Raw genomic sequence first — 44,502 nt, forward strand, 5'->3', positions numbered from 1 at the left:
TTCTATAAGCAGTATACTTTATTTTGAAGGTAAATATCAAATTTATTCAAGTATTTTATAAATTCTTGGTAATTTTAGTAAGAGATATTACAAGTGAGGAGCAAATTTCTGCATTTTTCACCATTTTTCACTATAATAGATGGAAAGAAACAGAATATAAGAAAAAAATAGTAGAAGAACATAGAGGGCAGTCGAATGAAAATAAAAACATTGTTATCACATAAAGAGCTTTTTCCCTATTTATTGAAAGGACGCTATGGGATTGAGCGTGAAGCGCAACGGGTGCGGCTCGATGGGACGTTCGCGGGAACCGATCATCCGAAAGCGCTAGGCAATCGGCGCTTCCATCCCTATATCCAAACGGATTTTGCGGAAAATCAACTGGAACTGATCACGCCGGTCGCGGATTCAGTGGATGAATTGTTCCGTTTCTTAGGGGCCATCCACGATGTGGCATATCGTTCAATGGCAGCAGAAGAAATGCTCTGGCCTTTGAGCATGCCACCGGCTTTACCAGAAAAAGAAGAAGACATCGTCATTGCTAAATTAGACCAATTTGAAGATGTGCTCTACCGCCGCTATTTGGCCAAAACTTATGGTCGCCGTAAGCAAATGGTCAGTGGGATACATTTCAATTTTGAATTTGCGGAAGACTTTTTGCAGCAACTGTATGCTTTATCTGAAACGAAGGAAAGCTATCAAGCCTTTAAAACGGCGCTTTATTTGAAAGTAACTCGCAATTATTTGCATTATCGCTGGCTTTTGACGTATTTCTTTGGGGCGACCCCTGCATCAGAAGCCAATTATTTTACGACAGAAAACGGACCGCAAGAACCAGTCCGCAGTATTCGCAATAGCCGTTATGGCTACACGAATCACGAAGACGTCAAGGTATCTTATGCTTCGTTAGAGACCTATCTTGCGGATATTGCCAAATTAGTGGAGACAGGAAAGCTTTCAGAAGAAAAAGAATTTTATGCGCCAGTGCGTTTACGTGGGGGAAAACGGGTCGCAGATCTAGCCTCAGCTGGTATCCGTTATATTGAGTTAAGAAATATCGATATCGATCCCTTTGCCCGCTATGGCATTTCCAAAGAGCAAGTCGCGTTCTTACATTTCTTCTTATTGTTTTTAAGTACAAAAGAAGAAGGCAGCGATGCCGATGCGTGGATCGAAGAGGGCAATCAGAAAAATGATCAGGTCGCATTAGAACACCCACTTGCACCATTGACTTATCAGCAAGAAGCGCAAGCACTGATTGCTGAAATGATGGACTTTGCCCAAGCCCTTGAGCTGCCGCATCCGCCATTTTTGGATCAGCTTTCTGTGATGCTGGCTGAACCAGAAAGAACCTTCGCCGGACGTCTTTTCTCAGCGAGTCAAGCAACTAGCCAAGCGCAGACAGCAACATTGCTGGGACAAAAGTATCATCAAGCTGCTTGGGAAAAACCGTATCAATTAGCTGGCTTTCGAGCAATGGAATTGTCGACCCAGATTCTCTTGTTCGATGCGATCCAAAAAGGAATCGAAGTGACGGTACTGGATGAAACGGATCAGTTCTTGAAATTAGCCGTGAAAGACCACATCGAATATGTTAAAAATGCCAATATGACTAGTAAGGATCAGTACATCGTCCCATTGATCATGGCGAATAAAACGGTCACCAAAAAAATCTTAGCCGAAAATGGCTTTCATGTACCAGGTGGTGCTGAATTCGCTTCGACAGAAGAAGCGATCGCGTTTTATCCGCAAATCGCCCACAGCGGGTTTGTGGTAAAACCGAAAACCACCAACTATGGGATCGGTATCTCGATTTTCAAAGAAGGCGCCTCTATAGCGGATTATCAAGCGGCGGTCGCCATTGCCTTTGCGGAAGATGATTCGATCCTCGTTGAGACCTTTTTATCAGGGACGGAATATCGGTTCTTCGTGATCGATGGGCGAGTCGATGCGATTTTATTACGTATCCCAGCCAATGTCGTGGGTGACGGCAAGCGTACGATCACGGAACTCGTCGCAGAGAAAAATCTCGATCCATTGCGCGGCACCCATCATCGGACTCCATTAGAGTTGATTCAATTAGGGGAACTGGAACAACTGATGTTAAAAGAGCAAGGGTATCAAGTTGATTCAGTGCCAGAAGAAGGGCAGATCGTTTATCTGCGAGAAAACTCGAATATCAGTACTGGCGGTGATTCTATCGATGTAACGGATGACTTCAACGATGACTACAAACAAGTAGCAGTCGATGCGGTCGCCGCATTACAAGCGTCTATCAGTGGAATCGATCTGATTATTCCAGATAAAACCAAGCCAGCCAATGAACCGGGGGCTTATGGAATCATTGAAGCCAATTTCAACCCAGCGATGCATATGCACGTTTATCCATACAGCGGGAAAGGCCGACGCTTAACTATGTCTGTTTTACGCCTGTTGTTCCCTGAAGTCTTCGAAAGCTGATGGAAGCTTAGAGAGCAAAGAACTGCACACTCTGGAAGGTGATTCCCTTCGAAAGTGTGCAGTCTTTTTTATTAGGCTTCAAAAGCAGCGATCTCAATCGTTTGTTTTGTTTCTTCCACCTTGAGACCCGTTCGGGCTTCCCACCATTGTTTCATTTCTTTTTCATACGTGGTAGGAAAACGTTGGATCAAGGTCAATAACGGTACGCCTTGAATCGAGGCATAGGGAAAGTTTAAAACGAGATTGTACTTCAGTTCCGACAGGAGGCTATAATATTGAAACATCATAAAGTTCATTTCATTCTGATCCTCCAGTAGGAGTACTTTCGGAGCGCGATCCAGCATAAAACCCAAGCTGCGCATCATGAACAATACGCCATCCAGATGGCTCGATTCGATCGTAGGGGCCGTTTTCAACAAATCGATATGCAAATCCAAAGCATCAAGCAGTTCTTTCTTTAATGAAAGGTAGGGCGGTGTTGATTGTTCCATGATAGTTCCTCCTTTTAATGGAAAAGACGTTTCCAAAATGACGTTTTCTCTGGTTGTTCCTGCTCTTTATCTGATGGAGCGGCAGCTGCAGGGTATTTTTTTTCGATATCGATGACGTCTTGATTGACGGCTTCTTTCCCGGCAATCAGCAAGCCGATACTGTCTGGACCGGCATCTTGGGCATCGGAGACGATCCGAAATTCCATCTGTTGTTTGGTCAGTAAAGTGATGTAATCGGTCTGGATCGATTCTGGCAATTTTCCGTTGAGCAGCACGAGCGCACCTTGATAATCTGGTAAGGCGTTCAAGAGCGTTTTCTGGTTGTCCTTCTTCTTCATTTCTGTTACTGTCATACTAAGATAACACCGTTCACGAAACGTGCCTAAATACTTGCGCTGTTCATCTGGGTTGACGCGAGGCGTCCCATACATTCCTGTATCAAGGCGTTTTTCTAATTCGTCTGACATTGAAGTATCCTCCTCAAAGCGTTTACTTATGCTTATTATAGCATATCCAACAAATAGCAAAAGAGGGGTGCGATCGTGAGAGAGTTCTGATAGAAAGTAGGGATCCTATGACAACAAAAGAACGACATTTGCTATTATTAGCAGAAAATCAGCGGTTGGAGACACCGAGGCTGCTCTTGCGCCCCGTTTCCTTGGCGGATGCAGCAGACATGTTTGCCTATGCAAATGATGAAGAAACGACGACCTTCGTCTTTGCTAGACATGGGTCGGTTGACGAAACAAAACTGCGCATTGCCGAGTATTTTGTTGCTGCACCCTTAGGGAAATATGCGATCGAAGAAAAAGACTCAGGCAAAATGATCGGGACCATCGATTTACGGGTGGAATCTGAAAAAGAGATCGCTGAGCTTGGTTATACATTAAGTCGCGATTACTGGGGGCAAGGGATCATGCCAGAAGCGGCAATGACACTGCTGCATTTTGGTTTTGAAACACTCGAATTGATTCGGATTTTTGCTCGACATGATGCTCGAAATCCCAAGTCTGGACGGGTCATGGAGAAAATTGGGATGAAATTGGAAGCAACGATCCCAGCTGCCCGCAAATCGGGTGAAGAAATCATCGATGAAGTCACGCGTGGCATCACGCTGGAGGAATGGAAAAAACGTATTATGTAAAGGAGGGCTCTCGTCATGGAACTGAACATTGAGCCAGCAGCAATTGAAAAAATAACCTCTTATGTACAGCCAGATGATCGTCTCTATTTGGATTTTGAAGACGGCGTCGGTCCGTTTCCTGCAACGGAGATCACCTGCCGTTTGGACATCCATTTTCGCCTGATCATCGTGCCACAGAGCTATCCAGAAGAAGGATTGGCGATCTACGACACCCCTTTAACGACACCTTTAGGCACGATTTGGTTGAAGCAAGGGGCTCAGGTGTATTTAGAAGAACAGACTCGGATGCAGGTGGAACCGACCTATCAACGGTTGCAATTGGTGGGAAATAGCGGGATCTTAGCTAATGATGTCCAATTGTTACGGATCGAACAGCAGACGGCAGGCCGCTGATATGGGCACGCTGGCGGTTATTAGCGACTTGCACGTCGATATCAACCAATTATTCGACCCCCATCTGCAGCTGATCGCTGATTATTTGCAGCAAAATCAGGTGACCCATCTGCATCTGGCAGGAGATGTGGCGAATAAAAAGCAAAGGCTATTAGACGTGGTTGCATTTTTTCAAAGTCGACAGGTGCCAACGACCTTTCACTGGGGCAATCATGAAATGGTGGACTTGACGGAACAAGAGATCGAGGCTTTCGATGATCCCGCCTTTCTTAATTTTCAGACGTATCGCTTATCAGAAAAAACACTGCTGTTGGGAATCAATGGCTGGTATGACTACCAATATTCTGATCTGACCAGTGAATCTGAGATCTTGCGGCTGAAAAATTTGTTTTGGTATGACCGCATGATTCAGCGAAAGGGATCGGATAAGGAAATCAGCCAAGCCATCAATGAGCGTTTAGCGGAAACATTGGCCCGTTTGCCGCAAGACCAAGAAATTCTTCTTTCTACCCATTTTGTGCCCCAAGAAGCGTTTATTGTTCGACAGACCGGCAAGTATGCCCGCTGGAACCACCTAAATGCGTTTTTAGGGTCGCCCGATTTTGGCGCAGTGATCGACCGCTACGCCAATGTTCGGGCAGTTGTCTTTGGGCATACCCATCGACGCTTTGAGAAAAAAGAACTTGCGGGAACCAGCTACTATTGCCGCCCCTTCGGCTACTATTATGAATGGCAGTTGACCCGCCGGTTCGTTATGGAAAATCACTTAGCAGAAGCATATTCGCCAACGAAAGTTCGGACGCTGCTGCGAAACCATCATGAGGCATTTGAGGACTATAAAACGACGCATCTTTTAGAAGAATTGGCGCAAGCGATCACACTACTGCCGTATTAGCGCAGCAACCGAGTCCTGCTTGTTTTCGTAATTGAATTTCCAAGCAATTTAAACCATTAGAAGAAAAACACAAAGGAGAAAAATTATGACATTTGAAGAAATCTTACCAGAATTAAAAGCCGGCAAAAAAATCATCCGTGAAGGTTGGGGCGGTTTTGAACTTTATGTGACATTCGTTGAAGGCGAAGTGTACGACAATGCCCCAGTCACCCCTTACTTTTTGATCAAAACAGCAGATGAGGGATTCTCGAGTTTCGCACCGACTGTTTGCGACATTCTTGCGGAAGATTGGAAAATCGTGGAATGACAGCATCGTGGATCGATGACAAAACGATTGTGTTTGTCACAGGAGCTGCTTCAGGCATCGGCAGAGCGCAAGCAGAGGCGTTTCTTGCAGAAGGCGCTCAAGTATTTGGGGTTGACTGCCAATCGTTTCCTGATACGCTTTTAGCCCAGCCCCGCTTTTTCGGCACGTGTTGCGATTTAGCGGTGGAAGAAAATTGTCTTGCAGCGGTCCAAGCTTGTGTTACACACTTTGGTGGCATGACGATCTTGTTGAATACAGCCGGGAAACTAGATGGCTATCATACGATCGCTGAGACGACATCAATGGAGTGGGAGGAGATATTTCAAACCAATGTCTCCAGCATGTTTTATTTAACGAAAGAAATTTTGCCGCTGATGCAAGCCAATGGTGGCGGAACGATCATTAATATGGCGTCGATCGCTGGAATGGTCGCTGGTGGAGGTGGGATCGCTTATACAACCGCAAAACACGCGATCGTCGGGTTTACCAAACAGTTGGCATTGGATGTTGCAGATCAAGGGATCTCGGTGAAGGGCATCGCGCCAGGTGCGATTCAAACGCCGATGAATGCGGCTGATTTTGCTGGTGACGGAAAAATGGCGCAATGGGTGGCAGAGGAGACGCCGGTCAAGCGTTGGGCGCAACCAGAAGAAGTTGCAGCGCTGACCCTTTTTCTTGCCAGCCCGCAAGCTAGTTACTTGCAGGGGGCGATCGTGCCCATCGACGGTGGTTGGACCTTGAAATAACTAGCCTGAGCCCATTAGAGGAGGACGCCAATGAAGGAACAAGCGATCCAGAACTTGTTTGCAAAAAATCGTGAATGTCGACAACTGCTTACGATCATTGAAGCGTTACAGCTGCCGGATTGCTGGCTGTGTGCCGGGTACCTGCGGAATTATTTATGGGGTTTTCTTAGCGGAAAAATAGCGGAGGTGCCGATAACCGATATTGATGTCGTGTTTTATGATCCGACTGTAAGCGTAGAAGAAACAGCAGCGATCGAAGCGCAACTGCGCCGTTCGTTTCCCGAATTTCCTTGGGAGGTTCGAAATCAAGCATTGATGCACCAGCACAACTTTGCCGAGGAACCCACTTATACAAGTACCTTCGATGCTTTAACGAAGTTTCCAGAGCGTTGTACAGCGGTGGCGGCACGAATGAAACAAGGCGAGATTGAATTGATGGCGCCTTTCGGTTGGCAGGATGTTTGCAGTTTTCGGGTGCGTCCAACACCGCATTTCGCCCAAAATGACCAGTACCTTGCGGTTTACCGACAACGCCAAGCGATGAAGCAGTGGCAGAAAGTTTGGCCGCAGTTGTTGATTGAAGAGATCGACAACTAAAAAAGAACACTCGCGTGATGTGGCGATTTCCAAAAGTTAGACGAAAAAGCTAACTGATGGGAATCGCTGCATATGACGCGAGTGTTTTTTATTAACGCAAAGCCAGTCGTTGCGCCAAGCGGTTTCTTAAAAAGATACCTAGATAAGCTGCGGCAACGGCTTTGATGATCCCGGGGATAATAAACAAAACAAAACCACCGTTAAAAGCAGCCGGCCATGCCATGCCAGTGCTCCATTTCAGCCATAATGTACCAAACAACAAAGTTGCCAGCGCACCGACAATATTGCCAATCACTGCTCCTGTGTAGCGAAACGCCGTTTTTTCTACGACCAATCCAGTAAGCAATCCGTTAAAGAGGAAGCCGACTAAATAGCCTCCGGTTGGTCCTAACAAAACACCGATACCGCTGGAAAAACCAGCGAAAACGGGCAAACCGATCAATCCTAACAGCAAGTAGATGATGATCGCCATCGTTCCTATTCGCGTGCCGAGGAAAGTCACCGCCAGTCCAATCGCAAAGGTTTGTCCTGTCAATGGGATCAAACCTAACGGAATCGTCAATTGGGAAAGACCAGCAATAATGATCGCAAATAATGCGGCATGGATTTGTTCACGTAATGATAATTTCATCGAATCCTTCTCTCTAGTAATAATTTCGTTAACCTAAAAAAGATTTATTTGGTTAACGAAATTATAAACGGTGGTTTACCAAAAGTAAAGAAGAATCTTGTTTTTTTAGTGTCCTTTTTTTAATAGGACAAGTAAGTTCTTTGAGGAGAGGAAAGGGGCGATTTCTTCCAATTCATCTGTTGAGAAGGGCAGTGCTTGAACGAGACGGCAGATCGTTGCTTCTGTCAGAAACGGCAGCAGTTCTTCGATTTCATCATAAGACAAGCGTTCTGATGCGGTAACGTTTGGCTGTTCCAGGGCCGTCAGCAGGAGTTCATCCAGATACGGTGCAGGTAAAAAGGGAAGCAGTTCTTCAATCTCAGAAAAGCGAAAGTCAGGGGTTTCAAGCCAGCCTTTGATTTCTCCCGCCAAAAAGTTGGGGGTTAAAAAGGGCGCCGCCTCTTCCCAAAAAGCCATGGAATAGTGGTTGCCTTTAAGGAGCTCTTCTATTTGGGGCTTTTTCAAAAACGGCAAGAGTTCATCCATGACATCTTCTGGGATATTTTCGGTGCCATTAAGCAAGTGCTGCAAGTCAGCACTATTCAAATGAGGTGCTAGTCTAGGCAATAAGTCTAGGTCTAAAGAAGATTCTTGAAACAGTTCTTCTTGAATCAGTGCCGATAGTTCTTGCGGTTTGATCAGCGGAGCTAGTTCGGCGATTTCTTTTGGCTGCGCGGTTCCTGCTTGATAATGTTGAACCGCAGCTGCTGGCTTCCCTAACAGCTCATCGATCGATAGGCCTAAAATCGCCGCTAGCTGCGGCAATTTTTCAATGTCCGGGAGTGAGTTGCCCCGCTCCCAATTACTGACCGCTTGATAGCTGACAAGTAATTGGTCTGCCAAGTTGCTTTGGGTCAGATTTTTTTCTTTGCGTTTGGTAGCGATCTGCTGACCAATTTTTCTCATGTTGAATTCACTCATAAATGAATTCCCCCTTTCATGCTCTAAGTATAGTTTCTCAAAAGGTGAAAACGCAATCAAGCTGTGATTGAGCAGGCAAATGCCGACTCAATCACAGCTTGAGTTTACGAATGGATCAGCTGAAGGAGGTGTTCACCAAACGCTTGTGTCGTTAAACAGACGGCTTCGGGCATCAACTGTGCGAAGTCGGCAGTGACGTGCTGACTTTGCAAGGCTTGTTCAATGGCTTGCGTCAGTATTGCAGCAGCTTCCGGCCAGTTCAAATGTTCTAATAGCATGCACGCCGATAGCAGCAGTGAACAGGGATTGGCTTTGCCAAGTCCTGCGATATCCGGTGCCGTTCCGTGGGTAGCTTCAAAGATGGCTGCCCCAGTATCGTAATTGATATTGGCGCCGGGGGCGATCCCGATGCCGCCAACTTGTGCAGCGAGTGCATCAGAAATGTAGTCGCCGTTCAAATTACAAGTGGCAATGACATCGAATTTTTCTGGATACAAAAGGATCTGCTGTAAAAAGTTGTCGGCGATCACATCGTTAACAACGATCTTTCCAGCCGCTTTGGCCGAGGCAAGGGCGGCTTCGGCTGCCTTTGAACCATTTTCTGCTTTGATTTTGTTGTATTGATTCATTGTAAAACACTGGTCGGCGTACGTGGTTTCTGCAAGCTGATAGCCCCAGTTTTTAAATCCGCCTTCTGTAAATTTCATGATATTGCCTTTATGCACCAGTGTCACCGTGGGTCGCTTTTGAGTAATCGCATACTCAATGGCAGCAGCGATCAAGCGTTGACTGCCTTCTAAAGAGATCGGCTTGATGCCAATAGCGGAAGTTTTAGGAAAACGAATCGCCTTGACGGCAAAGTCTGCTTGCAGTGTCTGGATCAAACGCTGTGTTGCATCGTCGTCTTTGGCAAATTCGATGCCAGCATAAACATCTTCAGTATTTTCGCGAAAGATCACCATATCGGTTTTTTCTGGCTGTTTTAAAGGCGAAGGGACCCCTGTAAAATAGCGAACAGGTCTGACACAGGCATAAAGATCCAGGGTCTGCCGTAAGGTGACATTCAAGGAGCGAAAGCCCTCGCCAATCGGGGTAGTCAACGGTCCTTTCAAGGCGTATTGCTGGGCCTTGATCGTATCGATGGTTGCTTGCGGTAGCCATTCCCCTGTCTGTTCAAAGGCGGCTTCTCCAGCTAAAACTTCCAGCCACTCGATGTGGCGCTGATTGTCATAAGCTTTATTCACGGCTGCATCAATCACAGGTTGCGCAGCCTGCCAAATCTCGGCACCGATGCCGTCTCCTGCAATGTAAGGAATGGTGATCGTCGTTGCTTCATGGGTTGTTTGGTTAGACATGGGCAGCTCCTCCTAATTCCGCTTTTTTTCGAATGACCATTGGCAAAATTCCTTGATGCTTCCAATAGCGAATATCTGCCGGGGCATCAAAGCGTAGACGGGTCATAAAGGAGACAGTCCCTCCGTCGGTCCGTTGCGCAGTGACTTCGACCAGCTGCTTGACCGCTGGCTCTTCTGGCAAAGCGATCGAGAATGTTTCGCTGCCATCTAAAGCAAAAGAGGTGGCACTTTCACCAGCCAGATATTCAAGAGGAATGATCCCCATCATGACCAAGTTGCTGCGATGGATCCGTTCGAAGCTTTCTGCTAAGACGACTTTAACGCCTAACAATTGTGTCCCTTTGGCGGCCCAGTCGCGAGAAGAACCCATGCCATAATCTTTACCGGCTAAAATGATACAGCTTTGGCCGGCTTTTTGGTAATTCATAGCGGCGTCAAATATAGACAAGGTTTCCCCAGTTGGAAAATAATGCGTGACACTGCCAGTGCTACCAGGAACCAGCTGGTTTTGCAGACGGATGTTGCCGAAAGTCCCCCGCATCATAATCTGATGATTGCCGCGCCGCGAACCAAAGGAATTGAATTCACGATATGGAACTTCTTTTTCTTGTAAAAGCTTTCCAGCTGCTGAATCCATACTGATGCTGCCGGCAGGAGAAATATGGTCAGTGGTGACGGAATCACCCAATTTTGCCAAGACTTTCAGATCGGCTAAGACATCTGGTTTAGGCAATTCTTTGGTCAATGTTTCAAAGTAGGGTGGATGAGCAATGTAAGTAGATTGTTCCTCCCATTCATAACATGCGCTCGTGGTGGTTTCGATCGCATTCCAGCGTTCATTGGCATCAAAAAGATGCTCATAGGCAGCGCGAAATGCTTCTGGTCCGACGTATTCTTGAACGTAAGTATTGACTTCTTCATTGCTAGGCCAAATATCAGACAAATACACCGGCTCGTCATTGACGATAGCTAATGGTTCTTTTGTAAGATCTTTGCGAGTGCTGCCAGCGATCGCATAGGCAACAACTAACGGCGGCGAAGCCAAATAATTGGCTTTGATCTGTGGATGGATTCTTCCTTCAAAATTCCGATTGCCTGACAGAACCGACGCCACCAGTAGATTTTCCGCCTCAATTGCTTCAGCGACCGGCGCTTCTAAAGGACCGGAATTTCCGATACAGGTGGTACAACCGTAGCCCACTAAATAAAAGCCGAGTTGCTCTAAATACGGCAGCAAACCACTGTTTTGCAAATAGGTGGTCACGATCTGGGAGCCAGGTGCAAGGGAGGTTTTGACTGTACGAGGGACGGTCAAACCTTTTTCAATGGCTTTTTTGGCCAATAAGCCTGCAGAGAGCATGACGAAAGGATTGCTAGTATTCGTACAGCTAGTGATCGCCGCCAAAACGATATCGCCGGTCTCTAATTTGTCTGCTGCAGCATCTGGCCAAGTAACGCTGGCTTCTTTTTGCCATTCATCCTCCGAAAGTCCAAAGCCCTTGGGACCAACGGCTGCCGTGACTGATTGTTCGAAATCCTGACGGACTGCTGGAAGCAAAATCCGATCTTGCGGGCGTTTGGGGCCCGCTAATGCCGTCTGAACTTCTGCTAGATCAATGGTGATCGTCTTAGTATAGGTCGGCACGGTCGTTTCATCATAAAAGAAATGGTTGGCTTTGGCGTAAGCGGTAACGAGTTCGATCAGCTCGCTGGAGCGCCCGGTCGTTGCCAAGTAGTTCAAGGTCTCTTGATCAATCGGACAAAAACCGCAAGTGGCACCATATTCAGGGGCCATGTTCGCTAATGTCGCCCGATCGGCTAAGCTCAAATGACCATAGCCCGGGCCAAAGTATTCGACAAATTTTCCAACCACTTTTTCGATCCGCAGCACTTCGGTTACTTTTAGTGCTAAATCGGTAGCTGTGGTACCTGCAGGCATCTCGTTGATAAATTTCACCCCGATGACTTCAGGTGTAGGAAAGAAAGAAGGTTCGCCAAGAATCGCAGCTTCCGCTTCAATACCGCCAACCCCCCAACCGAGGACCCCCAAACCGTTGATCATCGTGGTGTGAGAATCGGTTCCTTGCAATGTATCAGGAAACAGCAAACGTTGGTCTTCGTGTGTTTTTTGCAAGATCACATCAGACAATGATTCGATGTTGACTTGATGAATGATCCCTGTTTCAGGCGGAACGACTTCGAAATTGTCGAAAGAACCTTGTGCCCATTTCAAGAATTGATAGCGTTCTGCGTTGCGTTCAAATTCCCGCTCCGTATTAAAAGCGATCGCCCCAGGCGTACCGGCTTGATCGACTTGCACAGAGTGGTCGACGACGAGTGTGACGGGGATCTCAGGATTGATGTCTTCTGCGGCACCGCCTAAAGCGACCATCGCATCCCGCATGGCAGCCAGATCAACGACTGCAGGCACCCCAGTAAAGTCTTGCAAGACGACCCGCTCTGGTTTGAATGGCACGACACCGGTAGGGCTTTCTGCCTGCCAATTCGCTAAAAATGGTAAATAATCCTCTGTAATTTCCTCGTCTTGATGACGAGCAACACTTTCCAATAAAACTCGAATGGAGTAGGGCAAGCGAGATAAATCAGCCCCTAAGTCTTGGGTGATTTTCGCTAAGTCAATATACGTGTATTGGGTGTCATTGACGGTGAGTTGAGTTTGCCACTTCATAAGAATCCTCCTTTTTACGAAGATAATCGTACTTATTAGGAATAATTATACGTTGATAATTTAAAAAATCAATTAAATTTATGAAAAATATTTCATTTTCTAAACATCGTGCTATAATGTGTGAAAGTTTGTTAAAAAGCAACGATTTTATAGGATGACTATTTTAACGATGTTTGTATACGGTTAAATAACATTATAGTCGATAGTTTGTAGAAGGATTGGAGGTAACATCACCGTGGAAAGATTAGAAAAGAAAGAGAAATTGTCCTATCTTGCATCGCAATGTCAGAAATACAATTTGATAGATATGAATCTTTATTCAGAATATGATGTAAAGCGTGGACTGAGGGATTTAAATGGCACGGGGGTCTTAGCGGGTCTTACGACGATCTCCACCATTTATCCAGAAAAAATCATTGCCGGCAAGCCAGTTGAAGCTTGTGGCGAGCTGCGTTATCGCGGAATTGACATCAATGAGTTAGTAGCAGGGTTCGTCAATGAAAAACGTTTTGGTTTTGAAGAAATTGCATATTTATTACTTTTCGGCGAACTGCCAAACAAAACAGAACTTGCGGCATTTCATTGCCTATTAGCAGAAAAACGTACTTTGCCGACCAATTTTGTTCGTGACGTCATTATGAAAGCACCTTCTTCTGATATCATGAATAGTTTATCTCGCAGTATCTTGACACTGGCAAGTTATGATCCGCAAGCAGATGACATCAGCATTGAAAATGTATTGGAACAAAGTCTGATGCTGATCAGTGTCTTTCCGCTCTTGGCAATCTACGGCTATCATGCCTACAATCATTACAATCAAGGGGAGAGCATGTACATCCACCGCCCGACCGAAGAGTTGAGTACAGCTGAAACGATTTTGACTATGCTGCGTCCAACGAAAGAATATAGCTTCCAAGAAGCCCAAACATTGGATATGGCACTTGTTTTGCATATGGAACATGGCGGCGGGAATAATTCGACCTTTACGACACGAGTCGTTACCTCCAGTGGGACGGATACCTATTCAACGATTGCTGCAGCGCTAGGTTCTTTGAAAGGACCTAAACACGGTGGCGCCAATATCAAAGTGACGGAAATGATGGGAGATTTGAAGCGCAACGTTGCTGATATTACCGATGAACAGGCCATCCGCACTTATTTGGAAGCAGTCCTAGATAAAGAAGCATTTGACCGTAAAGGATTGATTTATGGCATGGGCCACGCGGTTTACAGCGACAACGACCCCCGTGCGGCGATCTTTAAAAATTATGTAGCCAAACTGGCACAAGAAAAAGGATCAGAAGCTTGGCAAGAATATCAATTGTATACGATGGTCGAACGCATTGCTCCTCAAGTCATCAATGAAAAGCGCAAAATCTACAAAGGAGTCAGTGCCAATATCGACTTTTTCAGCGGGTTTGTTTATAACATGTTGGATCTACCAGAAGAACTGTATACACCAATGTTTGCTATTGCACGGATCGTTGGTTGGTCCGCCCATCGGATCGAAGAGCTGGTCAACGCACAAAAAATCATGCGCCCCGCCTATAAAGAAGTGTCAAATGATCGCGAATATATCGATATAGAGTCAAGATAGATCAAAACAGCAGGGAGGACGCTCGCTGCTGTTTTTGTTTTGGACATTTGAAAAGATGGTATTGAGCTGTTTTTGCGTATTTTTACTAGAGAGCAAATGAATGACTTGGATCATTCATTCGTTAGAAAAATCAAGTATTTCTCCTTTTTCATATAGGAATGCAAAAATTGATTACAAAGTTTCTTGCATTTTTTGTATGATAGAGGGAGGAATAAAGGAGGAAAGTTCACGAATGAAAATAAAGAAATGGATGGCAATTGCCATTATTACCAGTCAATTTTCAACATTGCTGCCAGTATCAGCGGCTGCGGCTGTTTTAACGAGCGAGTCTACTGCTGGTCAAAATACAGCTGAGTCAACGGTTCCGGGAGTGAACGGGCCAACAATGGGCTTGGTCCCTGAAGATGCCGCAACGGTACCAGGAGAAAACGGCGAAGTAGTTCCAGGAGAGTCAACACCTGTTCCTGAACAGCCAACACCAGAACCATTGCCAGAACCGGAACCAACCCCGACACCAGAACCAACACCAGAAGAACCGGCACCAAATCCTGATCTAGAGCCGAATCCAGAGCCAGAACCAACACCTGAGCCGGCGCCAGAACCAGAAGAACCAGCATCAAACCCAGAACCAGAGACAACACCAAATCCAGAGCCAGAATCAACACCAAGCCAGCCTTCGCCTGACATCAAAGAAGTACCGAACGTACCAGAGTTGACGGTAACGCCGCCGCAAGAAGATGAGCCAGCAAAATTTGAAGTCACGCCAGTCAAAGAAACGTGGGACTTTATTATGGAGATTGGAGAAGATGCTCGTAAAGTTGGACAAGAAGAAGATCTTTACGCATCGGTCATGATTGCACAAGCGATTTTAGAGTCTGGTAGCGGAAGAAGTCGTCTGAGCCAGGAGCCTTTTTATAACCTATTTGGTATTAAGGGACTTTATGAAGGGAATGGGATTTCCTTCCAAACGCAAGAAGACGATGGTTCCGGTAATTTATACACAGTTCATGCCACGTTTCGCCAATATGACAGTATCGAATCTTCTTTGAAAGATTATGCGAAATTGTTGAAAGAAGGATTGGACCACAATTCGAATTTTTATAAAGGTGTTTGGAAATCAGAAACGGAGTCTTATGAAGATGCCACGGAATATCTGACCGGGCGTTATGCATCAGATACACAATACAATGAGAAGCTAAATGCGCTGATCGAAGCATATGCTCTGACGAGTTATGACAAAGAGAAACCAGAATTACCGACAGGCAGCGAACAGATGATCTATCCTGTCAGCAATCCAGTTGTCTCTTCTGTCTTTGGTCCACGAGGCAATGGGTTTCATCGTGGAGTGGACTTCGCCGCCCCGCAAGGAACGCCGATCATGGCTAGTCTTTCAGGAACGGTGATCCGCTCAGAGTATCATTCTTCATGGGGGAATTATGTTGCTATCGAGCACAAAGATGGGCTGACGACATTGTATGCGCACAATCATCGCAATTTAGTGGAAGTCGGTCAAACGGTCGAACAAGGCGAAGTGATTGCTTCCATGGGAAGTACGGGGAACAGTACAGGTCCTCACTTGCATTTTGAAGTTAGTCTTTCACCTAGTTTAGCCCGGCATCAACTGATTGATCCATTAGATGCCTTGTCAAAATAACAAAGAATAAAAGAGAGCAGTGTAGCTGCTTTCTTTTTTTTGTCAAGAAAAACGAATCATTTCAGGAAAATTATGCTTTGAGATTTTTTTAGCGCATTCATTTTATCTTGCACGATAAATTTATTCCGAAAACAAGTGTTTTTCTTTGTAAAAAAAACAAAAAGAATTTATGCTAGAAAGGTAGGGAAAAAAATTCCCAAGAGGAATATCCACTTTAGACAAGGTCGTGTATGCGACTTTGCGATGTCTCTAGTATCCTTTATTATTTAACCAAGGAGTGTGAAAAATGACTGACGATCAGCAAACAACGAATGTGTCTAATGAAGCAGCGCAAGCAAGTCCACTGTCCTTTGAAGAAAAAGTCATTGAAACAATTGTTGGTGTCGCTTTGCAGTCAATTGATGGCTTGATTAGTGTAAATGGCAGATTTCTTTCAGATATGACCGAAAACCTTGAAGAACAGTCGCAAGTCGCTTCTGGCATCGATGTGGAAGTTGGCAAAGAAGAGGTTGCAGTTGATTTGGAAGTAATCGTGGCTTACGGCAAAGATATCCCTAAACTCTTTGCGCAAGTCCAAGAAGTGGTTTTAGAAGAAATCAGTCGCTTGACTTCTTTAAAAGTTAAAGAGATCAATATTCGAATCGCCGATATCGTCAAACAGGAAACGATCGATCAAATCGAAGGTTGAGCACCACGCAAAAAATCGAAGTACATCAAAGAGAAAGGAAGAATAAACAAATGATATCACTATATACAACACCCAGCTGTACGTCATGTCGTAAAGCCCGTGCATGGTTGACCGAAAATGAACTGCCATTTAAAGAGAGAAACATTTTTAGCGATCCATTAAATAGTGATGAACTAATGGAGATTCTTTCTTTAACAAAAAATGGAACGGAAGACATTATATCTACTCGTTCGAAAGTGTACCAAAAGTTAGACATCGATTTAGAAGAGTTGAAGCTAGAAGAGCTACTTTCATTGATCGAACAATACCCGAACTTATTGAAACGGCCAATTATCTTAGATGAGAACAAGCTCCAAGTGGGGTACAATGAAGAAGACATTCGTAAATTCGTGCCACGAAACTTACGAAAGATCATTTTCAAACGACGCCAAACAGAGCTGCTCATGTTTAATTATCGCCAAAAGCAAGAAGAAGGCGAATCTGTTGCGAACTTTATCTAATAATAGGAACAAAACCGGCAAATGAATACAGCGATGTATCATTGTCGGTTTTTTTGGTATTTTTTCAAGGGTCTTCTTAAGAGGATCAGTAAATCTGTTGATTCCACAAAAAAACACGATTCCAAAAAGGAATCGTGTCGGTTGAAATCTTAAAGTTTTTGGTTGTAGAATTCAACGACTAGTGCTTCGTCAACTTCTGCAGACAATTCATCACGCTCAGGTAAACGAGTTAATGAACCTTCTAATTTTTCGCTATCAAAGCTTACAAATGACGCGCGGCCAGCTGTTGCTTCAACTGCTTCTTTGATTGTTGAGATGTTTTGTGATTTTTCACGAACGCTGATGACTTGTCCAACTTCAACGTGGTATGAAGGGATATCAACGCGTTTGCCATCAACTAAAACGTGACCGTGGTTTACTAATTGACGTGCTTGACGACGAGTAGTTGCTAAACCTAGACGGTAAACAACGTTATCTAAACGTTGTTCTAGCAAGATCATGAAGTTAACACCGTGTTTACCTTCTTTGATTTTGCTTGCTTTGATAAACAATGTACGGAATTGACGTTCGTTCATGCCATACATATGACGCAATTTTTGTTTTTCAGTTAATTGCATGCCGTATTCTGATTTTTTGCCACGGCTGTTTGGTCCGTGTTGTCCTGGAGCGTAAGGGCGACGTGCCAATTCTTTTCCAGTTTCTGATAAAGAAATTCCTAAACGACGAGAAATTTTCCATGATGGTCCTGTATAACGAGACATAATTTAGTTCCTCCAATAAAATAGTTTGGAGTAAAATAATCCGTTGAAAAACTCACATTCGTGCAGTTCGTTCTTCAATCTTCACCTTTGCAGCCGCGGTTACGCAATTGCACCCGAGGGGCAACGAACTGGTGACGAGCTGTTATTTTCCTGCTGCATTATTTTACACAAGGAATAGTATACGACAAACTAGGGGCAAAAGTCAAGATGGAGCTGGCTTTGGATTTGATGAAAACAAATCTTGAAATTTTTCATTAATTACTTATATTTTCAAATATCTCTTTACAAAACAGCTTTTCGTCATTAGAATATGAAAGTATTGTGCAAATGATAACGAAGTGAAATTATTCATAAAAGGAGTAGAAAAAATGAATCCAGTATCCCCATTATTTGAGAAGATCGATTCTTCCATAGAAAAGAAAATCGATCTGATCAAGAGTAGTTATTTGCGTTACGCTGTACGTGCGATGATGGCTTGTTTATTCTTGACCCTCGGAACAGCTATTGCTTTTGCGATCGCTATGAAAGGTGAATCGATGGTTCACGGGTTAGGGAAAATTCTATATGCATTTATGTTTAGCTGGTCTTTAGTCATGATTCTTTATATGAACGCAGAATTAGGAACATCAAATATGTTGTATATGACTGTTGGGGTTTACCGTAAACGTCTAAGTATTCCTTTGGCATTGAAAATTTTGCTTACGTGTGTCTTGTTCAACTTGATCGGCGGGGTGATTTTCGGCTCAATCGTTGCGCTGACAGGTCCTTTTCAAGGGCTGACCGCAGACAACTTTATGCTGACCTCGATCACTGCGAAATTAGAAAAATCGACCATCCAAATTTTAGTAGAAGCGATGTTCGCCAATATCGTTGTAAACACAGCTGTGCTAGTAAGCATGCGGATGAAAGACGATGCCGGAAAAGTTGCAGCAATCATTTTCATCATCTTCATCTTTGCTTTCTTAGGATTCGAACACGTTATTGCTAACTTCCCAGCGTTTACCTTAGCTTTCTGGGCTTCAGGCGGACACTTGGCAGGTATGACTGTCGGCAGTGTGATCCATAATTTAGTTTTTGCCTTTATCGGTAACTATATCGGCGGTGGCTTGGTCATGGGGCTGGGCTATGCATGGTTGAACAACTCAAAATCGACCTATGTCGACTAATTAAAACCTACCAAAAGAAGCAGCGATGCTTCTTTTTTTTCTTTTCTCTAACATTTCTCCAGGAAGAAGCCATCATCCCTTAACGGAGCGTTGAAATCAGCGCCTATTTATGTTAAGAATAAGTATGTACGGTTTTTCTTGCTGTTTTTTGTAAAAATGACCGCAACCAAGACCAAAATCTTAGTTACTTCTTAATAGAAAGCGAGCCTTAACCTTTTATGAATCGGAAATTCTTTGCCTTTGATATTGATGGAACCTTGCTTGACTCGAACAAACAGCCACTAGACAGTACGCTAAAAGCCCTTGATCTTTTACGAGATGCTGGCCATTTCGTGACCGTTGCCACTGGACGCAGTCGTTTCCACGCTCAAGATATTATTCGTTCGTTGTCCTTTGATAATTACATTTTATGTAATGGCGCAGCTGCTTTTCTTTCGCATCAGCAGGTGTATAAAAACTTACTCGATGAAACGCAATTGGCTGCTTTCGTGGCAGAAGCCCAAGAGCTTGGGATCGACACGGCATTTGTCGGGATGGATACAGCGAAACGAGCGTCTTCTTTGGATATTGCTAAAATGGAAGCAGCGATGCATTCTTTTGGTGCCCAACTTCCTGAGTTGGACATGGATTTTCCCGAAGAAAAAGAAGTCTATCAAGCATTGGCTTTTTACGGAAAAGAGTATGAGCATTTCTTTGACGAGAAATACAGCAAACTGCGTTTTGTGCGTTGGCATGAAAACAGTGTGGATGTCGTTCCAAAAGAAGGCTCCAAAGCAGCAACGATCCTGTGCGTCGCGGAACAATTAGGGATAGCGCAAGAAGATGTGATCTGTTTTGGTGATGGCCAAAATGATCGTGAAATGCTGACTGCCGCAGGTGTCGGTGTGGCAATGGGCAATGCGGTCCCTGAGATCCAACAAGTCGCAGATATGGTGACCGCTAGCAATGATGAAGATGGCATCTGGTTAGCCTTGAAAGAATTACAACTGATTTAAAAAGGAATCCTTTAGACATAGCACAGTCGGTTTACGGCATCTGTGCTATGTTTTTTTGTTTTTTCTCGGTCGCAAAGAAAATAAATTGGTACAATAGAAAAAAGGGGGAATGCAGCAAATGAAAATCGCATTGATTGCTCATGATCGAAAAAAAGATGTAATGGTAAAATTAGTGACTGCCTATCGAGAAATTTTAGCGCAGCATGAACTTTTCGCAACAGGAACTACGGGGAAGAGGATCGAAGAAGCAACCCAGTTGCCTGTCCACCGCTACAAATCAGGGCCGCTGGGAGGAGATCAGCAAATTGGCGCCATGATTTCGCAAGATGACTTGGACATGGTGATCTTTTTGCGCGATCCTTTAGCCGCACAACCCCATGAACCAGATGTAACGGCATTGATTCGCTTGTCAGACGTGTACGAGATTCCTTTAGCTACCAATATGGGAACGGCAGAAATCTTGTTGCGGGGGTTAGCAGCTGGCTTTGCTGATTTTCGACAAGTGATCCACGAAACGGACAATCGTCCCTTGTCGTTATAAAGATAGTAGAAGAATTGAAGAAAAAGGACGTGCAGAATTGAAAGCAATCTTAAAGGATTTTTTGACCTATGCAAAAATGAATACTCGCTCAGATGCGACGAGTCAGACCATCCCAACGACACCGGGACAAGTTGAGTTGGCTCTTTTATTGAAAGATCAGTTGATCGAGATGGGGGTAGCGGATGTTGCTTACTATGAAAAGAATAGTTTTGTGATCGGACGTCTACCTGGTAATCCTGAAAAAACGGCGATTGGCTTTATTGCCCATGTAGACACGGCAGATTTCGAAGCTGAAAATATTCAGCCGCAGATCCATGAAAATTACGATGGCAAGGATGTTTGTTTAAATAAAGAAAAAGCCATTTATATGACAACTGCTGAATTTCCTAATCTCAAAGACTATGTCGGCGAAACGCTGATCACAACGGATGGAACGACCCTGCTGGGTGCAGATGATAAAGCTGGTATCGCAGAGATCATTGACGCGCTGCGGATCTTACAAACGATGGATGCGCATAAACGTGGCGATGTCTGGGTCGCTTTTGGGCCTGACGAAGAGATCGGGACTGGCGCTGATCGCTTTGATGCGGCGGATTTTCCAGTGGCATTTGCTTACACGATGGACAGTGGTCGTGTGGGGCATATGGAATATGAAACCTTTAATGCTGCTCGTATTGATATAACGATTGATGGTACGAGTGTGCATCCTGGAACTGCTTACGGTCGTTTGGTCAACGCCTTGAAAATCGCGCATCAAATCGACGATGCCTTACCAGCAGAGGAAGTTCCTGAACGCACCCGCGGGTATGAAGGTTTTTACCTACTGCACAATTTGACGGGACATATTGGTCGAGCAGAAGTTTCTTATATCATTCGTGATCACGATCATATGCTTTTTGAACAGCGAAAAGCTAACATCGTGGGGATCATTGACGAATTGAACACAGCCTATGGGCAAGAACGCATCACCTATACGCTGTATGACCAATATTACAATATGGGGGATTTGATCAAGAAAGATCCCCGCAGTATCGAAGCTGCCCGAGCAGGGATGCAAGCGATTGGTGTGACACCGATCGAAGCGCCGTTTCGTGGCGGGACCGATGGCTCGAAAATCACCTATAAAGGCATTCCAACACCGAACTTATTTGTCGGCGGTGAAAACTTCCATGGCCAGTATGAATTTATTACCGTGGAAGCGATGGAAAAAGCCCGTGATTTGATCGTGGCGATCGTGGAACATGTCGGGAAAGAAGACACTACCGTTTCCTAGAGAACGCGGCAACACGCTAGACTAAAGCGAAAAAGTCTAGCGTGTTTTTTTGTTTTGCTGCAAGGAAGAACAGCAAGTGAAAGAACCTTTTTTTTCTGGACCAAAACCCTTATAATAGAAAAGAAGCTAAAAGAGAAGAGGAAAAATGTGTGCGGGTATTATTCATTGGAGATGTAGTTGGTTCATTAGGAAGAGAAACAATCACGGAGTACCTTCCCAAATTAAAGAAGGCGTATCGACCACAGGTGACGATCGCGAACGGCGAGAATGCGGCGGCGGGTCGTGGGATCACGGGTAAAATTTATAAGAAATTTTTGCAAGATGGTGTCGATGTCGTGACATTAGGCAATCATACATGGGACAACCGTGACATTTTTGAATTTATTGGCGATGCGAAGAAAATGATTCGTCCAGCCAATTTTCCAGAGGGAACACCGGGGGTCGGCATGGTGTTTGTGAAAGTCAACACCATTGAGTTGGCGGTGATCAACATGCAAGCTCGCTCGTTCATGGTAGACCTTGATGATCCGTTTCGCAAAATGGATGAATTGGTTGCGATTGCCCGCAAACGTACACCGTTTATCTTTGTGGATTTTCATGGGGAGACTACTAGCGAAAAACAAGCGATGGGCTGGTATTTGGATGGCCGAGTTTCGGCAGTCGTCGGCACGCATACCCACGTACAGACCAACGATGCGCGGATTTTGCCCCAAGGAACGGCTTATTTGTCAGATGTCGGCATGACTGGTCCTTATGATGGGATTTTGGGAATGAAACGCGAACCAGTCATTGAAAAATTTTTGACGGCGTTGCCGCAACGGTTTGAAGTGATTGAAAAAGGCCGCAGTATTTTGTCGGCTTGCTTGCTTGAGATTGATGAAGCCACTGGTAAAGCAAAATCGATCCGTCCGATCCAAATCAGTGAAGATCGCCCGTTTACAGAATAGGAGAAGCATGGAAGAGCAATTAACCAAAGAATCAAACGTTGCCCAAGAGTTGGCTGCTTTGCAAAAGCTTTTGTCTAATCATCCGATCGTTCAAGAATTTCAAGAAATTCAAGTACGAGCCTTGCAAAACCAAGGGCTACTGGAGTTGGAAGAAGCGCTGAAGCAAGCGCAAAAAGAAATCGTTCAATTTGAGCATTATGAGAAACCCGAAGCAAAAAAAGCTGCGGAGCAGCGTTATGCGTCATTGACAAACGAATACGAGCAGCACCCCTTAGTGGTTGCTTATCGCCAAGCGTTACTGCAAGCAGATGAATTGCTGCAATATGTCACGACGGAGATCCAAAAGAAAATGAATAAAGCCATCGAGGAGGATGAAACCAATGCCTCAAAAAACTAAAAATACCCCGATGATGGAACAGTATTTAAGCATCAAGGCTCAGTACCAAGATGCTTTTTTATTCTATCGTTTAGGGGATTTCTATGAATTATTTAATGAGGATGCTGTCAAGGCAGCACAAATTTTAGAACTGACGTTAACCAGCCGCAACAAAAATGCGGAGGAACCGATCCCTATGTGTGGGGTGCCTTACCACGCCGCCAGCAATTACATCGACACCTTGATCGAGCAAGGCTACAAAGTAGCGATTTGTGAGCAAGTGGAAGACCCAAAAACCACCAAAGGAATGGTCAAACGCGAAGTCGTTCAACTGATCACGCCGGGAACGGTGATGGACAGTAAAGGCCTATCCGCCAAAGAAAACAACTTTTTAACAGCTGTTTTGCAGCAAGGGGAGCGTTTTGGCTTTGCCTATGTCGATCTAAGTACCGGTGAATTAAAAGCAGCGCAATTGGAAGATGAAGAAGCCGTCGTCAATGAGGCCGCCGCTCTGCAAACGAAAGAAGTCGTTTTGTGCAGCGAGATTCCTGAATCATTGCAAACGATGCTGACCAATCGCTTGAATGTCGTGTTTTCTAAGCAAGAAACGTTGGAAGAAAATGCCGAATTTCAATTTTTAACGGAACCTCTCTCCCAAGGGTTAGAAAAAGTAGTCACAGGGAAATTGCTAAGTTATTTGGCGATTACCCAAAAACGCAGTTTAGCCCACATTCAGCAAGCCGTGGAATATCAGCCGGATCATGCCTTGAAAATGGATCATTATTCCAAATTCAACTTAGAATTGACGCAGTCGATTCGAACCGGAAAAAAACAAGGGACTCTTTTGTGGTTGCTGGACGAGACAAAGACCGCAATGGGGGGACGTTTGTTAAAGCAATGGTTGGATCGTCCCTTGATCCAGCCAAAGAAAATCACTGCCCGCCAAGAAATGGTCCAATCGTTACTGGACAGTTTCTTTGAGCGAGCAGATCTGCAAGAAGCGTTGACGAAAGTCTATGACATGGAACGCCTAGTCGGACGGGTCGCCTTCGGAAATGTCAATGGCCGCGATTTGCTGCAGTTGAAATCTTCTTTGGAGCAAGTGCCTTTGATCGCGCAATTGCTGCAGGGAATCAACCGTGGCGAGTGGAATGACTTGCTGCTGGAATTAACGCCCTTAGATGATTTGGTTGCACTGATCGAAGCGGCGATCGATGAAGATGCCCCGTTGCAGATCACAGAAGGCAACATCATCAAAGAAGGGTTCCATCAACAATTAGATGAATACCGTACGGCGATGCGTAACGGCAAGCAATGGTTGGCGGAATTAGAAGCCAACGAACGTCAAGCGACGGGGGTCAAAAACCTGAAAGTTGGGTTCAACCGCGTCTTTGGCTATTACATTGAGATCACGAAAGCCAATCTAGTGAATTTAGATACCTCTCGCTACGAGCGCAAGCAAACCTTAGCCAATGCGGAACGCTTTATTTCACCCGAGTTGAAAAAACTGGAGACTTTGATTTTAGAAGCCGAAGAAAAATCGGTGGATTTGGAATATCGCCTCTTTCTTGATGTTCGTGAAGAAGTGAAAAAGAGTATCACACGTCTACAAAAGTTAGCCAAAGCTGTCAGTGCGGTCGATGTCTTACAAAGTTTCGCCACGGTTTCGGAACGCTACCAATACGTGCGGCCGACAGTAGCGAAAAAACGAGCAGTATCGATCATCGATGGCCGTCATCCTGTAGTGGAAAAAGTCCTTGGTCACCAAGAGTACATTCCAAATAGTATCGTGATGGATGAAAAAACAGAGATCCTGTTGATCACAGGCCCAAATATGTCTGGGAAAAGTACGTACATGCGGCAGTTTGCCTTGCTAGTCATTATGGCGCAGATCGGCTGTTTCGTACCCGCACAATCTGCAGAGATGCCGATTTTTGATCGGATCTTTACTCGCATCGGTGCCAGCGATGACCTGATCGCCGGTCAAAGCACGTTTATGGTGGAGATGATGGAAGCCAACCAAGCGCTGCGTCATGCAACGCCTAACAGCTTGATTTTGTTTGATGAGTTAGGGCGTGGGACTGCGACCTATGATGGGATGGCATTGGCACAAGCCATCATTGAATATATCCACAAAGAAGTTCATGCCAAAACACTTTTCTCCACCCATTATCATGAGCTGACGGTTTTAGATGAGGAATTGGCACACTTACGCAATGTCCATGTCGGTGCCGTTGAAAAAGAAGGCGAAGTTGTCTTTTTGCATAAGATGATGGAAGGACCCGCAGATAAAAGCTATGGGATCCATGTAGCCAAAATCGCTGGACTGCCAAGTGCACTCTTACAGCGCGCAGCGACGATCCTGAAAGCGCTGGAAGAACATGAACCGACGGTACAGCCAAAACCAGTCGTCGAAGAAAGTCAGCAGTTGTCGTTGTTTAGTGAAGTATCTACGGAAGAAATCGGCGTCATCGATCAATTGAAGAAATTGAATCTGTTGGAAATGACCCCGATGGATGCTCTGAATACATTGTACGAGCTGCAAAAACGAATTTAGAAAGAAGGTCAGCAGATGGGAAAGATCCAAGAGCTATCCGAACGTCTGGCGAACCAAATCGCGGCAGGAGAAGTTGTTGAGCGACCGGCTTCTGTCGTCAAAGAATTAGTTGAAAATGCCGTGGATGCCGGCAGTACCCAAATCGATATTTTTATTGAAGAAGCAGGCTTGCGTAAAATCCAAGTCATCGATAATGGCGAAGGAATTGCAGAAGAGGATGTCTTGACTGCCTTTAAACGCCACGCCACCAGTAAAATCCACAATCGAGATGACTTGTTTCGAATACGTACCCTCGGGTTTCGCGGGGAAGCTTTGCCTAGTATCGCTTCGGTTTCGATCCTCTCGATTGAAACGGCAGTCAAAGGTGCCCAACAAGGCTCCTTTGTGCGCTTAAAAGGCGGCGCTGTTGAAGAGCATCTGCCTGCCAACTTGCGACAAGGAACCAAGATCACTGTCGAAAACCTCTTTTACAATACACCGGCACGTTTGAAATATGTCAAGACGCTGCAAACGGAACTTGCGAACATCGGCGATATCGTCAATCGGATCGCCCTGAGCCATCCAGAAGTGGCTTTTCGCCTCGTTCATGAAGGCAATAAGATGCTGAGCACCACTGGAAGTGGGCAGTTAAAACAAACCATCGCCGGGATCTACGGAGTGGAAACGGCCAAAAAAATGATTGCAATCGATACTGAGGATCTCGACTTTAAAGTCACTGGCTTTGTGTCACTGCCAGAAGTTACCCGAGCCAGCCGCAACTATTTATCCACGATCATCAATGGTCGTTATATTCGCAACTTCGCTTTGAATAAAGCGATCGTTGCTGGTTACGGATCAAAATTGATGGTCGGTCGTTTTCCATTAGCTATCCTTGAAATCAAAATGGACCCCTTATTAGTCGATGTCAACGTTCATCCGACTAAGCAAGAAGTTCGCTTGTCAAAAGAAGAAGAACTGACCAAGCTAATCAGTAAAGCCATCAATGAGGCGCTGCGGGAAATCAATTTGATTCCTAACGCGGCTGACAATCTGCGGTTTAAGAAAAAAGTTGCCGATCAGCCAAAAGCCCAGCAGCTTGGCTTGGAACTGGAGTCAGCAGGAAATTCGACTTCTGAGTTGTCTTATAATCGCGAAACCGGGAAATTTGAGGTTCAGGGCAGTACTTATCAACAGACTGTGGATAACTCTGTGGAAAAACCTGTGGAGGAAGGTGGAAAACTTCCAGAAATGCCACAGGAATCTAGCGAAAACCTGTTGGAAGAAACCGAGGAAACCTTTCGCAGTTTGGAAGAGACGCTGCCAAATAAGCCTGTCCGAAAACCATTTGTGGAAGACCAGACGGAAACAAAAGCGCCGCTGCCAGAAGCGCCAGCCTTTCTCTCGGAAGAGACGCCAGAGCTTACGGCGCAAGATCTGCAAAATCAAGCGACTCTGCACCCTGAAATGCATGGGGATGACCGCAACTACCTGAAAACGGTCGAACGGTTACTGGAAGAAGAACCAGCGAAGGAGCGTTTTCCCCAATTGGATTATTTTGGGCAGATGCATGGGACCTATTTGTTTGCCCAAAGTGAGGCGGGGCTCTATATCGTCGACCAGCATGCGGCACAGGAACGAATCAAATATGAGTATTACCGCGAAAAAATCGGCGAAGTGACCAATGACCTGCAAGAATTGTTAGTGCCGATCGTTTTGGATTATCCCAACAGCGATGCGCTGCAATTGCAGGAACAAAGTGACAAGCTGGCAGAAGTCGGGATCCATCTGGAATCTTTTGGAAACAATAGTTTCATCGTCCGGGCGCACCCGACGTGGTACCCTAGCGGTGAAGAAGAAGCCATCATCCGCGAAATGATCGACATGTTACTGACCACAGGAAGTGTCAGTGTCAAAAAGTTTCGTGAAGCAACCGCGATCATGATGAGCTGCAAACGATCCATCAAAGCCAATCACTATTTGAATGAAGCGCAAGCCCGGATCTTGTTGCAAGATTTAGCGAAATGCGAGAATCCCTTCAACTGTCCCCATGGTCGCCCGGTGCTGATCCATTTCACCAACAGCGACATGGAGCGGATGTTCAAACGGATTCAAGATCCTCATCGAGCAAGGAGTGGCATGGAATGATTATTTTGGCTTCACAGTCGCCGCGGCGCAAAGAATTATTAGCAGAATTAGTCCCAGAATTTGCGGTCATACCAGCGGATATCGACGAGTCGGTCCGACCAAACGAAGCGGCGATCCCTTATGTCCAGCGAATGGCAGTAGAAAAAGCGGCGGCTATTGCGCAAACATATCCTGAAGATCTGGTGATCGCGAGCGATACGACGGTCGTGGTGGATGAAGAAATCTTAGGAAAGCCAGTCGACCGTAAAGATGCTCGGTCGATGTTACGAAAAATGAACGGACGGACCCATTGGGTGCATACCGCCGTCGTTTTACAAAAAGGCAAACAACAGCGCCAAGCAGTGGTTTCGGCGGAAGTTGTGTTTCGTTCCTTGACCGATCAAGAGATCGACCAATATCTTGCCTTAGATGAGTACCAAGACAAAGCGGGCGCCTATGGGATCCAAGGGGCGGCCAAAGTATTTGTCTCATCGATAAACGGCGATTTTTATACGATCGTAGGGTTTCCTGTCACTACGGTCTATCAGTTGTTGCAAGAGTTTATGGAGGAGGAATAAGGATGGATGTTTCTGGTAGTTGTCTTTGCGGCAAAGTCACGATCAACTTGACGGGAGTTGCGAAAGAAATTACGGTTTGTCATTGTAGTCTCTGCCAGAAATTTCACGGCGGACCGATGTTTGCTCTTGCGCCATGCGCTGAGGACCAGATAGCTCTTCAAGGAGCGAAGTGGCTGCGACGTTACGATTCTTCTGAGTGGGCACAGCGAGGATTTTGCAGTCAATGCGGCTCGAGCCTGTTCTTTTACCTCAAAGAAGCACACACCTATTTTTTTGCGGCTGGGTTGTTTGGCAACATGCCAGAAGCTGTCTTAACCGAAGAAATCTATACAAAAGACCAACCGCATTTTTACCATTTTGCGGAACCAACGACTCGTTGGCAAAAGCTGCAAAACCCTTAAACAATTTGAGCAAGTCATTTTACATTCGCTAAGAAAAAAGGCATGATAGAGCATACAGGATGAGTCTAGAGGAAAAGCAGGTGAAAAAATGACAGATAAAAAAGAATTAAAAGAAAAATTGTCGCCAATCGAATATGCGGTGACCCAAGAAAATGCAACCGAACGCCCCTTTACTGGCGAGTATGATGATTTTTATGAAAAAGGGATCTATGTTGATATCGTCAACGGCGAACCATTGTTTGCTTCTACTGATAAATATGACGCAGGTTGTGGCTGGCCGTCCTTTTCGAAACCGATCAGTCGCCAAGATATTCAAGAAAAAGCTGATTTTTCTCACGGCATGCATCGGGTAGAAGTCCGCAGCAAAGAAGCTGACTCTCATTTAGGACATGTTTTTTCAGACGGTCCTCAGGACAAAGGCGGTTTGCGCTATTGTATCAACTCGGCAGCATTGAAGTTCATCCCTTTAGCAGAAATGGATGAAAAAGGCTATGGCGAATTCAAATCACTCGTTGAGTAAGTATTAGGAACTGTGTGCGAAAAAAAGACGCAGCAGCATGTCTCGTTTGAAAAAATGCGACTGAAACAACGGTTTTTCCGCCGTTTGTTTCCTGCTAAGCCTTTTCCTTCGTTCACAGTCCTTTTTTTGCCCTCTCGTCTGTGCTACAATAAAGGGAACATATGTACAGAAAGGAAAGCACATGTACGAATATATCATAGGAAAAGTAACGGATATCTTTCCGGCGTATATCGTCGTTGAGACCCATGGCATCGGCTATCAGATCGCTTTTGGCAATCCGTATTCATTTAGCGGCAAGTTGAACCAAGAAGTAAAAATCTATCTGCACCAAGTGATTCGTGAAGATGCTCATAGTCTCTACGGCTTTGCCACGATCGAAGGCAAGCAGTTGTTTTTAAAATTGATCAGTGTCTCAGGCATTGGACCAAAGAGTGCGTTAGCAATCATGGCCAATGAAGACCATACAGGGTTGATCACAGCAGTCGAAAATGGGGACGTCAACTATTTAACGAAGTTCCCAGGTGTCGGTAAAAAGACGGCGCAGCAAATGATCCTAGACTTGAAAGGCAAAGTGGCTGAACTGGTTGGAGAAGAAGCGATCGTTCCTCTAAGCGTGGCAACGACTGCTTTAGATGAAGCGATGGAAGCCTTGAAAGCATTGGGTTATAGCGAAAAAGAAGTCAAGAAAGCCGAAAAACAATTAGCGGCGAATACGACAAAATCGACGGATGAGTACTTGCGGGAAGCTCTCCGATTGATGATGAAAAAGTAAGGAGCAAGTAGACGATGGATGAACGAATTGTTTCGCCAGAAAGTACTGAACAAGAAGAGATCATCGAAAAATCCTTGCGTCCGCAAACCCTTGCCCAATATATCGGACAAGACAAAGTCAAGCAGGAGCTTTCGATTTATATCCAAGCGGCGAAAAATCGAGAAGAAGCGTTGGATCATGTCCTCTTATATGGTCCGCCAGGCTTAGGGAAAACGACGATGGCAATGGTGATCGCCAACGAGATGCAGGTCCAAATCAAGACGACCAGCGGTCCTGCAATCGAAAAACCAGGGGATTTGATTGCGATCTTGAATGTGCTGCAGCCAGGGGATGTTCTGTTTATCGATGAGATCCATCGCTTGCCTCGTGTCGCCGAAGAAATGCTTTATTCGGCAATGGAAGATTTTTATGTGGATATCATGGTGGGGCAAGGGACAACGGCTCACCCAGTTCATTTTCCGCTCCCGCCATTTACCTTAGTCGGCGCAACGACACGGGCGGGGATGCTCTCGGCGCCACTACGGGATCGCTTCGGAATCATTTCTCATATGCAATATTATGAAGACCATGATTTAAAAGAGATCGTGCAGCGGACTGCGTCTATCTTTGAAACGGATATCGTGGAAGAAGGGGCGATCGAAATCGCCCGCCGATCTCGAGGCACTCCACGGATCGCTAACCGTTTGCTTAAACGAGTTCGCGATTATGCGCAAGTGCAAGCAGATGGATTGATCGATCGAACCGTTGCTGACCAGGCATTGGCGCTTTTGGCAGTCGATCATGCCGGCTTGGATTATATCGATCAGAAATTGATCCGCACGATGATCGAATTGTATCAAGGCGGCCCGGTGGGATTAAGTACGATCGCTGTCAATATCGGGGAAGAAACCGAAACAGTGGAAGATATGTACGAACCGTTTTTGATCCAAAAAGGATTTTTGAAACGCACCTCGCGTGGGCGGATCGCAACACCGTTAGCGTATGACCATTTTGGCTATCCCCAAAGAAGTGAATAGAACGAAGCAGCAATCAACGATGATTGCTGCTTTTTTGTGCTTTTGGTGAAACGTTTCTTTTTATTTTTTAATAATTTCTGAGAATCAATAGATGTTGAAAAAATACATTATTTGTGAAATTTGATTAAACGGAAGTGTTTGGAAAAATGATTTCTTATGAAAATGTTGATATAATAGCTTTTATGTTTGTGAGGAACTCAACGAAATTTGTGAAAAAAGAAAACCTGAAAAAAATAATTGGAAAGGCTTGCATTTTCGAATGGCAGCGGATATAATCTTTTTGTAGAAACGTTTCACCGAAGAGTGGAGATATACGTAGTGTTGCGAGGATAGAAAGAAGGAGATTTTGTGTATGAGTAAACTGCAAAAGTTTTATAGTCAACGGCAGCTTCACTGGATGGTTTTTCCCGGCGTGGCATTTATGATCGTATTTAATTATATTCCGATCTACGGAATTATAATCGCTTTCAAAAACTATACGGTGATTGACACGATTTCATCAGCACCATGGGTTGGGTTAGAGAATTTCCGTATCATTATGAATGACAGTTTTTTCTGGGAAGCAGTTAGAAATACGTTAGCCATCAGCTTATTGAAATTAGGATTAGGTTTTGCGATCCCGATTGTGTTAGCCATTATGATTTTTGAAATGCAAGATGGGCGCTTGAAGAAATTTATTCAAACGGTTTCATACATTCCCCATTTTTTCTCATGGATCGTGCTAGGTGGGATGATGATCTCTTGGCTGTCAACGAACGGTTTTATCAACCAAGTGTTGATGTCCGTAGGATTGATGGACAAAGGGGTCAATCATCTATTGGATCCAAGCAAATATTGGTGGATCGCGGTCCTTTCGGATCTATGGAAAGAAGTCGGCTGGGGAACGATTCTTTACTTGGCAGGGATGTCGCGGATCGATCCAACGTTTTATGAAGCCGCACGAATCGATGGTGCCAGCAAGCTAAGACAGATTCGTTCGATCACATTGCCATTACTGACACCGATCATCTCCTTAAACTTGATTCTGAATGTGAGCGGTATCTTAGGGTCAAACCTAGATCAAACATTAGTTTTAATGAATTCACAGAACCAAAACCGTTCAGAAGTCATCAACTCCTTCGTTTATAAAATGGGGTTGACGCAAGGTGATTTCTCTTATGCAACTGCTGTCGGCTTGGGGATCGCGGTCATTTCCGTCATCTTATTGGTGATCACGGATCGAGTGACCCGCAAGTTGAACAACGGCAATTCAGTTATCTTATAGGAGGAAAAAACATGATCAAAAGAAAAGCAAAAGAAAACACGTGGTTTTACTTCTTCAATACCGTGATCTTGATTTTATTCTCATTGATGATCATCGTACCGATTTGGAATATCTTGGTTTCCTCCGTGTCTTCTAGTTCTGGATTAGCGGGCAACGGCCTCGTGTTATGGCCCAAAGGCTTTACCTGGGAAAACTATCGGAAAGTTTTTTCCGACGCAAGTATCCCCCGTGCCTTCTTGATCTCAGTGTTAAAAACGGTTCTTGGGGCTGCGACCCATACCTTGTTTTGTGCGATCGTGGCTTACGGATTGAGTAAATCACGCTTGGTTGGCCGCAACATTTATACAACGATGGGGGTCATCACCATGTACTTCAGTGGTGGGATGATTCCAACGTACTTGCTGATTCGCTCGCTAGGATTACTGGATTCTTTCTGGGTCTACATTATTCCAGCTTTGTTCAGCTATTATGATGTCGTGATTTTAATGAACTTTTTCCGTGAGATTCCGCCTTCACTCGAAGAATCGGCGAAGATCGACGGTGCAAGTGAATTCCAAATCTTTTATAAAATCTTCTTACCATTAACGAAACCGGCACTGGCAACCATCATCTTGTTCAACGGGGTTGGCCAATGGAACGATTTTATGACAACAAAACTGTATATCACAAAAGAGTATCTCTATCCGCTGCAAATGAAGATTTATGAAATCATCGTCCAATCCAACTTGAGTACGATGACTGAAAGCGGTAGTACCGACTTTATCGTCCAAGCAACGACCCGTGGGGTTCAGTTGGCTACGATCGTCATCACGACAGTGCCAATTTTAATTATATATCCATTGCTTCAAAAACACTTTATCGGCGGTATGATGGCCGGTGCAGTAAAAGAATAGAAAGAGGGATAGACATGAAAAAAGTAGTAGGCGGTTTATTGGCAGCATCAGCATTACTTAGCTTAGCAGCATGTGGCGGCAGCTCAGACAATGCCAGCAGTTCGGATTTTTCTATCAAAGATCGGTATGAGTTAGATGAAAAGACACCAGCATGGAAACTCGATACCAAAGAAGAACCAACCAAGATCACATGGTACATCAATTCAGACTGGACAGCTTTGCCATTTGGTGAAGATGTGACGACAGCCCAAATCAAAAAAGATTTGAACATTGATATTGAATTTATTTCAGGTGATGATTCGAAATTAAATGCTTTGATTTCAAGTGGTGATATGCCTGATATCGTGACGTTGATGGATAAAACCAGTCAAGCAGCCACAAAAGCTGATAGCTGGGCATACTCATTAAACGATTTAGCGGAACAATACGATCCGTATTTGATGAATGTCGTGACCGAAGATACCTTCAAATGGTTTGCTTTAGATGATGGCAAAACTTATGGCTATCCAAACTATTCCAACACAGCAGCGGACTACGAAAGCGGCAATATTCCCGTCAACGATAACTTTGTGATCCGTGAAGATGTCTATGAAGCATTGGGCAAACCAGATGTTTCGACTCCAGAAAACTATGTGAAAGTCATGAAAGAAATCAGCGAGAAATTCCCTGATTTGACACCAATGGGCTTCACAACGATCGGCGAAACAGCAGGACCATTCTTAGATAAATTGCAAGACTTCTTAGGTGTTCCGTTAGAAGATGAAGATGGTGCTTTCTACGATCGTAACTTAGATGAAGAATATATCTCATGGTTGAAAACCTTTAATCAAGTGTATCGTGACGGCAACATCAGTGATGACAGCTTTACCGATGACGGTCCAACCTATGATGAAAAAGTAAAACAAGGGGACTATGCAACGATCTTAGTAGCAGGAACGAGCGGACAAGGTGGGAACTTCACCGAATTCATGAAAAACTCTGACACGCGTTACATCGCAATCGACGGACCTGCCAGCACTTCTGGTCGTGAAGCAACCTTGAACCAAACAGGAATCTCTGGCTGGTTGATCAACTACATCACAAAAGATGCGGCGGATCCAGCAAAAGTAACTCAACTCTTCACGTACTTGATCGATGAACCAGGACAAATTTTGACAAAATTCGGTGTTGAAGGCGTGACGTATGAATACAACGATGAAGGCAAAATCGATTACTTGCCAGAAATCAAAGAAATGGAACAAACCGACAACGAAGGCTACAACAAAAAATATGGTATCAGCCGTTTCAACTACTTTAACAACGACCGTGTCAATGCACTGAAAGTCAAAACCGAAAATGCGTTGACCCAAATGCAAGAATGGGGCGAAGGCAAATTGTATCCACACTTTGTGATCGAAAATACGGATCCAGATGCCGGAACTGCTGAAGCACGTTCAAACACAGCCATCAAAACCAAAATCAACAGTACGATCATCTCATTGATTCGTTCAAAAGATGAAGGAACATTTGACAGCACACTAACCGACTTTGAAGGCTTCTTAGATTCAAACAACTGGGACGCAATCAAAGACATTAAAACTGAAAAAATGGCCGAAAACCGCGAACGACTAGAATAACCCCCATAGGAGAGGAAAGGAAGCCAAAAAAAGACCTTTCCTCTCCTTTGCTTTGAAACACAGGTTTTGCGCGCACTTTGCGCAAAATCTGATGTTTCAAAGTACTAGGCGACCGCAGGGAGCGTAGTGACCATACAAAGAATCACTGCGATTGGCTCGCGTAGTGAGACATGCAAGCTGCACTTAGTGTGTTTTACTTAGTGCAACTGTAGGCGAAGCGAAAGCGGAGACGAGCAGATGATGAAAAGTACTAGGCGACTGCAGGGAGCGTAGTGTCCGTACAAAGAATCACTGCGATTGGCTCACGCAGTGAGACCTGCAACCCAGAAACCCGTACGTTGAGAAACGACCCAAAATCACAAGAAGGCAAGAAACAGGTTTACGCAGCACCCGCAGCACAAATCAGCAAGTTTTGATTGGAGGATCATAATGAATCGACTATTTTCTTATGAAGGATGGTACTATCGGGTCTTTGCTTTTCTAGCAGATATGATCATTGTTAGTTTTCTCTTTATGATTCCAGCAATGACGCTGATTCTCGCAGGGCCAGCATTGATCGCGCTGTATCGGACGATCGATCAATTGTACAAGGAACGAGATGTCCCGATTTGGCAACGATACAAGCAAGCATTCTTAAGCAACCTCAAACGTGGTCTCTTCTTAGAAGGTCTTGTTATTGCGTATGTCGCAGTCTTTGCCGGTTTGATCTATTCCTTGATGATGCTTACACCTTACTTTGGCGTTTTAGCCGTGATCCTCGTCAGCTTGGCTGCGCTGTATCTCGTCGTGTTCGTTCTCTTGTACAGTTTGTTTGCGCAATCATTGCAAGAAACAGCGAAAGAAACGGCATATGCGGTTCTTAGCAGTACGGCGAATGCGATCATTTTACTGGTGATCCCAATCATTGTTTTTGTATTGTGCAGCAAAGTAAACCTATTCTTATTTGTTTGTTTAGGCATTTCAGGATCAGCCTTTGTACAAGTGTTGTTTTTCAATAAAGTATTAGCGAAGGGAGAAGAGACAAATGACTGAATCGACCGCAACTGATCGATCCTGTTTTTGGGCTTCGGTCCAACAAGAACTTGACGCCCTTCCGCTAGCCTTTGAAAGAACCAAACAAACGCCTTTGCTAAAAGGGATCGATTGTTTTACGATTTCTTTTCAAAGTCTTGGTAATGAAACGATCTATGGGCATCTGCTGCTGCCAGAACAAGCGGCAGATTGTCCAATCGTGATTGATTTTTTAGGCTATATGAATCATGTGCAAGAACCGTTCCAATTCGCTCATTGGTTACTGATCGGCTGCGGCTGTCTTGTCATCGACAATCGCGGACAAGGGGGACGCACGCAAGATCAGGTTCCCTATGAAACCACGCAGCATGAAGCACCTTTTGGACGCGGCATCTTGAAAAAAGAAGATTTTTATATGAAGCGATTGGTCGCAGATAGTTTGCGCACACTAGAAGTCCTTCAACAGATACCGGAAATCGATCCGCAGCGGATTATTTTAAGAGGCGGCTCGCAAGGAGGCGGCATCGCCTTATTGGTCAACGCATTAACGAACGTCCCGATTTTTGCGACGTTTGCCGATGTGCCAAGCCACTCCAATCTTGTCCATCGGATCGAACAAAAAACAGGAAGTTACCATGTGATTCAAGAGTATATCGAACAATTTCCAGAAATGCGGGAAACGATCTATCAAGTCATGAGTTATTTTGATTTGAAGTATTTTGCTCATCAGATAACTGGTCCTGTTTATACATCGGTCGGCAGTGCTGATCCGATCTGTCCCATGGAAGATTTCTTCGTTTCCTATAAAAAGATTCCTGGACCGAAAGAATTGCGTATTTACTTAAATAAAGGGCATGGCGGCGGCGAAGCGAAACAAATCCGTCGTGAAATGCAGCAAATCAAAAAATTACTCAAAGGAAATGAATGAAGATGAAAGTAGCAACCTACAATCTACGAGTCGATACCGACTATGACCAAGAATGGCAATGGCACTATCGATCGGAGGCGGTCTGTTCCTTGATCGATTACTACGACTGGGATGTTCTGGCGATCCAAGAAGCCCGACCTAGTCAATTTGCAGATTTAGCAAAGCTAGCGCAGTATGCTTCCGTCACGGCTGAACGTGACGGTGATGGCTTGGGCGAAGGCATCGGACTGTATTATCAAAAAGAGACTTTCGAGTTATTAGCTTCAGGTTCGTTTTGGTTGTCATTGACACCGACTGAACCCAGTATTCATCCAGAAGCTGCCTATTCACGCTTATGTGTTTGGGCAGTCTTACAGGAAAAAAAGAATCCGCCGTTTCTTGTCATCACGACCCATTTAGATAATATTTCAGAAATGGCTCGTTTTGAAGGGATGAAAGTGATCTTTGAGCAGCTGGCAGATCAAATCGAACGCTATCCTGTATTGCTGATGGGCGACTTGAATGCGGAGCCAACCGAGCGGGTGCATCGGTACTTAGAGCAGCATTTTCAAAATGCCAAAGAACATGGGCAAAAGCCTCATCACGGACCCAAAGGCTCCTATCAAAATTTTATTTATACGTTACCATGGCAAGAACTAGAAGAAATTGATTATATCTATACGAAAGGCTTCACGGTGGTCAAAACCGCCTGTCTAACGGATTCTTGTGATCGTCGTTTTCCTTCCGATCATTTCCCTTTAGAAGCAGAAGTCCAATTTGAAGAAAGCAAAGGATGAATAAAAATGGAACAGCAGAAATTAACCGAACTACTTTCAGAAATGACCTTAGATGAAAAAATCGATCAGTTGCTGCAACTGGCAGCGGCTTTTTATTCAGATAAAGCAGAAGAGAAAACTGGTCCGATGGGCGACTTAGGACTGACACAAGAAAACATCAACAATGCGGGAACAACGCTAGGTGTTTCTGGTGCGAAAGAAGCGATCCGCGTCCAAAAAGAGTATATCGAAAATAACCGCTTGAATATCCCAACGATATTGATGGCGGACATCATTCACGGCTTTCGGACGATTTTTCCGATTCCATTAGGATTAGGTAGTTCATGGGATTTGGCAGCAGCGGAGAAGATGGCGGAAGTATCTGCCAAAGAAGCAGCTGTTTCTGGCTTGCATGTGACCTTTTCACCGATGGTGGACTTAGTAAGAGACCCACGTTGGGGCCGTGTCATGGAATCGACGGGGGAAGATCCTTACTTGAACAGTCGCTTCGCTGAAGCCTTTGTCAAAGGCTATCAAGGGGATGATCTGCGAACGGATTTCAACCGCGTAGCTGCGTGTGTCAAACATTTTGCGGCTTACGGTGCGGCTATCGGCGGTCGCGATTACAACACGGTCAATATGTCAGAACGCCAACTGCGAGAAAGTTATTTACCGGGCTATAAAGCGGCCCTTGATGCCGGTGCCAAACTGGTGATGACCTCCTTCAATACGGTGGACGGTATTCCAGCAACGGCCAATCGCTGGCTTTTCCGCGATGTTTTGCGAGAAGAATTCGGGTTTGAAGGCGTTGTGATCTCTGACTGGGCAGCAATCAAAGAAGTGATCGCCCATGGCGCAGCGGAAGATGAAAAACACGCCGCTGAATTAGCCATCAAAGCTGGGGTCGATATCGAGATGATGACGACTTGCTACACTGATAACTTGAAAGAGCTGATCGCAGAAGGCACTGTTGAGGAAGCCTTAGTCGATGAAGCCGTGCTAAGAATCTTGACCTTGAAAAATGAACTAGGTCTATTTGAAAATCCATACCGCGGTGCTGATGAAGCCGCTGAAGCAGCCACTGTTCTGTCTCAAGAACACCGAGAGATCGCTAGAGATATCGCAAAGAAATCAATGGTGTTGTTGAAAAATGAAGGTGTCCTGCCGTTGCAGAAAACCGAAAAAGTGGCGATTGTGGGCCCGGGTGCTCACTCCCGTGATCTATTAGGTGCTTGGTCTTGGCAAGGGAAACAAGAAGAAGTGGTGACGTTAGTGGCGGGGGCTCAATCCTTGGGTGCGGATCTGTTGATCGGTCAAGAGCCCTTTGATTATTTTGCGCCGTCTGAAGCAGCGATCCAAGAAGCGATCGAATTAGTGAAAGAAGCGGATAAAGTTGTCTTAGCGCTAGGAGAGCAAGAATGGATGAGCGGTGAAGCTGCCAGTCGCAGCGACATTCGCTTGCCACAAGCCCAATTGTCCTTGGTTGAAACCTTGAAAGAATACAACGAGCAATTGATCGTAACCCTTTATAACGGTCGTCCTCTTGACTTGCAAGGGGTTGATGCAGCCAAAGCGATCGTCGAGGCTTGGTTCCCTGGAACCGAAGGCGGAAACGCACTTGCTCAGATCCTGTGGGGAGAATACAATCCAAGCGGTCGCTTGAGCATGTCATTCCCAGAAACCGTTGGACAAGTTCCTGTGTATTACAACGTTGACAATACCGGTCGTCCTTATGAAAGTGCACCGGATGAAAAATATGTCTCGAAATATTTGGATGTCTCCAATTATGCCAAATATCCATTTGGGTTTGGCTTGAGTTATAGCCCAGTTGCGTATTCTGCGGTGACGTTGGATCAGCCGACTATGACCAAAGATCAAACGGTCACGGCTTCCATCACTGTTACGAACCAAGGAACAGCAGCGGTCTGGGAAACGGTCCAATGCTACATTCGCGATTTAGTCGGTGAAGTGGTTCGCCCAGTGAAAGAACTGAAAGGCTTTAAGAAAATTTGGCTAGAGGCTGGCGAATCAGCAACCGTTCAATTTGAGATCACGGAAGAACTGCTGCGCTATGTCCACAGCAACCAACAATTAAGCAGTGATCCAGGGAAATTCCACATCATGATTGGTGGGAACAGCCGAGACACCCAACAAACAACCCTGCAATTAGTTAGGTAAGATAGGAAGGTTTCTATGACGAAAAAAATAGTGATGAATAACGCAAATACGACCGTGACGTTTTTACCAAACGGTGATTTATATGAGATCCAAAGTCACGGTGTGATGATCAATCAGTTGAACGGAAATGCACTAGATGGTAGTTTGAATCAAATCTATCTACGTCTGCGTGAGGCGGGGGAGTTGTCCTTTATTCCCTTGATCGGTTCAAATGCTAACAGTGCCTTTGCCTACTCAGACAAACAGCTGACTTGGACTGGGACGTACCAGTCCATCGATTACCAAGTTGATTTCCAATTGGCACAAGATTGCTGGTTCTGGCGGGTTCAATTGAGTGGTTCTGGGGAAGCGGAACTGGTTTACGGACAAGATCTTGGCAATGCCGCCAAAGGTGCTGTTCAATCCAATGAAGCCTATGTTTCGCAATATATCGACCATCATGTTAGCCATGATAAGGATCACATCGTGCTTTCTTCGCGCCAAAATCAACCACAAAATGGTCAATTTCCATTGGTGGAACAGGGCAGCTTCCAAGCCTTAAAAGGCTTCTCGACGGATGGCTATCAATTTTTCGGTCGCAGCTACAAAGAAACGAATCAACCAGCTGCACTTAGCCAAGAAACGTTAGCCAATGAAGTGTATCAATACGAATTTGCCTATACGGCACTGCAAACGCAATGGTTGGCGGTAAGTGAGACGCCTACGGAAATCGTTTTTTACGCAGCGGTCAAAGCCAATCAAGCGACGGCAGTCAATGAACCGCAGTTTGCACTTGAAACGTTGAAAGAAACGTATCAAGCCTTGTCCTTTGACTCGTTGCAAGCAACGGCGCAGCCACGAAAAAACTTCGGTCGACCGCTCACAGGGCTGACATTTTCCACAGAAGAAATCAACGAGCGGTTCCCGCAGCAAGAAGCAGTGGAAATCGTTGACGAACAGCTTTATTCCTTTTTTACCCCTGACTATCACCATGTCGTGTTGAAGGAAAAAGAAGCACAGATGGAACGCTCCCATGGGCATATTTTGTTGAGCGGACAAGAGTTGATCGTCGATCAACCCATTTTGAGCACGACTGTTTACATGACGGGGATGTTTAACTCCCAAATCGTATTAGGCAATACGAACATGAACAAATTGTTGAGTAATAGCCGCAACTCATTGAATCTTTTCAAACGTTCCGGTCAGCGGATCTATCTGAAAGACGGCGATCAATGGCGGATTTTAACGATGCCATCTGCTTTTGAAATGGGCTTAAATTCGGCGACGTGGTACTACAAAACAGCGGATGATGTCATTCAAGTAACGACCTTCACGAAAGCAAATGGACGCACGATTGCAACCACCATCACTAGTGAACAAGGTCGTGCTTACACCTGGGCCATCACTAATCAATTTGTGATGGGGATCGATGAAGCGGTACCGACTGTTACCATTACGCAAGACCAGCAATTGCTCACCATCAAAGGAACAGCGGATTCACCGATTGCGGAAACTTATCCAGAATTGACGTATTATCTCCATGCAGCACAACCTTTTGAACTAACCGATGAAACGATTTTCAATGTGGCAGCCGACGATAGCACGACCGTATTGACCTTTGCAGAACAGGCGACGGTTTCCTTCGTGATCCAAGGCACACTGACTGGTGAACCCTTTGTTTCCGAAACGTTAGATCGCCAGCAAGAAGACACTGCCTATACGGCCTTTGTCGATGATTTGTTGAATCAGTTTGAATTGAAACATTCGCAGGCGGATGTCGCATCCTTCAATCACTTGGCACGTTGGTACACCCACAATATGCTTGTTCATTACTTGTCTCCTCATGGTCTTGAACAGTACGGTGGTGCTGCTTGGGGGACTCGAGACGTTTCCCAAGGACCGACTGAGTATTTCTTAGCCCTCAATCGTCCTGAGATGGTGGCGTCCATCATCGAGCATTTGTTTGAAAATCAATTTGCAGATGACGGCAACTGGCCACAATGGTTTATGTTTGATCGCTATGAGAAACAAAAAGCCGATGAGAGCCACGGAGATGTGATCGTTTGGCCAATGAAAGTCGTTAGTGACTATCTCGAAAAAACCAAAGATTTTGCGATTTTGGAAAAAGAACTGCCTTATACGGATCGCACAACCTTCTTGAAAACCAGAACCAATGCTTCTTTGTTTGATCATTTGAAAAAAGAAGTGGCGTATATCGAAGCGAACTTTTTGGAAGGAACGTACCTGTCTTGTTATGGTGATGGCGATTGGGATGACACCTTGCAGCCAAATAACAGTAAGTTGAAGAAACAAATGGCCAGCAGCTGGACCGTTGCCTTGACCTATGAAGTATTGAAAAAATTAGCCAACCAGTTGCAGTCAGTTGACCCAGAGTATGCCAAACATTTAACGGAACTGTCTGCGGGAATCAAACATGACTTTGAAAAATACATGTTAGCTGATGGGACTTTGCCAGGATTTGTCTATATGGAAGATAGCGAGCACGTGGAACTGATGGTCCATCCGACTGACAAGAAAACCGGTATCCAATACCGCTTGCTGCCGATGCAGCAAAGCATGATCGGCGAGCTGTTATCTCCCGAACAAGCCGATCATCATGTGGCGATCATCAAGGAGCATTTGCAATTTCCAGATGGGGTGCGCTTGATGAATCGTCCAGCGACTTATGCGGGTGGTGTCAGCACCAACTTCAAGCGGGCAGAACAAGCAGCCAATTTTGGACGAGAAATCGGTTTACAGTACGTTCACGCCCACATCCGCTTTACAGAGGCCATGGCGAAATTAGGTCGAGAAGAAGAGACTTGGCAAGCACTTGGGGTCATTAATCCGATCCAAATCGCTCAACGGGTCGAAAATGCGGAAATCCGTCAAGCAAATGCGTATTTCAGTAGTTCTGATGGCGATTTCAAAACAAGGGTTGAAGCCCAAGAAAATTTTGGTAAACTTAAGGAGGCAACAGTCGGCGTCAAAGGCGGCTGGCGCATCTATTCTAGTGGACCGGGGATCTATATGAATCAGTTGATCAGCAATGTGTTAGGCATTCGGACCTTTGTTGATCACGTTGAACTTGATCCCGTCTTGCCAGCGGAATTAGCAGGATTGACACTGACGTATCGACTCTATGATCGGCCGGTCGAAATCGTCTATCATTCGTCAAGTACGCCGAAAATATTGATCAACGGCGAAGAAATGTCCACTGAGTTTGCGGAAAATCGCTACCGCCAAGGTGCGTTTGTCCTGAAGAAAGCAGCGCTTTGCGCCAAATTAAACGAAAACCAAACCAATACGATCGATATCTATCGTTAAGAAAGGAGAAGCCATGGTAGGAATCAAAGATATTGCCCAAAAAGCGGGTGTCTCCATATCCACCGTTTCGTATGCATTGAATGGCAGTCCAAAAGTGACCGAGGAAACCCGTGCGCGGATTCAAGCGATCGCAAACGAATTGAACTATGTTCCGAACATGGCTGCTCGTACACTGAAACGCAGACAAACCAACATCATCGGTGTTTATCTCGCCGATTATGCCGGAAGTTTTTATGGGGAATTGCTAGATGGCATCAAGAAAGGGTTGGAACTTTTCGGCTATGAAATGATCGTCTGCAGCGGCAAGAAATCACACTTGTTTATTCCTGAGCGGATGGTGGACGGTGCCATCATTTTGGATTGGACGTTTCCAGCAAAGGAAATCGAGCAATACGCCCAACGAGGACATCAAATCGTCGTGTTAGACCGTGTCTTGTCTCATGAAAATATCCATCAAGTCTTGTTAGACAATAAAGGAGGGGCGGCGCTGGCGATCGATCGCTTGATCGCTGGACAAAGCCAAAAAGTCTTCCTCTTAGCAGGGCCAGAAAAAGGCTACGACAGTCGGGAGCGCTTGGAAGCCAGTACGAAAGAATTGACGCGCTTTGGTATTCCTTATGAAGTCATTCCTGGTGACTTCACGGAACCTTCTGGTTATCGAGCGGCAAAACAGCTCTTAGCAAATAATCCCCAGTTTCCCATTGATATCTTTGCCTTCAATGATGAGATGGCAATCGGGGTCTACAAATATGTCCGCGAGACCGACTATCGCATCGGAAAAGAGATCCGCATCATCGGGTTTGATAACACGGAATTAGGCGCTTTTGTGCAGCCGCGCTTAGCGACGATCTCCTATTCGAAACATCGATGGGGCATGGTGGCAGCTGAGAAAATCGTACAATCGATCCAAGGGGAACCAGTGGCGGACGAGCATATTTATACCACTTTTGTGGATGGTGGATCATTTATTTAATTGATCCATTAAAGGAAAATGAGTTGAAAAAGGAATGGTGAAATGGGGAGGATTTTATCTTACAGAACATACCAAAGCAATTGATGGAGAAAGAACTATTGAAAGAAGTAAACCAATTCAAAAGTTCCAGATGGATGTTAATGAGATCGCCGAAACTTTAAATCAGGCAACACTCAAGAACAAATCAGTAGCTATCTAAATTGAAGCGCATGATCGAGATGAGAATTACTTTCCTGATATAGTTGGCCATATTTAAGGGGCATGATGAACTAGAAATATATGTTGGTGGTAATAAGGTTGGCTATGATAAAATTAGGAATATTAAAATAGCTAACATAACCAAGTGGTCGGACAAAAGTAACCTCTTATAAAAAGTACTCACAAATTATTAAATCTGTCTCTTATACACATCTAGATGTGTATAAGAGACAGTAGGAAAGGATGTAAAATTGAACAAAGTTGAAT

The 44,502-nt window shown here is 45.0% G+C and carries 42 protein-coding genes; 35 read left to right on the forward strand and 7 right to left on the reverse strand.

The annotated features are described in order from the left end of the window. The first annotated feature begins 195 nt into the window (after nt 1–195). Nucleotides 196–2,460, forward strand: a complete 2,265-nt coding sequence (gene gshAB, locus A5882_RS06280) for a bifunctional glutamate--cysteine ligase GshA/glutathione synthetase GshB (protein WP_086372539.1) — start codon at nt 196–198, stop codon at nt 2,458–2,460. A 71-nt stretch (nt 2,461–2,531) separates the two neighbouring features. Here the strand turns inward: gshAB and A5882_RS06285 are convergent, their stop codons facing one another. After that, nucleotides 2,532–2,951 (reverse strand): hypothetical protein, encoded by a 420-nt coding sequence (locus tag A5882_RS06285; RefSeq protein WP_086372540.1) that lies wholly within the window; start codon nt 2,949–2,951, stop codon nt 2,532–2,534. A gap of 14 nt (nt 2,952–2,965) precedes the next feature. Beyond that, nucleotides 2,966–3,418, reverse strand: a complete 453-nt coding sequence (locus tag A5882_RS06290; protein ID WP_086372541.1) for a YueI family protein — start codon at nt 3,416–3,418, stop codon at nt 2,966–2,968. 107 nt (nt 3,419–3,525) lie between these two features. Here A5882_RS06290 and A5882_RS06295 point away from each other — a divergent pair, with 107 nt between their 5' ends. The 6 genes from A5882_RS06295 to A5882_RS06320 all read left to right on the forward strand — a co-directional run bounded on the left by A5882_RS06295 (nt 3,526) and on the right by A5882_RS06320 (nt 7,033). Next, entirely contained in the window at nt 3,526–4,095 is a 570-nt protein-coding gene (locus A5882_RS06295; RefSeq protein WP_005232465.1) for a GNAT family N-acetyltransferase, read from the forward strand. 15 nt (nt 4,096–4,110) lie between these two features. Next, complete coding sequence (locus A5882_RS06300; RefSeq protein WP_086372542.1) at nt 4,111–4,488, forward strand: iron-sulfur cluster biosynthesis family protein; 378 nt, start codon at nt 4,111–4,113, stop codon at nt 4,486–4,488. A gap of 1 nt (nt 4,489) precedes the next feature. Beyond that, nucleotides 4,490–5,383: a metallophosphoesterase gene (locus A5882_RS06305; RefSeq protein ID WP_005232461.1), complete on the forward strand. Its 894-nt coding sequence runs from the start codon at nt 4,490–4,492 to the stop codon at nt 5,381–5,383. A gap of 85 nt (nt 5,384–5,468) precedes the next feature. Next, nucleotides 5,469–5,690, forward strand: coding sequence for a DUF2829 domain-containing protein (locus A5882_RS06310; protein WP_005227147.1), 222 nt, complete (start codon nt 5,469–5,471; stop codon nt 5,688–5,690). Continuing rightward, nucleotides 5,687–6,436: a 3-oxoacyl-ACP reductase gene (locus tag A5882_RS06315; RefSeq protein ID WP_005232459.1), complete on the forward strand. Its 750-nt coding sequence runs from the start codon at nt 5,687–5,689 to the stop codon at nt 6,434–6,436. Before A5882_RS06310 ends, A5882_RS06315 begins: the two co-directional genes overlap by 4 nt. Before the next feature lie 30 nt (nt 6,437–6,466). Next, on the forward strand, nt 6,467–7,033 hold the full coding sequence (locus A5882_RS06320; protein ID WP_086316800.1) for a nucleotidyltransferase family protein: 567 nt from the start codon (nt 6,467–6,469) through the stop codon (nt 7,031–7,033). 91 nt (nt 7,034–7,124) lie between these two features. Here A5882_RS06320 and A5882_RS06325 read toward each other — a convergent pair whose 3' ends face one another. The 4 genes from A5882_RS06325 to acnA all read right to left on the reverse strand — a co-directional run bounded on the left by A5882_RS06325 (nt 7,125) and on the right by acnA (nt 12,668). Further along, nucleotides 7,125–7,664 carry a biotin transporter BioY gene (locus tag A5882_RS06325; protein WP_086372543.1) on the reverse strand — a complete coding sequence of 180 codons (540 nt, stop codon included), beginning with the start codon at nt 7,662–7,664 and terminating at the stop codon, nt 7,125–7,127. Nucleotides 7,665–7,769: 105 nt separating this feature from the next. After that, a complete protein-coding gene (locus A5882_RS06330) occupies nt 7,770–8,624 on the reverse strand; it encodes a helix-turn-helix domain-containing protein (protein WP_086372544.1) in 855 nt (284 codons plus the stop codon). 104 nt (nt 8,625–8,728) lie between these two features. After that, nucleotides 8,729–9,979: an NADP-dependent isocitrate dehydrogenase gene (gene icd, locus A5882_RS06335; protein ID WP_086372545.1), complete on the reverse strand. Its 1,251-nt coding sequence runs from the start codon at nt 9,977–9,979 to the stop codon at nt 8,729–8,731. Beyond that, the gene (gene acnA, locus A5882_RS06340; protein ID WP_086372546.1) at nt 9,972–12,668 is read right to left on the reverse strand and encodes an aconitate hydratase AcnA; all 2,697 of its coding nucleotides are present in this window, start codon (nt 12,666–12,668) and stop codon (nt 9,972–9,974) included. The genes icd and acnA overlap by 8 nt, the downstream gene beginning before the upstream one ends. Before the next feature lie 235 nt (nt 12,669–12,903). On the opposite strand from acnA, the gene A5882_RS06345 reads away from it, so the two are divergent. The 4 genes from A5882_RS06345 (at nt 12,904) to spx (ending at nt 17,107) form a co-directional block, all read left to right on the forward strand. Continuing rightward, complete coding sequence (locus A5882_RS06345; RefSeq protein ID WP_016619617.1) at nt 12,904–14,265, forward strand: citrate/2-methylcitrate synthase; 1,362 nt, start codon at nt 12,904–12,906, stop codon at nt 14,263–14,265. Nucleotides 14,266–14,497: 232 nt separating this feature from the next. Beyond that, nucleotides 14,498–15,919 carry a peptidoglycan DD-metalloendopeptidase family protein gene (locus A5882_RS06350; protein WP_303393755.1) on the forward strand — a complete coding sequence of 474 codons (1,422 nt, stop codon included), beginning with the start codon at nt 14,498–14,500 and terminating at the stop codon, nt 15,917–15,919. A 286-nt stretch (nt 15,920–16,205) separates the two neighbouring features. Next, complete coding sequence (locus A5882_RS06355; RefSeq protein ID WP_086299010.1) at nt 16,206–16,607, forward strand: Asp23/Gls24 family envelope stress response protein; 402 nt, start codon at nt 16,206–16,208, stop codon at nt 16,605–16,607. A 50-nt stretch (nt 16,608–16,657) separates the two neighbouring features. Next, nucleotides 16,658–17,107 carry a transcriptional regulator Spx gene (spx, locus tag A5882_RS06360; RefSeq protein ID WP_008376310.1) on the forward strand — a complete coding sequence of 150 codons (450 nt, stop codon included), beginning with the start codon at nt 16,658–16,660 and terminating at the stop codon, nt 17,105–17,107. Between the two features lie 149 nt (nt 17,108–17,256). On the opposite strand, the gene rpsD is transcribed toward spx, so the two are convergent. After that, nucleotides 17,257–17,868 carry a 30S ribosomal protein S4 gene (rpsD, locus tag A5882_RS06365; RefSeq protein ID WP_005227158.1) on the reverse strand — a complete coding sequence of 204 codons (612 nt, stop codon included), beginning with the start codon at nt 17,866–17,868 and terminating at the stop codon, nt 17,257–17,259. A gap of 368 nt (nt 17,869–18,236) precedes the next feature. On the opposite strand from rpsD, the gene A5882_RS06370 reads away from it, so the two are divergent. From A5882_RS06370 to A5882_RS19740, 24 genes are all read left to right on the forward strand, one after another. Beyond that, the gene (locus A5882_RS06370) at nt 18,237–19,034 is read left to right on the forward strand and encodes a formate/nitrite transporter family protein (protein WP_005227159.1); all 798 of its coding nucleotides are present in this window, start codon (nt 18,237–18,239) and stop codon (nt 19,032–19,034) included. Between the two features lie 218 nt (nt 19,035–19,252). Continuing rightward, nucleotides 19,253–20,029, forward strand: coding sequence for a Cof-type HAD-IIB family hydrolase (locus A5882_RS06375; protein WP_005227160.1), 777 nt, complete (start codon nt 19,253–19,255; stop codon nt 20,027–20,029). A gap of 118 nt (nt 20,030–20,147) precedes the next feature. After that, complete coding sequence (locus A5882_RS06380; protein ID WP_008376307.1) at nt 20,148–20,570, forward strand: methylglyoxal synthase; 423 nt, start codon at nt 20,148–20,150, stop codon at nt 20,568–20,570. 37 nt (nt 20,571–20,607) lie between these two features. After that, nucleotides 20,608–21,843 carry a peptidase T gene (gene pepT / locus A5882_RS06385; RefSeq protein ID WP_008376304.1) on the forward strand — a complete coding sequence of 412 codons (1,236 nt, stop codon included), beginning with the start codon at nt 20,608–20,610 and terminating at the stop codon, nt 21,841–21,843. A gap of 149 nt (nt 21,844–21,992) precedes the next feature. Further along, nucleotides 21,993–22,790 (forward strand): TIGR00282 family metallophosphoesterase, encoded by a 798-nt coding sequence (locus A5882_RS06390; RefSeq protein ID WP_010748642.1) that lies wholly within the window; start codon nt 21,993–21,995, stop codon nt 22,788–22,790. A 7-nt stretch (nt 22,791–22,797) separates the two neighbouring features. Further along, nucleotides 22,798–23,187 (forward strand): YlbF family regulator, encoded by a 390-nt coding sequence (locus A5882_RS06395; RefSeq protein WP_008376299.1) that lies wholly within the window; start codon nt 22,798–22,800, stop codon nt 23,185–23,187. Then, the gene (gene mutS, locus A5882_RS06400; protein WP_086372547.1) at nt 23,171–25,723 is read left to right on the forward strand and encodes a DNA mismatch repair protein MutS; all 2,553 of its coding nucleotides are present in this window, start codon (nt 23,171–23,173) and stop codon (nt 25,721–25,723) included. Before A5882_RS06395 ends, mutS begins: the two co-directional genes overlap by 17 nt. 15 nt (nt 25,724–25,738) lie before the next feature. After that, on the forward strand, nt 25,739–27,847 hold the full coding sequence (mutL, locus tag A5882_RS06405; RefSeq protein WP_086372548.1) for a DNA mismatch repair endonuclease MutL: 2,109 nt from the start codon (nt 25,739–25,741) through the stop codon (nt 27,845–27,847). After that, a complete protein-coding gene (locus A5882_RS06410) occupies nt 27,844–28,404 on the forward strand; it encodes a nucleoside triphosphate pyrophosphatase (protein ID WP_086332921.1) in 561 nt (186 codons plus the stop codon). Before mutL ends, A5882_RS06410 begins: the two co-directional genes overlap by 4 nt. A 2-nt stretch (nt 28,405–28,406) precedes the next feature. Continuing rightward, complete coding sequence (locus tag A5882_RS06415) at nt 28,407–28,805, forward strand: GFA family protein (protein WP_086332922.1); 399 nt, start codon at nt 28,407–28,409, stop codon at nt 28,803–28,805. 88 nt (nt 28,806–28,893) lie between these two features. Then, nucleotides 28,894–29,325, forward strand: a complete 432-nt coding sequence (msrB, locus tag A5882_RS06420) for a peptide-methionine (R)-S-oxide reductase MsrB (RefSeq protein ID WP_008376288.1) — start codon at nt 28,894–28,896, stop codon at nt 29,323–29,325. 181 nt (nt 29,326–29,506) lie between these two features. Continuing rightward, nucleotides 29,507–30,097 (forward strand): Holliday junction branch migration protein RuvA, encoded by a 591-nt coding sequence (gene ruvA / locus A5882_RS06425; protein ID WP_005232405.1) that lies wholly within the window; start codon nt 29,507–29,509, stop codon nt 30,095–30,097. A gap of 14 nt (nt 30,098–30,111) precedes the next feature. Further along, nucleotides 30,112–31,113 carry a Holliday junction branch migration DNA helicase RuvB gene (gene ruvB, locus A5882_RS06430; protein ID WP_086372549.1) on the forward strand — a complete coding sequence of 334 codons (1,002 nt, stop codon included), beginning with the start codon at nt 30,112–30,114 and terminating at the stop codon, nt 31,111–31,113. 352 nt (nt 31,114–31,465) lie between these two features. After that, nucleotides 31,466–32,377 (forward strand): sugar ABC transporter permease, encoded by a 912-nt coding sequence (locus A5882_RS06440; protein WP_005232388.1) that lies wholly within the window; start codon nt 31,466–31,468, stop codon nt 32,375–32,377. Between the two features lie 11 nt (nt 32,378–32,388). Beyond that, nucleotides 32,389–33,270, forward strand: a complete 882-nt coding sequence (locus A5882_RS06445) for a carbohydrate ABC transporter permease (protein ID WP_005227173.1) — start codon at nt 32,389–32,391, stop codon at nt 33,268–33,270. A gap of 14 nt (nt 33,271–33,284) precedes the next feature. Further along, the gene (locus tag A5882_RS06450; protein WP_086372551.1) at nt 33,285–34,886 is read left to right on the forward strand and encodes a sugar ABC transporter substrate-binding protein; all 1,602 of its coding nucleotides are present in this window, start codon (nt 33,285–33,287) and stop codon (nt 34,884–34,886) included. A 272-nt stretch (nt 34,887–35,158) separates the two neighbouring features. Beyond that, nucleotides 35,159–35,302, forward strand: a complete 144-nt coding sequence (locus A5882_RS19735) for a hypothetical protein (protein WP_016619626.1) — start codon at nt 35,159–35,161, stop codon at nt 35,300–35,302. A 13-nt stretch (nt 35,303–35,315) separates the two neighbouring features. Next, nucleotides 35,316–35,918: a DUF624 domain-containing protein gene (locus A5882_RS06455; protein ID WP_016611459.1), complete on the forward strand. Its 603-nt coding sequence runs from the start codon at nt 35,316–35,318 to the stop codon at nt 35,916–35,918. Beyond that, nucleotides 35,911–36,825 (forward strand): acetylxylan esterase, encoded by a 915-nt coding sequence (locus A5882_RS06460; RefSeq protein WP_008376278.1) that lies wholly within the window; start codon nt 35,911–35,913, stop codon nt 36,823–36,825. The genes A5882_RS06455 and A5882_RS06460 overlap by 8 nt, the downstream gene beginning before the upstream one ends. Beyond that, nucleotides 36,822–37,601, forward strand: a complete 780-nt coding sequence (locus A5882_RS06465; RefSeq protein WP_016611458.1) for an endonuclease/exonuclease/phosphatase family protein — start codon at nt 36,822–36,824, stop codon at nt 37,599–37,601. The genes A5882_RS06460 and A5882_RS06465 overlap by 4 nt, the downstream gene beginning before the upstream one ends. Before the next feature lie 6 nt (nt 37,602–37,607). Continuing rightward, nucleotides 37,608–39,758 carry a glycoside hydrolase family 3 N-terminal domain-containing protein gene (locus tag A5882_RS06470; RefSeq protein WP_086372552.1) on the forward strand — a complete coding sequence of 717 codons (2,151 nt, stop codon included), beginning with the start codon at nt 37,608–37,610 and terminating at the stop codon, nt 39,756–39,758. A 15-nt stretch (nt 39,759–39,773) separates the two neighbouring features. Further along, nucleotides 39,774–43,064, forward strand: coding sequence for an amylo-alpha-1,6-glucosidase (locus A5882_RS06475; protein ID WP_086299017.1), 3,291 nt, complete (start codon nt 39,774–39,776; stop codon nt 43,062–43,064). Between the two features lie 13 nt (nt 43,065–43,077). Continuing rightward, complete coding sequence (locus A5882_RS06480) at nt 43,078–44,037, forward strand: LacI family DNA-binding transcriptional regulator (protein WP_086299018.1); 960 nt, start codon at nt 43,078–43,080, stop codon at nt 44,035–44,037. Nucleotides 44,038–44,071: 34 nt separating this feature from the next. Further along, nucleotides 44,072–44,236 carry a hypothetical protein gene (locus tag A5882_RS19740; RefSeq protein WP_016609543.1) on the forward strand — a complete coding sequence of 55 codons (165 nt, stop codon included), beginning with the start codon at nt 44,072–44,074 and terminating at the stop codon, nt 44,234–44,236. Nucleotides 44,237–44,502: the final 266 nt, after the last annotated feature.

Source organism: Enterococcus sp. 4E1_DIV0656, from assembly GCF_002140695.1.
GTDB classification, from domain to species: domain Bacteria; phylum Bacillota; class Bacilli; order Lactobacillales; family Enterococcaceae; genus Enterococcus_D; species Enterococcus_D entomosocium.

Coding starts and splice junctions, on each gene's coding strand:
- A5882_RS06470 (WP_086372552.1), top strand. CDS start 37,608: ATGGAACAGCAGAAATTAACCGAACTACTTTCAGAAATGACCTTAGAT.
- A5882_RS06455 (WP_016611459.1), top strand. CDS start 35,316: ATGAATCGACTATTTTCTTATGAAGGATGGTACTATCGGGTCTTTGCT.
- A5882_RS06330 (WP_086372544.1), bottom strand. CDS start 8,624: ATGAGTGAATTCAACATGAGAAAAATTGGTCAGCAGATCGCTACCAAA.
- A5882_RS06480 (WP_086299018.1), top strand. CDS start 43,078: ATGGTAGGAATCAAAGATATTGCCCAAAAAGCGGGTGTCTCCATATCC.
- A5882_RS06355 (WP_086299010.1), top strand. CDS start 16,206: ATGACTGACGATCAGCAAACAACGAATGTGTCTAATGAAGCAGCGCAA.
- A5882_RS06315 (WP_005232459.1), top strand. CDS start 5,687: ATGACAGCATCGTGGATCGATGACAAAACGATTGTGTTTGTCACAGGA.
- spx (WP_008376310.1), top strand. CDS start 16,658: ATGATATCACTATATACAACACCCAGCTGTACGTCATGTCGTAAAGCC.
- A5882_RS06415 (WP_086332922.1), top strand. CDS start 28,407: ATGGATGTTTCTGGTAGTTGTCTTTGCGGCAAAGTCACGATCAACTTG.
- mutS (WP_086372547.1), top strand. CDS start 23,171: ATGCCTCAAAAAACTAAAAATACCCCGATGATGGAACAGTATTTAAGC.
- A5882_RS06370 (WP_005227159.1), top strand. CDS start 18,237: ATGAATCCAGTATCCCCATTATTTGAGAAGATCGATTCTTCCATAGAA.
- A5882_RS06300 (WP_086372542.1), top strand. CDS start 4,111: ATGGAACTGAACATTGAGCCAGCAGCAATTGAAAAAATAACCTCTTAT.
- A5882_RS06395 (WP_008376299.1), top strand. CDS start 22,798: ATGGAAGAGCAATTAACCAAAGAATCAAACGTTGCCCAAGAGTTGGCT.
- A5882_RS06325 (WP_086372543.1), bottom strand. CDS start 7,664: ATGAAATTATCATTACGTGAACAAATCCATGCCGCATTATTTGCGATC.
- A5882_RS06310 (WP_005227147.1), top strand. CDS start 5,469: ATGACATTTGAAGAAATCTTACCAGAATTAAAAGCCGGCAAAAAAATC.
- A5882_RS06285 (WP_086372540.1), bottom strand. CDS start 2,951: ATGGAACAATCAACACCGCCCTACCTTTCATTAAAGAAAGAACTGCTT.
- A5882_RS06450 (WP_086372551.1), top strand. CDS start 33,285: ATGAAAAAAGTAGTAGGCGGTTTATTGGCAGCATCAGCATTACTTAGC.
- A5882_RS06465 (WP_016611458.1), top strand. CDS start 36,822: ATGAAGATGAAAGTAGCAACCTACAATCTACGAGTCGATACCGACTAT.
- A5882_RS06295 (WP_005232465.1), top strand. CDS start 3,526: ATGACAACAAAAGAACGACATTTGCTATTATTAGCAGAAAATCAGCGG.
- A5882_RS06380 (WP_008376307.1), top strand. CDS start 20,148: ATGAAAATCGCATTGATTGCTCATGATCGAAAAAAAGATGTAATGGTA.
- acnA (WP_086372546.1), bottom strand. CDS start 12,668: ATGAAGTGGCAAACTCAACTCACCGTCAATGACACCCAATACACGTAT.
- A5882_RS06320 (WP_086316800.1), top strand. CDS start 6,467: ATGAAGGAACAAGCGATCCAGAACTTGTTTGCAAAAAATCGTGAATGT.
- A5882_RS06460 (WP_008376278.1), top strand. CDS start 35,911: ATGACTGAATCGACCGCAACTGATCGATCCTGTTTTTGGGCTTCGGTC.
- A5882_RS19740 (WP_016609543.1), top strand. CDS start 44,072: ATGGTGAAATGGGGAGGATTTTATCTTACAGAACATACCAAAGCAATT.
- gshAB (WP_086372539.1), top strand. CDS start 196: ATGAAAATAAAAACATTGTTATCACATAAAGAGCTTTTTCCCTATTTA.
- A5882_RS06475 (WP_086299017.1), top strand. CDS start 39,774: ATGACGAAAAAAATAGTGATGAATAACGCAAATACGACCGTGACGTTT.
- rpsD (WP_005227158.1), bottom strand. CDS start 17,868: ATGTCTCGTTATACAGGACCATCATGGAAAATTTCTCGTCGTTTAGGA.
- A5882_RS06350 (WP_303393755.1), top strand. CDS start 14,498: ATGAAAATAAAGAAATGGATGGCAATTGCCATTATTACCAGTCAATTT.
- ruvB (WP_086372549.1), top strand. CDS start 30,112: ATGGATGAACGAATTGTTTCGCCAGAAAGTACTGAACAAGAAGAGATC.
- A5882_RS06375 (WP_005227160.1), top strand. CDS start 19,253: ATGAATCGGAAATTCTTTGCCTTTGATATTGATGGAACCTTGCTTGAC.
- A5882_RS06410 (WP_086332921.1), top strand. CDS start 27,844: ATGATTATTTTGGCTTCACAGTCGCCGCGGCGCAAAGAATTATTAGCA.
- A5882_RS06290 (WP_086372541.1), bottom strand. CDS start 3,418: ATGTCAGACGAATTAGAAAAACGCCTTGATACAGGAATGTATGGGACG.
- A5882_RS06305 (WP_005232461.1), top strand. CDS start 4,490: ATGGGCACGCTGGCGGTTATTAGCGACTTGCACGTCGATATCAACCAA.
- A5882_RS06445 (WP_005227173.1), top strand. CDS start 32,389: ATGATCAAAAGAAAAGCAAAAGAAAACACGTGGTTTTACTTCTTCAAT.
- mutL (WP_086372548.1), top strand. CDS start 25,739: ATGGGAAAGATCCAAGAGCTATCCGAACGTCTGGCGAACCAAATCGCG.
- icd (WP_086372545.1), bottom strand. CDS start 9,979: ATGTCTAACCAAACAACCCATGAAGCAACGACGATCACCATTCCTTAC.
- ruvA (WP_005232405.1), top strand. CDS start 29,507: ATGTACGAATATATCATAGGAAAAGTAACGGATATCTTTCCGGCGTAT.
- msrB (WP_008376288.1), top strand. CDS start 28,894: ATGACAGATAAAAAAGAATTAAAAGAAAAATTGTCGCCAATCGAATAT.
- A5882_RS06440 (WP_005232388.1), top strand. CDS start 31,466: ATGAGTAAACTGCAAAAGTTTTATAGTCAACGGCAGCTTCACTGGATG.